Source organism: Mesorhizobium sp. CA6, from assembly GCF_020165035.1.
Taxonomy (GTDB): domain Bacteria; phylum Pseudomonadota; class Alphaproteobacteria; order Rhizobiales; family Rhizobiaceae; genus Mesorhizobium.
In genome coordinates this window covers 56,308-113,978 of record NZ_JAIUHI010000001.1, presented here as the reverse complement: position 1 = coordinate 113,978, position 57,671 = coordinate 56,308, and the positions used below count along the sequence as shown (strand labels likewise).

Genomic DNA, 57,671 nt, shown 5'->3' with positions numbered 1-57,671 from the left:
AAAATACCGGCTAAGTCACGGGACTGTCGACCAGGGTGCCGTTGACAATGCTGTCCGCGACACGGCCGAGCTTAATCAGCAACTGTCATTGTCTCGCGCAAACCTCTCCACAGCCGAGGCCCGTGTTCAGCATATTCAAGAATTGCAACGGTCCGGTGCCACGAACGCCACGCTTGCGAGCGCAATCGGATCGCCGACGCTGAGCGATCTGATAGCCCGGCAGGGCGGCGCGGCGGCCGATGCGGATCTGAATGTTGCCGTCAAGCGCGAAATCGAACAGAGCATCGAACGCATCAAGTCGGAAGCCGACATCTATCGCTCGCAGGTTTCCGCTCTGGAGGCGCGCAAGAATGTGCTTGACGCGGTCGTAGCCGACACGGCAGGCAGGCTTTCCGGGCTTCACGCATTGGAGCCGGCAGTCACCATATTGACGCAGCGGTACAACGATCTTCTGAACAGGCAACAGGATTTGAGGAACCGCATCGCGGTTCCGTCTGCGGGAGTTTCGATAATTTCGGCGGCATGGCCACCGAGCAACCCGAAGAGCCTTTCACCGATCTTCCTTATCCCGCCGGGTATGGTCGTATTCGGCCTCATCGGGGGCGTCTTGGTTCTCTTGAAAAATCGCATGAGCCGCACAATGCGCGGTGAGGCTGAGACAGAAGCAGCGCTCGGCTTCCCTTCCGTTGGGCTATTGCCGAGGACATCAAGAGCGAGTGCGAAGCGCTTGCAGACCCTCACTCTAAGCCAGAAAAATTCCGCCTACGGCCGCGCTGCATTGTCCCTACTGATCAATGTGGCACCCGAACCGGCCCCCGGACGATCGTCGCAGATGGTGCTCGTCACTTCCAGCGATAAAGGTGATGGGAAAACAGAGCTGGCATGGAGCCTGGCGCTCTCGGCCACACGCCTGGGCAGCAATGTCCTGTTCATCGATCTTGACCCGCAGGATAAGCAACTGACCAACGACTTTGTGCGCGAATTCAGCATTTCCAAGCCGCATAAGTCGTTTGCGGATTATGTGAGGGGCCGCTGCGAGTTAGACGAGGCTGTTGTGAGCATGCCCGGTATCGGCATCGATTTCATGGCCGCACCCATAGTTTCGGACGATCTTTTGAAGCTGTTGGTCGAAGTCGATGTGCCGCGACACTTCGCGGACAAGCTTGGCGCCGTGTACAATCTCGTCATTCTCAATGGGCCGCCAGGGTTGCACGGTCCGGAATCCCGACTGCTCAGCAGTTGGGCAGATGCCGTTATCTTTGCTGTCCGGTGGGCCAAGACACCGCGCAGTGTCGCGCGCGGTATTCTGGAATCGCTGCAGCCTGATGGTTCGAGATCCGCTCCGGTAGGGATTGCTCTCACTGGAGTAAATCTCAAGCAGCACGCCAAATATCATTTTGGGGACAGTGGCGATCTTCTGCTGTTCGGAAAACGATAAAGCCCTCAAGCCCCCTGGGTCGCGAGAAATGATTATCGAACTCTTTGGACCGCCTGGAGCTGGTAAAGCAGTCTTTGCCCATGCGCTTGCTAAGTCGCTGCGTGGGCAGGGCTACGCTACGAAGGTGGTCTTAAGTCACAAGGCGAGTAGAAGGTCAAGGAGTGTAGATCTCGGGATATTCATGTTTATCTATAGAGTATTTTATGCAATATTTTCAACTGCAAAACTGTTCTTATATACCTCGGATTTGATAAAATATCTGTCGATATCGTCGTCGATGCTAAAGGCGATTGAGCCAAGGAAATTTATTTGGCGAGTTCGGGTCTGGCAAAAAATCATAAACCTTTCCAATCGTTGGGACCAAGCGCGACAGTGCAGAGAGATTACAATATTCGACCAGGGATACGTGCAGGCTGTTGCTTCACTGTCGATTTTTCACGGGTGCGTCGACAACGTTGCGATTGCAAGAGCGCTGAAGGTCACTCCTACCGCGGATTTTACCTTGCGAGTGGTATTGCCTCGTGCAGCAGCCGAGGCGCGGTTGCGGGAGCGAATGATGCAAGCGGCTCCGGCCGAACGCATTCTCGATGCGGATTTCGAAGCGAGCATGCGAGCTTTCGGAGTGTTTCAAAATATCAACGACATCCTTGTGGCAACCGACAGGAAAACAATCTCCGTTGAAACCCTCGACGACCGATCGTTGTCGAAAAGCGTTGAACTCGTCAGCCGCAAGATCGCCTTCAAGATGGCCCGCGATCAGGTCACTCCCATGTACCGACATCAAGTTGCCCACTCATCGCAACCGCTGACGGTAGACAATGCCTATCTTGATGACGGCGTGGATACCATAACAATACAGAACCCCGTAAATTCCGCAGCTGGAAACGATGCGGTAACGCTCGGGAAGGAAGAAATAAACCGTAGCCTGAGCTATGCCACTGTTTTTGCACTCATGATCTATGTGACCGGGGCAGGTCTAACCAGCCTGGCGCAATTGCTGATTGCTCGTATCGTAGGCTCTACCAGCTATGGTATCTACTCCTACGTCCTTTCAACCACATCGGTGCTCGCATATCTCGCAACCCTTGGCTTCAACGTATCGTTGTTGCGCTTTGTATCTGCCTATAGGGCCCAGGGGCGCCTGGACCTGGCCCACGGCATAATCAGATTTGCCTTTCAACGCTCGTTGGCAGTGGCGTCTCTATTCGGCTTGGCAGGGGCGACCTACATCTTTCTGTCTTCGTCCTCACACAACAGGGAACTTGAGATCAGCCAGCTCTTGGGTATGGCCGCCGTTCCGCTGGTCACGACTTCAGCCTTGGGCGCGGCTCTCATCCGTGCCTTCGGCGGCGGTGTTTCTGCCCTTCTGCCAGAACGCATTGTGCGTGATGGACTGCTGCTCACATTGCTAAGTGCCGCCGCCTTGTCCGGTTCGTGGACTCTGAATGCACCGTTGGTCATGCAAGCGGTGCTGACGAGTTCGGCCGTAACAGTCGCATTCGTCTTTGTCCTGTTGGCAAGATTTCAGCCGCCGGGTTTACGACATGCTGAACCTGCCGATGCATCCAAGGATTGGTGGTCGGCGGTCCCCCCTATCATGCTGATGGCGGGTCTTGACGTCTTCATCAACAGGGCGGGGGTAATGGTGCTCGGCTGGACCGGCCACATACGCGACGCAGGCATTTTCGCCCTGGGGCTCAATGTCGCGTTGCTTGTCGGTCTCTCGTTGGTGGCCGTCTCTACAATGTTTTCGCCGACGGCAGCTACGCTTTACGCAAAGAACGACCGAAGAGGTTTGCAAGAGCTGTTTTCACGAGCTGCCCTGCTTTCTTCCGGTGCCGCAATAGCAATGGCAATCCCGTTGCTCTTGATTGTTCGGCCGCTGTTAAGCTGGTTCGGTGAGGATTTCGGAACTGGAGCACCGATCGCGCGGGTGCTGATGCTCGGCTACGTATTCGTGGCCCTGTGCGGACCGCAGCTCAATCTCTTGACCATGACCGGAAACGAATGGGCGGCCGCTGCGACGATGATCCTCGGGGCAGCTTTTGGTGTCGTCGGCTGTGCCATCGGAGTAGAGATCTACGGTCCGCTGGGCGCAGCAATAGGGCTTGCGCTTGCCCTGGTCGTCTGGAACGTCGCCATGGCGATTTATATTCGCAAGCGACTGAAGATCACGCCCGGACTGATCTACGCGATTACGTCCTTTAACCGCCACACGGTCGAAAGCACCCAGCGGACTTGGTTCTTGCGCTGACTCGATGCTCTGGGATTGGTGACCGGCGACAGACCCCGGCTGGCGCGATGTGATCCATTCTAACGCAGGCATCAAGGTACGTACGGATTGGCGGGCTTGCGTATCGGCGTCTCGATGAAACGCCAAACAAAAAGAGACGCAGAGAATGCCTCGTTCTTGCCGATCAGCGAGGCGAGCGCGTTGAGAGGGATGTGAACAGGGCGCCGACAGAGCCGCACCTTCAGGCGATGCCAGTGAGCCGATCGCGCGGGTCTGAGTGAGCAGCGCGAACTGCCGGCAATCTACGCTGACACGAGCGTTTGTTGCTCCGTCTCAGGGGCCGTCGCGCTTCCATGAAAGTGTCGATACCATTCGACGAAACGGGCAACGCCATCCTGGAGCGTGGTCGCCGGCGCGAAGTCTACGGCCCGGCGAAGATCGCCTACATCGGCGCGCGTCTCGAGAACATCACCTGGAGGCAAAGGCACATCCCTCCTGAGAGCTTTGCGACCTACGGCTGTCTCTATAATCGCGATTAGTCTATTGATCTCCTCTGGCCGGTCATTGCCAATGTTGTACAGGCGATATGGGGCTGAGCTGGTGGCTGGATCAGCCGCGTGACCGTCCCAATTCTGGTCGGCACACGGTGGCGTTGCGAGTATTCGAACCACCCCTTCGACGATATCGTCGATGTAGGTAAAATCTCGCCAGACACGGCCGGCATTGGACACCTCGATCACGCGTCCCTCGGCGATGGCGTGGGTAAACGCGTAGACAGCCATGTCGGGCCTGCCCCATGGTCCGTAGACGGTGAAGAACCGCAATCCTGTCACCGGCAAGCGAAATAGATGACTATAGGAATGCGCCATGGCTTCATTCGAGCGCTTGGTGGCGGCATAGAAGCTTATTGGATGGTTAGCGCCGCCATGTTCGGAAAAAGGAATGGTTTGGTTGGCGCCGTAAACCGAACTGGACGAAGCGTAGACCAGATGCTTGATATCGAAGTGCCGGCAACCCTCTAGAACATTGAGAAACGCTACGATGTTGGACTGAACATAGGCATGCGGGTCGACAAGAGAGTAACGCACGCCCGCCTGGGCAGCCAAGTGGACGACATATTGCGGTTGAAAGTCGGAGAACAAAGCTTGCACCAACAATCGGTCCGCCAGATCCATACGCATCGGAGTGAAACCTGGCTCCGCGCAGAGGTGCGCAAAACGCGCTTCCTTGAGCTTTAGATCGTAGTAGGGCGTGAAATTATCCACGCCTATGACCCGCGCACCGTGACGCAAAAGCCGCGATGCCACATGAAACCCAATAAAGCCTGCGGCGCCGGTGACTACAACAGGACCTTTTCGTGCCAGCTGCATAACCGCCATGTCCGGACTGGATCGACCGGCTTTCGTTCCTGTTGAACTGGATTTGTCAGGTTGTGCGTCAAGCACGCCCGCGGTCTTGGGACTATGTCCGGCCATGACGAATTGCTCCGCTTCGAAATTTTTGTATCGAGATCGTCGGCTATATCTGGATCAGGCAGGAATGCGCTCGCACAGACGCAATGCCAAACCAATTCAACATGCCGACGCGCGCCGCCTCGCGGTCGAGGCGGCATTATCACGGCAATACGGAAATTCGTCCGAGCAGAGCTACCAGTTCACCCTGGCGCTTGGTTTCTGTTTTGGCAAAAAGCGAGGCAAGCTGGGACCGGATCGTGGTGCGGCTGAGATGCCAGCTGCGGGCGATTTCCAATGGTGCGTCCCCTTGAGCTAACCTCATGGCAAGCTGAGTTTCTGCGCTCGTGAGGCCGAACATCTTTTGCAATGTCTGCGGATTAGCCGAGGACCGGGTCTCCCGGTCTAACAACGCTACGATACTTGTACCGTCGGGCGCAATCACCCCGCCCTCATTGAGTATCACCGGCCGATCGTCAGTGGTGCGGATCACCACCCATGACAACGAACCTGGCAGGAAGTTGGTTGGAACGTTCGCGACCAGCCGCCTCAGCGCAGCCGTAAGCTCCGGAGCCGTGCCGGCCGTCTCACCCTGTCGTTCAAAGGTGCTTTGAGCGGCAATGTTCCACTCCACCACCTTTTTCTCGCGATTGAGGACCAGGAAGCCACAGCCAATGCGGTCCAGCATCCCGGTGACGGATTCCAGGCTCCGACGCTTTGACGCACATGCTGTGCCCTGCCTGTCCGACGTGTAGCGTGCCAGGCGAGCGACACTGCCGTAAGCAGTGCTCAATTCAATATGGCGCTTATTCGCAACGGTATCGTTGTGCCTATCAATGAAAGACATTGCCTTCCCACCCCTGTTGGCCGAAAACCGCTAAGATCTCCAATCGTTACGCTTGACTCCAAGACAGATTTCTCTGCCAAAAATCTTTGATCTCAGAGGCTTGCATCGGTTTCTTCATGCTCTCTTACAAAGAGTCCAGGCGAACCTGACGCTCTTCGTGAATGATAGTAAGCTTGGATTTGAGGGCCGCAATCCGGCAGTGGTATTAGATCAGGCGGTGGAGTTCTAGGCTCGACGGACTAATCCGAAAGTTGTAGTCTGTGAGGTATGGGGCTGCATCTGCGTAGAACGGTTTCGGCCTTGAAGGGCATCTCGCTAGCTCACATGGCTTCCATGCTGGTGCTAGTTTTCACGCTAATATTCGTAATAACAAACTTAATTCAGACGGAAACTGAAGCAACCTTCATATCATCTATTCCAGCTATAATTGTCGCTGCATATCTTGTTGGCCGTCGCGGTGCAATCATTGCAACTCTCGTGACAGTCGCCGCCAGCCTCGGGGCCGAACGACTTCTGCGCGGTTCGATTCCCGCAGAGGACTGGCCGCGAGCAATCTTTCTCCTGGTTTCCGGCTTCATGATCGCCTTCATGTTCCACCGCTTGCGGCAGGACCTTAGCGAGGCCCTGAAGGTCGCCGAAACTCGACTGGCCGCCGTCGAGGCCACCGAGAGCCGCTTCCGTTCGGTGTTCGAGCGTGCGGCCCTCGGCTTTGCGAACACGAATGAAAAAGGCGAGCTTCTGCAATCCAACAAACGTCTTTGTGAGCTGACGGGATATACCGAAGCCGAGCTTGCTCAATTTCCGCTTGCGCAGCTTGTTCATCCCGATGATCGCGATAGCGTTGTTGAAGCGCTTGCCGATCAAGGCAAGTCCGCGATGCCATTCGATATGGAAGCCCGATTGAAGAAGAAGGACGGGTCCACATTCTGGGCTCGCCTGAACCTATCGTCGTACCGTTCCGACGGCCTCCTTTCAGAGAGCGCGATCATCGTTGTCGATGACATCTCGGAACGACGGACGGCGCGCGAAGCGATCCGGGTTCAGAAGGAACGGCTTGATCTGGCGCTTTCGGCGGGGCGGTTGGGAACCTGGCAAGTCGACCTCAAAAGCGGCGTCGTCACGGGTTCCGACAAATTTTGGGAAATCTTAGGCCTGCCGCGCGCCACCAGCCGGCCGATAGACGAGCTAGCTGCAGTCGTCTATCCCGCGGACTGGCCAAAGCTTGCACTCCCCAAAGAATCCGGCGCGACCACGAATTACGACGTTGAGATAAGGCTGCGACGTCCGGATGGACCTATTCGTTGGGTCGCTCTGCGCGGACGGGAGGAGCGGTATCATGATCAGCAGCTGCTGATCGGGATAGCAGCTGACCTGACTGAACGTCGGCAGACCACGCTTTTGCGTGCCACGGTCAGGAGACGGGACCGTATTTTGATCGAACAGCGCCATCGATTCAGCAATCTTTTCGCGGTCGTGATAGCGCTGGTCAAAATGGTTGGTGCTCCGGCGAACAATGTCATGAAGTTCAAGGAGGACCTAATCGATCGGATACGAGCGCTTGAAGTCACGCATATGATGATCTCCGGTCGCACCGACAGTTCGGTATTGCTCCGGGATCTCGTGGTCCAGGAACTGTTGCCCTACATGGAAACGCGAAAGATAAAGACCCATGGCCCTGACGTCATGATGTCAAGCGGCGCTGCCGAAACCTTCGCAATGGTTGTTCACGAGCTTACGACGAACTCTGTCAAACACGGCGCGCTTGGCGGTTCCCGAGGGCGCCTTGAGGTTAGATGGGCCGATAGTGGAGAAAGCGATGACGTCGTCTTCGATTGGATAGAATCGGGAAGACGCAGGAAGGCCAAGAACATCGGCCATGGCATTGGTTCGATGATATTGGGCGTCAACACCGCGCCGCTTATCGGCCATGCCTCGAAGCTGGAAATATTTGAAGGCGGTCTACGATACTCGCTGCGGCTGTCTCGACGTGAAATCGCGCCCTAGTCGATATATTTCGAACGCCAGTTTTGTAGCGCGACGGCTGCCTCGGTGCGGTTGCGTACTCCCAGCTCACGCATTACCGCAGCGGCGTGGATTTTTGTCGTTGCTTCGGAAATGTCCAAATCGCGAGCTATCTCCTTGTTTGAAAAGCCTTCCGCCATCAGCTTGAGCACGTCACGTTGCCTTGACGTCAGCTTGCTAAGGCTGGCCGCTCCCACCCGCCGTTGGGTCCATGCCCTCGCCGATTGGGGTGCGTGTGACCCGGAACCCCCGGAAGGTCGAGACAACAGCGCCGGCACATAGATGCGGCCTGCCAGAATCTCGCGCACTGCCGACACCACTTCTTGGTCCGTCTGAGATTTCACGATATAGCCGTGCAGCCCGATCGACAGGGCTTTCAATATTTCCGCTCGTGAATCATTGCCGGAAACGATTGCAAAACGGGTGTCCGGATACGCTGACAAAACGTCGCCGAGCACTTGCTGGTTGAACAGTCCCGGCATGTTCAGATCCAGAATGGCTAGATGGATCTCCCGCTGAGCCAGGACAGTGGCAGCGGCATCAAAACATCCAGCTTCGAATATTTCCAGTTCCGGGAGCTCGGCCTTGAGCGCCAAACTCAGCCCACGACGATACAGACCGTGATCGTCCGCAATGACGACTCGATACATTTGCATTCCACCCCAACGCAGGCCCTACAAAGCGGGCCTTGAAACGCCTAATGCGGCTAAACGATCAATCGGGGAATGGCCTTGGCGGTGGCCAACCACTCGTCGAACGCCCAGAAATCCGCACCACTTGCGCGCCGTATTGCTAATATATTCCTCTATGGCGGAAAAATCTCTTTTTTTTTCCGAGGACCGTTCAACCGGCTTGAATCGCACCGTCTCTGCCTTTGTCAGAAAGCCAACATCGCGATCAGGCGCGTCTATGGCCAACTACCAAATTGCATGTGACATCAGCTGTTTGAGCAGTAGCGAGACGTAAATTCCAGCAGGTGGATTCTGAGGTCCGCACTGGGGCATTTGAAGGTCTCGTGGCCAAGCAATTTTGCAGATGTAGGTCGGCATATTCGGCGCCATCGTGCCTCGCGGTGGACAGGGCGGACCGGCCTAGTCGCTGAACCTGCGGAGGCAATGGATTGGTGCCATTCGATTGCACGACGACATCCTTCGAACGCTCACATACCGTTCTTCATAAGATGCTCGGGACGGACACGTGGCGACTTTTCTATCCGACCCATCATGGTCGGAAGAGGTCTGAACACGTCTGCCCAGGCACCAACCATTGAAGCGGCGTTGAACTATGGAGGATCGGATGAAAGCGGTTATTCAATGCGGTGGGATGGGAACACGACTTCGTCCCTTTACGTCGGTGTTGCCGAAGCCGCTGATGCCAATTGGTGCCCGGCCGGTGCTCGAGCTGCTTCTCAAGTGGCTGCGACGCAATGGCATTGAAGAGGTCTACATCACGACCGGGTATCTCGGCCATCTCATCCGCAGCGTGTGCGGTGATGGTTCGCAATGGAACCTGAAAATACGGTACACTCAGGAGATGGAGCCGCTGGGCACCATCGGGCCACTGTCGCTTATCCGAGATGAACTAACCGAACCCTTTATCGTGCTGAACGGCGACGTTCTCACCGATCTTAGCCTCAGCCGATTCACAGCTGCCCACCGCAAGCACAAGGATCCGGTGACCATCGCTACCGCAAACCGTCTTATCAAGATGGATTTCGGCGTCATCGACGAAGTCGACAATGCAGTGCAGATGTTCCGCGAGAAGCCGACGCTTTCTCATCTCGTTAGCATGGGCATCTACTGCATGAATCCGGATGTTCTGAGTTTTATTCCCTCCGGCATTCCATTCGGATTCGACGACCTGATGCTGCAGATGATGCAGCAAGGCACGGTCGTCCATGTCTACAAGCATGAGGGACTCTGGCTCGATATCGGCCGCGTCGACGATTTCCAGAATGCTCAAGCCATTTCCTGGGAAGAGCAATCGGCTTCGATCGAAGTCGCGGCAGCGGCTGCCTGACAAACAGCGAGAAACTCAAACACGAATGATGATTTGGGAGTGAGGTCACCATGCTCTTGGTCAGTGCCCCGATTTTGGGTGTTCCGGAGAAGGCGGCTCTATCAAAGGTCATTGATAGCAGCTGGTTGACCATGGGCGAGCAGGTTCGATTATTCGAAGAGTCGTTTGCCCGCATGCATGGCGCGGACGATTGCGTTGCGGTGAGTTCCTGTACTGCGGCGCTTCATCTCATTTTGCACGGACTTGGCATTGGTCCGGGCGATGAGGTGCTGGTTCCGTCGCTAACCTTCGTGGCGACCGCGAACTCAGTGCTCTATGTCGGTGCAACTCCCGTCTTTGTCGATATTGAGTCAGCCGACTTGCCGTTGATGTCGCTTGCGGAAGCCGAGGCTCGATGCACGCCGCGAACGAAGGCCATTATTCTCGTTCACTTCGCCGGGTATCTGGCCAATCGAGAACAATGGCAAAGGTTCGCTCGTGTTCGGGGACTGCACATCATTGAAGACGCGGCGCATGCTCCTGGTTTGAGAGAAGTAGGGACCTTCGGCGTTGCCGCGGCCTTCAGCTTCTACGGCAACAAGAACATGACAACCGCCGAGGGCGGCGCCGTAATCGCCCAAGACCATGAACTGCTGGAAAGGATTCGCCAAGCGCGCGGGCACGGGATGACCACCGGCACACACCAGCGGCTGAACAGCCGCACGCCGCAGTATGACGTCACCATGCTTGGGTTCAATTATCGTATGGACGAGATGCGGGCCGCAATCGGACTTGTCCAGTTAGGAAACCTGCAAGAATGGAACGAAGTAAGGCGTATCCTCGTCGTCCTTTATCGGCGACTCATTGCAATGCACTGCCCGGCAATAATCGTTCCATTCAGTGAATCGCGGCGATCGGCGCACCACATCATGCCGATACTTTTACCGCGATACGCCGACAGGCAAGCCGTTATCGACGAACTGCGCAACCAGGGAATCCAAACAACGATCCACTATCCGCCCGTGCACCGGATGACGTTGTACCGCGAGCTTTTTCCCGGGACCCAATTGCCGCGAACAGAAGACTTTGCTCAGCGGGAGCTGACGATTCCACTTCACCCGCAGATGACCTCAGCGGTGGTCGAAGCGGTTGTGGAGGCTCTGGCAACTGCGGTGAACGGCTGTACCAAAGCAGGAACGGCCGCATGAATGCGACAGATCAATCCCTCCACCGACACTACGTTGCAGTCTCGGCCCATGGGTCTGTGCGGCGTTTGATCGACATTGCCATTGCGAGCGTTGCTGCGGTCTTGTTTGCGCCACTGATGCTGCTGATCGCCATCGCCCTTCTGGCCGAGGGCGGTAGGCCGGTTTTGTTTGCACAAACCCGCCTGGGCGCCGGGGCTCAGCCTTTTCGCATGTACAAGTTCCGCAAGTTCGATGTGCGATGCGATCCCCACGGCCTCGCGCTGACCGTCGCCGACGACAAGCGCATGACAACGATAGGGCGCGTGCTCGCCGCGACAAAGTTCGATGAACTGCCGCAACTGTGGAATGTAATCATAGGCGACATGGCAATCATTGGGCCGCGGCCGGAGAGCCTGGCGTTCGCCGACTGTTTCCACGGCGGCGCCGAGGCTGTTTTGCAGTACAAGCCTGGCTTACTCGGTCCGAGCCAGGTTCTCTTCCGCAACGAAGCGAATTTCTATCCGAAGTTCACGGATCCGGTGCAGTACTATCGCGAGACCCTGTTTCCCGCCAAGGCCAGGATCGACCTTTCCTATTATCCGCAGCGAACTCTGTTGGCTGACGCCGTCTGGATGGCTCGCGGTTTTCTAGCCGTTGTCGGCCGGGTACCGCCGTCGCCGATCGCGACTAAAGCGCGTTCGGGCTGACACTCGGGTGAGTGTCACCGTCAGAGTGGACATGGCAAGAGGGACAATTGGTCATGGACTACAAAGGCAAAAAGGTACTGGTCACGGGCGCCGATGGATTTATCGGATCGCATCTCACCGAGGCGCTGGTCCGCAATGGAGCGGATGTCACAGCATTGGCCCTCTACAATTCGTTCGACAGTCACGGCTGGCTTGACGATTTGCCGGACAACATCCGAGGCCACCTGAAATCCGTGCGTGGCGACGTGCGCGACAGCGCATTCCTGAACAGGATCATGCGCGGCCAAGCTGTGGTTTTCCATCTGGCTGCTCTCATCGCGATTCCATATTCGTATGCGGCTGCCCAGTCATACGTAGAAACCAATGTCATGGGCACGATGAATGTTCTCGAGGCAGCGCGTCAGTGGGACACGGAACGCGTCGTGCACACCTCGACCAGCGAGGTTTACGGCACAGCGCTGACCATGCCTATCAAGGAATCTCATCCGCTGCAGGGCCAGTCTCCATATTCGGCATCCAAGATCGGGGCCGACATGATGGCCGAAGCCTACGCCAGGTCATTTGACGTTCCCGTCGTAACTCTGCGCCCATTCAATACCTACGGCCCACGCCAGAGCGAGAGGGCGATAGTGCCGACCATAATCAGACAGGCCCTCGACAAGAACTGTTCGGCTATCATGGTCGGGGATACGAGCCCTATCCGCGATCTAACCTTTGTTGAAGACACGGCCGCGGCATTCCTGACCGCAGGCGTGGCGGAACTCAAATTCGGCCAGGCCTACAATGCCGGAAGCCAGCGTGCCGCGACGATCGCGGAAGTCCTGGACCTGGTGGTCGAGTTGAGCGGATCGAAGAAGCCTGTCTATCGAGATGAAAGCCGCTTGCGCCCACAGAACTCCGAGGTTCGCGCGCTGCTTGCAGACTCGACGCAATTCGAAACGCAGACCGGATGGCGAGCCCGTACCAATCTGCGAGATGGGCTGGAGCGCACCATATCATGGTGGAGAGGGCGTCTTAGCGAGGGGCGGGTGCGCCGGGAAATGGGCTACATGACATGACTTGTCGTCGCCGGCATGTGTTGTCTATGATCTTCGCTGTCGCGTGCCTTGGTCCGCATGCTGCCGCAAGCCAGGCGGGCAATACGTCAACGCACTTTGTTGCGACGCCGGCGATGCAGTTGCCCGACTATCTGCGCCCTACGGTCGATCCCGCGTTTGGGGAAACATTCACCCGGATCACAAAATCCGGGCCGCTTGGAAATGGGGTCGCGTGTATAAAAGATTATTGCAGCCACCGTTATTCCAGCGCCCAAGCCTGGAATGCGGACCAGAGCCTTCTCGTTATAACCAACGGCTGCAACGGGATGTGCTTTTTCGACGGACACACATTCCTACCGCTGCTGATGCGCGATCGATCGGGCGAATGTGAATGGCATCCCCAAAATGCGGATCTGATGATCTGCGTTCGAGGCCGGCGAATATCGACCTGGGCGCCGCGGACCAATCACGAGGATGTGCTGTTCGATTCAAAGGACTATCGGGATCTGCACTTCGGACCAGGCAAAGGTAACCCGAGCCGAGACGGTAATCGCCTGGCAGTGCGTGCAATTCGATCGGACGGTGCCGAGGTCGTCTTCGCGTACGATCTCAAGCAGCATAGCAAGTTTGCCGATATCGCACTTGGGCGGCTTGCTGGGGTCAATGAGAACTGTTCGATCTCTCCTCTGGGCGAAAATATTCTTTGCATCCAGGCACTGGCGGACGGCACCGAACAGTCGTTTATTTTTTCGATCGACGGCGCTCCAGGCCAGCAGTGGACAGAGCATCATCGGCCGGGGCATGGCGACATGACGGTCGACGCCGATGGGAGCGAGATCTACGTCGGCATCAGCAAATCCTATCCGGACAGCTATCAGGTGATCAAACGCAGGCTGTCTGACGGGAAAGTAACTTCGCTTATGAAATATGGCGAGGCCTCGCATGCTTCTCTGCGTGCTTTGAACAAACCTGGCTGGGTGTTCCTGAGCTACGGCGGCGACCCGAATGTGGTTTCGGCCCGTCCGGAAATGGCACCCTATGCACGAGAGGTTATCGCGCTGCGCCTCGATGGCAGCGGAGAGGTTCGGCGCATAGCGCAAACGCGCAGCGTTGATTTCGACTACCGCAGCGAGACCCATGCCTCGCCATCGCCCGATGGCTCGCAGGTAATCTGGTCCAGCAACTGGGGTGTGCCCGGCGGACCTGTTTATGACTTCGTCACCCGCGTCGACTGGTCGGAAGAGGCGAAGTCGAACTGAATGGAGATGTCACCGATGGCATTCATGAACCGAAATCTCCTTGCAGCGATAGGTGTGCTGGCTGCGGTTGATGCTGCCTCCGCGGCGGATGACCGGCCAGCCTACCATCTCTCCCCCGGCGACATCGTCGAAATAGGAATCTCTTCGATACCGGAACGAACTCAACGTGCGGTAATCCAGATGGACGGTACGATCGCGCTTCCCCAAGTCGGGAAAATATCCATCGGCGGTCTGACGCCTGCCGAGCTGCAGGCCCGCATGGAAACGATCTTGCCTACCAAGATATTTCAGCAGCGTTTGCCCGATGGGCGAGAGCAGATGATCGTTGTCCAACCTGGCGACGTGACCGCGATCGTCGCGGAATATCGTCCGATCTACGTGACTGGCGAGGTGCTCACTCCCGGCCAGCAGGCATATCGGCCTCTCATGACGGTGAGACAGGCGATTGCGGTGTCTGGCGGTCTCAGCCTTTTGCGCTCACGTGTGAATCAGACCGGTCCTGACCCGGTTGATCTGCAGCGCGACTATGAATCGCTTTGGGGGGAATACACCCGCGACTATTACCACAGTGCTCGTATTCGCGCCGAACTGCAGGATCAGCCAAGTTTCGATACCAAGCCCCCCCAAGGGTCACCACTGTCTGCCGCCTTCAGCTCGGCCATTGCCGACGCCGAGGGAGAGGCGCTGAAGATCTCTCTCGATAACTTCCAGCAGGAGCAAAGCTACGTTGATCAGGGCGCAAAGGATGCCGCGGCGCAGATCGACGTTCTGACCAAGCGCCAGCAGGTCGAGAGCGACGGGGTCAAGGCGGATGAGGATGACCTGGCTCGGGTGACGAAATTGTTTCAAGCAGGCAATCTGACCAACGCCAGGCTGTCTGACGTCAGGCGCTCCGCGCTTCTCTCTTCCAATGGGCAGCTTCAGACATCGGTCGAGCTCATGCGGGCGCGACGCCAGCAGGAAGATTATCTCAGGCAACGCGAGCGCAATGAAAACCTGCGAAGGATCGGCTTGCTGACCGAGTTGAAGGATACCGATGTCCGCCTTGCCGACATCACCGCAAGGCTCCACGCCACCAGCCAGAAATTACAGCCCGCTGGCGCGTCCGCTCTGCCTTTGCCGGTAAGCGGAGAAGCTATTCAGACCCAGATCACCATCGTGCGCAAGATTGGTGAAGAATGGCGCAAACAACTCGTCGAAGAAGATTCAGAAGTGCTTCCGGGAGATACGATCGAGGTGAGGTTCAGCAGCGATCTAGGACGTGCAGCAAGCCAGTAGGGGACCGCGTTTGCGGTCCCGCTATTGCTTGAAGGCCCGGGAAATCTGATCGGTCAATGGCTTAAGCAAATACGACCAGACGCTACGCTCCTCGGTGCTTATGTGAACTTCGGCAGGCATGCCTGGCTTTAGGATTTTCTCACCCTTCAGGCAGGTGGCCTGGTTGTCGACGTGGATGCGAGCCGAAAAATAGGAAAGCTGGCGTTCCTGATCCTTGATCAGATCTGCAGAGATACGCTTCACCGAACCCTCGCAGACGGGTGTCGTTCCGACGTCGAAAGAGGGAAAGCGGATTGACACCCGCTGCCCAGGCTGGACATCGTCCATCCGGGTCGGCGGAATGAGCGCATCCACGACAAGGTTGTCGGTGTCGGGTACAACCACCATGAGCACCTCTCCCGGTCCAACTACGCCTCCGACGGTGTGGATAGAAGATTCTTGTACCGTCCCGGTCTGGGGAGATCGGATATCCGTCCTTGCGAGCTCGTCGTCCGCCACTATCTTGCGCTCTTCGAGCTCTGTGCGCTTTGCTTCGTTTTCGCGGAGCTCGCTTGTCACGTCGCTGCGCATCTGCTCGTCGAGTTGAAGCACCTGCAAGTCCGTTTCGCTGATGTGGGCTTGCACCTCAGCGATTGCTGCAACAAGTCGCCCCGACTCTCCGCGAGAACGAGCCTCTTCCAGGCTGACATTGCTCAGTCGCTCCTTGGACACCAATTTCTTGGAGTAAAGAGCTTGGACGTCGGCAAGGCTGCGGGTAAGGAGATCCAGGGAGTCATTCGTCGCGGCAAGCTGAGCCTTGAGACCGTCAATCTGATGTCGGAGTTGCATCGAGCGGCTCTGCAACTGCGCCTTTTGGCCAGCCAATGCCGTAGCCCGGCTTTCAAACAAGGCACGTTCTCCATTGACAAGAGCAGCCACCCGCGGGTCGCTCATTCTCACGCGCAGACTGGGTGGAACCTGCATTTCCGGCAGCCCTTGCCGCTCTGCCTCGAGCCTGGCCAGGCGGATGGTGACCCGGTCGAGATCTTCACTGACGATCTGCAGGTTTGAGCGTGTGAGCGTGTCGTCAAGCCTGACCAACACGGCGCCGGCACGCACATGATCACCATCCTGGGCGAAGATTCCACCGATGGTGCCGCCGGTCCGATGCTGGACCTTCTTTACACTGCTTTCGACCACAACGGTCGCTGGCGCGATCACAGCGCCGGCGATCTTGGTTAGTCCCAACCACGTCCCTCCGCCAACGAGCAGAAAGGCGGTGGTTGCCAAGCCCAGAGCCAGGTTGGCGCGGATGCCATCCGGATCATTGATCAGCCTGGTTCCGAGCCAACGACTTGCGTCGTCGACACGAGCATAAGAAATCGTCGCGTCAGACACGGAATAAGACCTCAAGCGTTGCCGGCATTTTTTTGCAGCGGAACGACTGCCGGCTGGGGGAAGGGGCGGACGACATTCGAGAGAACATCTTCTCGCGGGCCAAATGCGTGAACCATCCCGTTCGACATGACCAATACCTGATCGATATTGACGAGCGCAGAGGGGCGATGCGCCACGACGATCACGATACCGCCACGCTGGCGCACTGCCAGGATCGCCCCCGCTAACGCAACATCGCCGTCTGAATCCAAGTTGGAATTCGGTTCGTCGAGCACGACGAGAAACGGATCGCCGTAAAGTGCCCTGGCCAATCCGACCAGTTGCCTCTGCCCGGCCGACAGGGCCGTCCCGCCTTCGCCGATTCGTGTTTGGAATCCTTGAGGCAATCGCATGATCATCTTGTCGACACCCGCCGCTCGAGCGGCTGCCATGACGCCTTTTGGGTCGCTCTGGCCACCAAATCTCGAAATGTTGTCGGCAACCGTTCCGTCGAACAGTTCGACATCCTGCGGCAAATAGCCGATATGCGCACCGAGCAGTTCCGAACTCCACTGATCGAGAGCAGCGTCGTCCAATCGAACGGTTCCGCGAATTGGCTTCCATACTCCGACCAGCGCGCGCACCAGCGTTGTCTTGCCGGAACCGCTAGGGCCGACGACTGCCATCCCAGCGCCGCTCGCCAGGCGAAAGCTTACATTGAGAACCGTCGGCCGTTGTGCGCCTGGGGGCGCTATCGTCAATTCCTCGACGGAGAGTTGCCCCTGCGGGCTGGGAAGCTCCATGGGAGCGCTTTGGCTACCGAAAGCATCCAGCGCTGCAGTCAAGTCGGAATAGCTTCGGCGCGCGGCCAGAAATCCTCTCCAGTTTGCGATCGCGGCGTCGACCGGCGCCAAAGAGCGGCCAAGCAATATCGAAGATGCGATGATCACACCCGGGGAAGCGTCCCCCCCGATCACCAGATAAGCGCCCAGCCCGAGTACACCCGATTGCAAGGCCATCCTGAGTGTCTTCGACAATGATCCGGTTCCGCCCACGATGTCGGAGAGCCGCTCCTGGTTCTTGAGATAGGCATGGCTGACCTCTCCCCAGCGTCGGCCAAGCCTGGCGGAGAGACCCATCGCCTGAACGACTTCCGCATTGCGGCGGCCTGCATCGGCAAGGATGCGTTGCGCGACCAGTGTTTCGGAAGTTCGGGCCGCGGGGCCGCGGCCGGCAATTTCTGCGACCACGGTCAAAAGCACGACGACAACGGCGCCGACGGTTGCCAGTAGCCCAAGGGAAGGGTGCAACAGGTAGATGACCACCATATAAAACGGCATCCACGGGGCGTCGAAAAAAACGGTCGGCCCCAGGCCGGAGAGAAAGCCGCGCAGTTGGTCCAAGTCGCGAAGCGGCTGCACCCGGTTCGCCTCCTGCCCGGCGACCAGGGGCACCGACAGCGATATGGTGAAGGCCTTCTGCTGCAGATTTCTGTACAGGCGATTGCCGATTCGAACCAGCAAGCGAAGCCGCACGAAATCGAGCAGCCCGTATACGGCATAGAGGCCCAGCATGCCGACCGTAAATCCCACGAGCGTCGGAACGCTCTGCGAGGGAAGCACACGGTCATACACCTGCAGCATGTAGACGGAGCCGGTCAGGGCTAGAATGTTTATAACCGCCGAAAAGAGACCAATGCCAACCAGCCCGGACCAACAACCCGACATGGCTGAGAGCAAATGTTGCGTACGATGTTCCCTCACGACGCGCGATCTCTCACTCGAGATTGTCGCACGGCCTCGTGGACGCTGTCAGCGTAGGACAAGATCTTACCTTTCGTTGTGACCCGCCCACCCCGAACATTACATCAAGCTAACATTCGTCAAATTTTATCAAAATGCAGCAAAATCGTGACGCTCAGACGCTAAATCGTGAATCGCCACGAACAAGCTGGGGATAACCGACCCTGGAAAGCGAGCGTTTATTGACCATTTGAAGGTCGACGGGGTTTGCCCTTTGTCGGATCACGTTTTGATGTCTGTTGGATGAGGAAAGTGACCTCATCAGACATTCGACGCGCGTGGTTCATCGGGGTTCTTCATATGGGCGACGACGACACGGCCCTCGCCAGCTTCGTTCGAGATCGTGCTAATATTCTCGTAGGCCTTTGCGCGGTTGAGCAGACTCACGACTTGCCGGTCCTGGCCAAGGCCAACCTCGAACAGCAGTATGCCACCTGGCCGCAGGTATTGCGGCGCGTCTCTTATCACCCGCATGTGGATGCTCAGGCCGTAAGGGCCAGCAGCAAACGCCTCGCGCGGCTCGAGCTCGGTCAAGTGAGAGCGGTCGCCCTCGAGCCGCTTTTCCGAGATGTATGGCGGGTTGCAGACGATCATGTCGATCCTGCCGACAAGTTCCGGGCCGGAGAGAGGCTCAAACAGGTCGCCCTGCAGCACCGAAACGCGCCCTGCCAATCCATGATGGTCGACATTGCGGCGCGCGGCTTTGACGCACCCATCCGTTAGGTCGCTCGCCCAGATCCGCGCGGTGGGGGCATAGTGCGCTATGGCGCATGCCAGATTGCCGGCGCCGCAGCACATATCGATAATGCGGGGTTCCGCAGTCCTCAACTGATCCAAGGCGTCGAGGGCGGCTGTGCCCAGCAGTTCCGTCTCCGGGCGTGGCACAAGCGCGCCAGGTGCCACGAGCAACTCCAGCCCCATGAAGATGGTGCGCCCTTTGCTGTAGGCATCCTCGACGCTGATTTCTTGGCTCACGACAACCCGCTTTTCCCAATGCTGTCGTTCGGGAGACAGCTATGATCAGTTCTTTTTTCGGATGACGTATTGTGCAATCCCTTGGATGGAATCGAGGTTCTCAGGCAGAAGCTCGCTGTCTTCGACGACAATGCCAAAGGTTTCCTCAATGAATCCGATGACCTCCAGGACTCCCGTCGAGTCGACGATACCTTGGTCGAGCAGGGACGTATTGTTTTCCAGAGCCTCAGCGTCAGCAACATAGAAGTTGGACGCCAGAAACCCCCGAATTTTCTCGCTGTAAGTCTCTATCCTGTCTTCGCTGGACAACATTTTGCTTCCCCGATTAAAACAAGAAAATTGACGTCAGGTCTCGTGGAAAACGGCTCATGACAAAGCCGTCTTCTTAAGTTTTCCCGTATCTGTCATTGGCAAGCTGGATACAATGACAATTGATTTTGGGACCATGAAATTTTCCAGCCGCCTCTGACATTCCTTCTGCAGTTGTTTCTCGTCGATGGATTTCCCTTGCTCCATCACGACGAACGCCTTCACCGCCTGCCCAAGAAGTTCGTCCGGAACGCCTATCACGGCGGCCTCCCGCACCCCTGGAATGCCAACAAGCGCGTTCTCAACCTCTTTGGGCGCGACCTTCTCGCCACGGGATTTGATGATCTCATCGCCACGACCTACGAAATAAAGGTACCCTTCCGCGTCGATCCGACAGTAGTCGCCGGTGTAGAGGACCTGTTCACCGGGCAGAGGACCAGGTTTAAGCTTCCTTGCGGTCGCCTCTGGCTTGCCCCAGTAGCCCTTCATCACGGTCGCGCCGCGGATGACGAGCTGGCCGACGACGTCGGGGCCGACCCGCTTGTCGTCGTCGTCGACGATCCACATTTCCGTGTTCGGGATGGCTATCCCGACGCTCGACGGCTTTCGTTCAAGGTCCTCTGGCGGCAGGTAGGTGCAACGCTTGCACTCGGTGAGCCCGTACATTGAATAGATGCGCGCGCTCGGAAAAAGGTCCTGGAGCATGAGAATATGCTTCAACGGCAGGGCGGCCGCGGTATTCGTAACATAGCGAATGCTCGAAAAATCCTGATCCTTCAGCGATTTGAGCTCCGAGAGCGCCGCAAAAATAGTAGGCACGCCGGGGAAACCTGTGACCCGTTCTTGCTTGATCAGTCCAAGGATCTGCGCTGCAAAAGCAAACGAGCGTTCAAGCACCAGACGGGCGCCAGTGCGGAACGCCATGATCATCTGGTACAGGCCGTAATCGAATGCCAAGGGCAGGACATTGAGGATCACTTCGTCTTCGCCGAGCTCAAGATACGATGCGATCGAGGTGCAAGCCGCCATCATGTTTGTGTGCGTCAGCATCACGCCCTTGGGCTCGCCGGTAGAACCTGACGTGTAGATTATGGCGGCGAGATCAATGTCGATGCATCGGCGCGCCGGTGCCTCCCCGTTGCCGGCAATCGCAACATCCCAGCGAACCGCATGAGGCAGTTGCATCAACTCGGCGTCATCTATAGGCCCGGAGACAATCATCCGGCGCAGTGACGGGCAGTTGCGGGCCGGCTCACTGAAGACCGAGGTCAGATGGTTGTCCGTTATCAGCGCGGCTGGCAGGCAATCGTTGAGCAGGTAATGAAGCTTGTCGCTCTTGGTCAGCGGATTGACGATGCACACCACGGCGTTCGCTTTGAGCACGGCCCAGAAGCTGACGACCGTCTCGACGGTGTTGTCGGCGAAGATCATCACGCGATCGCCGCGCGTCACTCCGGCGTCAGCCAGGTGTTGCGCAACGTTGTTGGCACGAGTCTCGATCTCGGCATAGGTCACGCGCTGCCCGCCGCAGACCAGCGCCACCTTGTCACCCAGCCGGTCGGCCGAGTGCCTGAGATAGTCGTGCAACAGCGGTATGGCTCCATGCATCATGCCAACACCTCTTCCTTGATCTCATGGTCAACGTCGACGCTGAGCTCGATCTTCTGCCTGCCGATGGGGCGGCTTGCGATAAACTGCTGGTGAAGAAGCTGCGTGGAGAGCACGCCCACCAGCGCCATGTTGTCGGAATTGGAAAGATCTTGGTCCACGGTCCGGGCTCGACACTTGCCCAGCAGGCGCGCGACCGACTCCGCATCGAAGACATTTGCGTCGCGCAACGCTCTTTCCGAAAGTGCCTCGCGCACATAGGCTGGTGCATTGTCGGCAACGAAGCATTGAGCGTTCGGCGCCCTGTAGGGCTGTTTCTTGCGGGCGATGATTTCCGGCGGCAGGATCGGCTCGGCCACCCGCTTCAGCACATGCTTCTCGTCCAGAATGCGCAGCTTGTATTTGGCTGGAAGCGAGTTCGCGAGTTTTACAACGTCATCGTCGAGGAACGGGAAGCGCCCTTCGACAGAGTTGCCCATCAGCATTCGGTCTCCCTGCGAGGAGAGCAGATAGCCGGACATCAAAGTCTGGATTTCGATATACTGGTCCTGTGCCAGAGAGTCCCAGCGCGAAAATTCGTCGGGCAGGCGCGCAAGGAACGCGGCGGCCGCGTTGTACGGTTCCGTCTCGGCTTTCATGTCGGCAGAAAACAACCGCTTGAGAGCGCTCGTCGTGCGCCAACGGGTGCCATGTGCGAAGCCTGGCGCATCATGGGCATGGATATCATGTCCGAAGAACTGACGCGCCATTGCTTGCTGATGCACCGGAGAACGAGTGAGATAGGGATACAGGCGTTCCAGCAATCGCGCGCGTCTCGTCGAGGATGGTTGATGCCCCCAGAAGCGGCGCACCTTCCCTTCCCGGAACAGGTCGTAGCCGGCGAACATTTCATCCGCGCCTTCGCCCGTCAGCACGACCTTGATTCCGTGCTCGCGTACCAATCTTGAAAGCAGAAGCAGTGGCGCCGGCGCGGTCCTCAGGATCGGACGTTCGGTGTGATAGATCACCTCCGGAAAGACATCGGCGATATCGCTGCGAGAAACCGTCACCTCGTGGTGCTCGCTGCCGGTCGCGCCTGCCACCAATCGCTGGTAGCTGGTCTCGTCATATTCAGCATCGGCAAACCGCAGCGAAAACGTCTGGAAGCGGTCGCCGGCGATGCGGCTTGCCATCATGGCGACAAGCGAACTGTCGAGTCCGCCAGACAGGTAGCAGCCAACAGGCACATCGGCCTGGTCGATCCGCAGCGCCGTCGCGGACTGCAGAGCCTCGCGCACTTCGTCCACGGCATCATCGAGCGACCCCGGGAATTCATGGCGTTCGTCGAACGCCTCCGGATAGCTGGGTTTCCAGAATGCCTGCTCACGAACGGTTCCGTTCTCATAGACCCGAATGTGGCCAGGCTTGAGTTCCCGGACCCCTTTGAATACGCCTTGCGGCGGGACCACCGTCCAGAGAGTGAACGTCTGATCAATGCCGGCTGGATCGAAGGCTCGCGGCAAAGCCGCGTCGGCCGCGAAAATGGCCTTCACTTCGCTGGAAAAATAGAGGCGCCCAGCGTGCTCGCAAAAATGCAGGGGGCATATGCCGAACCGATCGCGCGATAGCACGAGGCGGCCGGCCAGCGAATCCCAGATCGCGATTGCCCATTGCCCGTTCATCCGCTCAAAAGCGGAGTCGCCCCATTCGCGATATGCATGAACTGCCACTTCGGTGTCGCTGCGGGTGCGGAAGCGATGACCGAGCGCGACCAGCTTCTCGCGAAGCTCAACGTAATTGAAAATCTCGCCGTTGAAGACAATCCAGGTCTTGCCGCTCGTGTCGGCAAGCGGCTGTTGCCCATTCGAAAGGTCGACAATTGAAAGGCGTGCGTGGGCCAGCCCCGCGCGATTGTCGCGGTAGAGGCCGTGTTCGTCCGGACCGCGATGCACGAGCGACCCCGCCATGCGCAGAAGCGCCTCGCGCGAAGGCCGCGCCGCGGTAGCGTCCAGTGCCACGATTCCGGCTATGCCGCACACGCTCAGCCCTCGTCCATCTCGACGGCGGGCAGGGGTCTCGCGTGAAGATAACGCGCTGCGCGCCGCTTGCTTTCAATGTCCTTGAAGACTTTCTGAACCTGGTCGGGAGTGAGGCCGGCGACCGCTGCGATCTCGTTGGCAGAAATGCCGTGGTTCAGGCCATAGAGACACAAATCCGTCAGGTGATATGGCAATGCGAAATAGAACTCCTCCTGGCTTTGCGCCATGGAGAACGTATCCGTGGTTGGTGGCCTGCGCCGCACCTCAGGGTCTATCCCGAGATACTCCGCAAGTTGATAGACTTGCGTCTTGTAGAGGTGGACGATCGGCAGCACGTCGGCGATTCCATCGCCCTGTTTGACGAAAAAGCCTTGGTCGTGTTCCAGCCGGTTTGGCGTGCCTGCCACCGCGTAGTTGAGACGGTCCGCGTGATAATACTCCGTCATCTTTCGCACGCGTTGCTTGTAGTTGGTGGCGGCGACGATCTGCAGATAGGTTGCGGGTGGCAGTCTGACCGTGTCGACTTTGCCATCCGGATCCTCGACCGTCAGTCTGGTAATGTTGATGCCGTTGCTTTCCAGAACCGACGCCATCACCAGCTTGCACTTCCAGCCTTGACCGTAGGCGGGAACGACGGTCCGTATCGCCTCGATCTGACGTGAATAGGCACCGATGCCCTCCAGGGCAGGCGTGATGTCTTCAACGATCGAATCGATACCAAGTTGCGACGCAACCGTTCGGCCAAGCCGCAGCGAGTCGCCGGAAGAATGGGATTCCGGCATGAATAGGCCGAGGACCTTATCTTTCCCGAACGCGCCGACGCAGAGTGCTGCGACAACGGAGCTGTCGATGCCCCCAGAGAGGCCGACAACGACGCCTCGGCGCCGGAGTGCACCAAAGACCTGTCGACGCAAGGCTTCTACGATGCGATCGACCTCGGAACGAGCGTCGAGCACCAGGGCATCCTTGCCAAACCCGGAGATCACGTCGATGACCGTTCCTCCCCCTGGCGAGATTCTTCTGGCAGATAAGTTCGGGCCACGGCCGCCTCGATGAGCGGTCGGTTGAAGGCCACGTTAGGCTCCGAGACCATGTCGATGTGGGTGCCAATGATTGGGATCACATCCAGGTCTGCGAAAGCATTGTCCCATCCGATCGCGCGAGGCATTCCAGGACGGGCGCAGCGAAATAGGGTACCGGTGATCGGCAGTCGGGGTCTTGGCGTCTGGAGCCACTGAAAAAACGCTTTGGCCCTCAAAACTTCCTGAAGCTCCAGCTTGGCCCTAAAGCTGGTCGCGTTGAATTTCTCCTGGGCATAGCGATCAAGCAAGCGGGCCAGTTGCATCTCGTAGCCCATTCGGACCACGACTTTTGCAAGGGCGCGACAAGCCATTCTGTAGGCGGTAATACGATTGGTTCGGATTCGATGAATTGTGCGGACGACCGTCTCTCGGTAAGTGCTCCGTTCACCGAGCAGGCTGGTATCGAGGATGCCCAGAAACTTCACATTTCGCCCGACAGCCAGCAGCCTTGAAGCAACTTCAAAAGCAACGACGCCGCCAAGCGAATGGCCGAGAAGTCGTACGTTACCTTCAGGCTGGGCGCGGCGTATCTGGTCGAGCGCGGCCTCGGCCATATCTGCGACCGAGTTTTTTCCCTGTAATATCATTGCCAGGGCTGGATACCTGATCGGGACAACCCGGGCGGTTCTACCCATGGAGGCCGCGAAGGCGGCAAGGCTAGGGCCATAGCCGACGGACCCGGGGAGCAGGAAGAGAATTGGCGGATGCTCTTTGCGCGAACTGGCCTGCTCGTTACCTGCTTTCGCGGCCGCGACGGCCTTCACCATTTCGTCGAAATTCATTCCGACGGTGAAAGGTTCAAGGTCGATCTCCAGGCCGAGGACGCTTTCGATCTCCATGACACAATGCAGCAGCTTCAGCGAATCGCCGCCGGCGTCATCCCAACGTCCCGCGGCAACGCGCGTGTTCAGAATCTTGGTCCAGGCACGTTGCACGATCTGCTGGATAGTCCGTTCGGGTCCTGTATTCGGAGCCTGGACAATGCGGTCCTGCCTCACGCTTGCGCCGTCCAACTCGGCAAGCCTCGCCATGTCGACCTTCCCGCCCGGCAGGCGTGGAATTTCGGCAATGGCGTGCAGTCTCAACGGGCACAGAGGCGGCGGCAGTGTCGTTCGCGCAAGATGGCGGAGATCGTCCGCGAAGTTGGAAGTCGCCGGCCCGCGAGGTACTGCGAAGGCGATGAGTTCCGTTGACGCCGTCACAATCGCTACAGCGTCCTCAACGGAAGGCGCGCCACGCAAAACCCGCTCCAGCTCCGCGGGCTCAACGCGCCGGCCATTGATTTTTATCTGACGCCCCTTGCGACCCATGATCTGTAGCAGGCCATGGTCGTCCAGTTGAACGAGATCACCCGTTTCAAAGATGCGGACGGACGGGTTCTCGGGGTCTGCAGCCACGGGCACGACGACGCCGTTCTCCCAATGGCCAAGCAAGACATACGGACTTTTTATGACAAGCTCTCCAGTTCCGCCGGGCGGCACCGGGCGTCCTTGCTCGTCGATAATCGCGAAACTAATCCCTGGAAGGAGCCATCCAACAGGAACCGAGGCAGCCTGCTCCGGCCAATCGGTCGGTACAAACCATTGTGATCCTGTCGTCTCGGTTGACGAGTAGCCGATCTGCACCAGGCAGTTGCTTGAAACGGCTTCGCGTAGCAGCTTGATGTCAGACCATGAAACCTTTTCGCCGCCGATCCGAGCCACCCTGAGACTGCGGAATGCGTCTTCTGATTTGTTCGCCATAAGCGCCCGCAGGAGGGCCGGCACCAGGTAAGTGACAGTCACTCCCTCGGCTTGCATCCGGTGTAAAACCGCGCGCAAGCCTACGGCCTCGACCTCAAGAAGATGCAATGTGGCGCCGGTAAGAAGGGCGGCGAGCACCTCTCGACACCCAGCGATAGTGGCCGGTCCCGTGAGAGGCAGAAATACGTCCTGCGCATTGATGTGACAGGCGTTTACATATTGCTGAACACGCCATAGCAGGCTGCGTTGACTGTTAACGATGCCTTTTGGCCGACCTGTACTGCCCGAAGTGTAAAGGACGATCGCGGGGGCATCCACGGATACCGGATGGAGCTGGGGAACGCGATCGCTCTTCGGTTCGCCGCGGGGCGAGACATTTATCCAGCCGACAGTTCGCGGCAGGCCCGTGGGTCGGACATCTCCATCCCCTATGATGGTCGATAACCGCGCCTCGGACACGATCGCATTGATCCTGGTATCCGGATCCCTCGTGTTCAGGGGTACCAAAGGCCGCCCTGCGGCCATGCTCGCCAGCATCGCCAAAGGAAAGAAGGCCGTATTCGCAAGAAGAATTCCGACGGCGTTTTCGGCGGGAGTGATGGCGAGGATGCGGCTAGCCAGTGCTTCGACAGCCGAGACGAGTTCCGAATAAGTGAAACGGTTGGTTGCGTCGGTAATCGCCAGCTTTTCGGGATACTGACTGGCCACATTTTTCAAATGATCGACAATGGCGACATCGGCATAATCAGCGTCCATCCGCTGATAGGGGCGCAAGACAGGGCCGCCTTGGTCGAGAGCGTATTCCGGGACGTTCGTCCATTTGTTATTTGCCGCCGATTGAGAATCCGTCCGCGGATATTCAATCGCGAGTTCCGATCCTGAGTAGGCTGGTGACATGACGGGCTCACGCTATGGATAGCGTCAGTTATCGCCGCCCGCCCAAACCATTTCATCGATCATTCTGATGATGCTGGCGACGCTAGAGGTGTACATCGAAAAATTTCGCGTCCGCCTCATGGCGGCGGGGCGTCAGACTAAAGAACAGCCGTGCGACATGGAGAGCTGATGCCGCGGCGCGGCCGGGGCAGATTTGCATTCTGAATGGCTCGTCTAGCGGCACGGTATGTGTTGCCAAAAGGCATGTCGCGCTCAGCCACTCGCTACACGATATCCACTGAGAAAATTTTGACGATAGTTACAGCGCGCAGCGCGCGATCGACTCGGTTGCTGTCCTTCGGACGGTCCTTTGGAAATACCGCAATCTATACGACCGGCGATACGACCGGTTTTGCATCGACGGCACTTAGCGAGTTCCGCCGGCGATCCTGTTTGTCCACGCGGCGATGGCCAGTCCGCAGATCGCGCCTGCAAAATCAGCAATCCAGTCGAACATATCCATGTCCCGCGCCACCAGCGGGGTGGCCTGAAGAACCTCGATCGCCGCCCCTACAAAAAGGACGAATACAACCAGCCTCAATTTTTGCTTGGGCCAACCGAGACCGCCGAGGACCCCTAAAGTCGTGAAGGCGACCGCATGATTGAGCTTGTCGTGACTGAACGTGAAACCCATGCCCAGCATATCGAGGATACCGCCGGGCAGCAGAGCTAATAAAACAATTCCCACCAACGCGAATGGAAAGGTCATTCTCGCCACCAGCGAGCAGGTGTCCGTTGCCGGCAAACGCGTCAGTCCTTCAATCGAGCCTACTGAAGCTTTCTCAAGCCGCGACAATCAACCTCGTCAACTCTTCCGCTTAGAACCTGCTCCATGCCGGCGCATCGGCTAAATGAATGAGCCCCCGAGGTGAAAGCTCATTCGGTCTAATGATACTGGGACATGCCTGCGTTGCCGCAGCGGACCCGCCATGTGAAGAGCTTCACCTAGCCAGGCATTTAGTTGCGCTATGTTCGGGAGGAGAGTCGCAACGGTTTGGGGATATTCGTCGAAGAACGGCTGTCGACAATCACTTCACCCTACCAGGGGAGTGTCACTTGGAACGAGGAAGCCGCCTGCTAGCAGGTCCAGAGCGTCCAGCGCTTCTTCGACCCGCAAATGCGCCAAAGGAATTCCGTCAACGAGCAAAACTTTTTGGTCGCCTACGTCGTAGACTTCCCAAAGCCTGTCCATTCCCCGCCGGATGGCATGCCGTCGTTCCATGCGCGAACAATATGAGCCATATGCGAGTTTGAATAGGGAACGATCCCCGCGGTGACAAATTATAGCGTGGAAAACTGGTCAAGCTTGATTGCACGTAATCATGGATACAACCCTGGAATGGTTTTACAGTGAGTGAACGAGGCCTGAAATTCCTTCAGGAGTGGATGGATAGCAATCTGCCGCATCATTCATCATCTGACACGATCTTAGCGCAAGAGCTTGCAAGGCGATTAACCAGCGACGCAAAAAAGGCTGGAATTCGATCAGAAGAGATCTCGGAGGAGGTCGGCAGCATCTTCTCAACGATGCTCGAGGCGCTTGGAAGTAGGGATCCCGTGCCGGATTGAGAGCAGAACGTGGGCTGCGCAACCGAAGAAGCGCTCCGGCCCACAACGATAGGAACTACAGCTGCCCTGTCGGACATGTTGAAGTAAGATGCCTGGTTGGCGCCCTCATGCCGCCATCCTGCCGATCGAGAAGTATTCGATGCCGTAGCGCGCGATCACCTTGGGATCGTAGAGATTGCGGCCGTCGAAGATGACCGGCGTCGTCAGCGCATCCTTGAGCGCGTCGAAGGACGGCGCGCGGAAGCTCTTCCATTCGGTGCAGATCAAAAGCGCGTCGGCGCCGCGCAGCGCCGCTTCTTTGGTGCCGCACAAAAGCAGATCCTCGCGCAGGCCGTAGATCGCCTGGCACTCCTGCATCGCCTCGGGATCGTAGGCCTGCACCTTGGCGCCGGCCGCCCACAACGCTTCCATCAGCGTGCGCGCCGGCGCCTCGCGCATGTCGTCGGTGTTGGGCTTGAAGGCCAGCCCCCAGACGGCAAAGGTCTTGCCCCTGAGCGCGCCCTTGAAATAGTGGTTGACCTTGTCGAACAGGACCGACTTCTGCGCATTGTTGCGCTCCTCGACGGCGCGCAGCAGCTTGGCGTCGAACTTCACGCCCTCGGCGGTCTTGATCAGCGCGCGCACATCCTTCGGGAAGCATGAGCCGCCATAGCCGAGGCCGGGATAGATGAAGTGGTAGCCGATGCGCGGATCCGAGCCGATGCCCTTGCGCACCTCCTCGATGTCGGCGCCCAGCTGCTCGGCGAGATTGGCCATCTCGTTCATGAAGCTGATCTTGGTCGCCAGCATGCAGTTGGCGGCGTATTTGGTGAATTCGGCGCTGCGCACGTCCATCACGATCATCTTCTCGTGGTTGCGGTTGAACGGCGCGTAGAGCTCGCGCATCACCATCTCGGTGTCCTCGCTGGAGGTGCCGACGATGATGCGGTCCGGCTTCATGCAATCGGCGACCGCCGAGCCTTCCTTGAGGAATTCGGGGTTCGAGGCGACGTCGAAGGCGAGATCCTCGCGGCCGCGCCTCTTCAGCGTTTCGGCGATCCTGGCCTTCACCTTCTCGCAAGTGCCGACCGGCACGGTCGACTTGCCGACGACGATCTTGGCGCTGTCCATCTCACGGCCGATGGTTTCGGCGACGGCCAGCACATATTTCAGGTCGGCCGAGCCATCCTCGCCGGGCGGCGTGCCGACCGCGATCATCTGGATCTGGCCATGCCTGACCGCCGCCGCCGCGTCAGTGGTGAAGCGGATGCGGCCGGCCGCGTGGTTTTCCCTGACGAGGGCCTCCAAGCCCGGTTCGAAAATCGGCACCAAGCCCTGGTTGAGCCGCTCCACCTTCTTCTCGTCGATATCGACGCACACCACCTCATGGCCGACCTCGGCCAGCACAGCGGCCTGGACGAGACCGACATAGCCAATCCCAAACACCGTCAAATTCATTTGGTTCTATTCCTGTCAAAGGCCGGGCCGCGGTCCGGTAAACTGGATATGCCGAAAAGGTGGGCTGTTCGACAACACTCCGCGTCATATCCGCTCTTGAGATGCTGCCGACCAGAGCGGCCCGACAGTCCGCCGTTTTGGGGTGGATCGGGATGAACCGCCGGGCCTAACCGACTTTAAAAAAGTCGGCTGGCGGCCTCTATATCAACTCTCGCTAATGGTTACGCCCTTTGAACGAAGGACGTCGGGCAGCTCTTCTACTGCTCGGAGTGCTGCACCATCAGCAGAGGCAATGCTTCCCATGATTAAAATTCGGCGTAACAAAGAGTCCGTGACCGAAGCCGACGGGCCGCTACTGGGTGCCCAGGAATGCGCAAACTGGCAATGTGTGCGGCAGGCGATTTGGCAACGAGGGAGAGCCTGCGCTGTTGCGCGAACAGCTGTGCTTGTCCGTCAGTCGGACCCTGCGTGAGACCAACGTCCTACCCGGCAACTCATAGGTCCCGGCCACGAAACATCTTCCAGAGAAGTCCATTGGTGGGTGCTGGCGAGCATAGTCTCTTCATTGCCAGTTCGTGGATGCCCACTATCACCTGCGATGGGGGATCCGCATCAAACGGGGGTGTTTTGATTGCCGATCCCAGAGAGCTTAAATCACGAATATCTCAGATTTGATTGTCCAAGATGCGAGCATCCAATCATCCGCAAGGGCTCATGGTTCAAGGTCATTGCCACTTTCAGATGCCCCCGCTGCAACACGACGCTGCGGCTAGGATATCCTGAAAAGTTACGCATTTTCGAGACCCACAGGCATCTGACAGACGGACCACCGCCAGCCGGAGCCAGCGGGTGAAGGCGGTTGGTGTCGGTCGGCAGCGCCGACTCGTGGCCTGATCCGACAGTCGGGGTGCAGCAACAGCAGCGCTGACGCGCCACGGCGTGGCAAGGTCGTCGACTAGATCGGCGACGTGCGCATAGAGCCGGGAACGCTCCTCTTTGGCGCGACTCCCGGTAAAGGCCAAGATCGATCTTCATGGTCACTTCACGCCGATGCCGGCGGTCAGGCCGCCATCTATCTTGTAGTCCGCGCCGGTGCAAAAGCCGGCCTTGGAAGAGCACAAAAAGGCGATCAGCTCCGCCACTTCCTCGGGCTCGCCGATGCGGCCGAGCGGATGGGCCGCGCCGAAGCGCCTGTAGGCTTCCTCGACGTCGGCATCGCTGCCGTTGTCGCCGCGCGCGGCCTTCTCAAGAATCGGCGTGCGGATCGAGCCGGGGCTGACCGAATTGACCCGGATGCCGGCTGCCGCATAGTCGAGCGCCAGCGAACGCGTCAGCGTGTGGATGGCGCCCTTGGTGGTGGCATAGGCGGCGACGTTCTGCTGGCAGGCGAAACCCTGCACCGAAGCGACATTGACGATGGCGCCGCCGCCGCGCTTGATCATTTCCGGAATGCCGAAATGGGCAGTCAGATAGATCGAGCCGACATTGACCGTCATCGCCTTGTTCCAGGTTTCCCAGTCGGTCGTCGTCGCGGTTCCATAGGGATGGACCGCCGCCGAATTGACGATCACGTCGAGGCCGCCGAAACGCTCGACGCCGGCCGCGATGGCCCCGCGGACCTGGTCCGGCACGGAGACGTCGGTGTCCACGACCAGCGCGCCGGCCCCGGAGCTTTCCAACTGCGCTCGCATCGCGGCATTGGCCGAACGGTCGATGCCGCAGGCGACGATCGCAGCGCCCCCGGCGGCGAGGCGCCTGGCAGTTGCGAGACCGATCCCGGTCGTTCCGGTCACCAGCGCGACCTTGCCGTCAAAATCCTTCATTGCTGAACTCCTTTGGTCACGTCTCGGAAGCCGGTTCTTTCGGCAGGAAACGCAGGGCGAGATCGAGATGGCGGCTCATCAGATAAGCGTAAGCCAGCCTGTCGCGGGCCTATTTGACTCTCGTTATCGTCCAACAATAAGTTGCCCACCTCGCGGAGGAAAGCGGCAATGGAACAGTGCTGGCGCTGGTATGGCCCGGACGATCCGGTAACACTCGATCATGTCAAGCAGGCGGGTGCGACAGGCGTGGTCTCGGCCCTGCACGACATCTATGACGGGCGTGTCTGGCCGCTGGAAAACATCCTCGAGCGCAAGCGCATCATCGAGGCGGCGGGGCTGACGTGGTCGGTGGTCGAGAGCATTCCGGTCCACAACTCGATCAAGATCGGTTCGCCGGAGCGGCTCCGCTATGTCGGTTTCTACAAGGACACGATCCGCGCCCTGGCGAAGGCCGGTATCGCGACGATCTGCTACAATTTCATGCCGGTGGTCGACTGGACGCGGACGGATCTGGCCTACCGCCTGCCGACGACGGGTTACGCGCTGCGCTTCGATGCGATCGATTTCGCGGCCTACGATCTGTTCGTGCTGAAGCGCCGGAATGCCGAGGCCGGCTACACGCCTGCCCGCATCGCCGAGGCGGAAGCGCGGCTGAAGGAGCTCGGCGACGAGAAGATCGACAGGATCGAGCGCAATCTCATCGCCGGCCTGCCCGCCACCGAGCGCGCCTATAACCGCGACAGCTTTCGCGAGGCCCTGGCTGACTATGATGCAATCGGACCGAAGGAATTGCGCGACAATCTCGCTTGGTTCCTGCGCGAGATCATTCCGGTGGCCGAGGAGGAGGGGGTGCGCATGTGCATCCATCCCGACGATCCGCCATTCTCGCTCTACGGCCTGCCGCGCATCGTCTCGACCGCCGAGGATGCGCGCTTCATCCTCGATACCGTCGACAGCCCGGCCAACGGGTTGACGTTCTGCACCGGCTCCTACGGCACGCGCGCCGACAACGACATTGTCGCCATGGTCAAGGAGTTCGCCGAGCGCATCCATTTCGTCCATTTGCGCAACGTCACCATCGAGGATGACGGCTCCTTTTATGAGGCCGAGCATCTCGAAGGCGGCACCGACATGGCGCATGTCATCCTCGCGCTGATGCAGGAGGAGGCGCGCCGCCGCAAGGAAGGCCGCGCCGATTGGCGTATTCCGATGCGGCCCGATCATGGGCATCTGCTCGCGGACGACATCGGCAAGACAAGGATCAATCCGGGCTATTCGCTGATCGGCCGGCTCAAGGGCCTCGCCGAATTGCGCGGCATCATGCGCGCCGTCGAGCGGTTCGGGCTGGCTTGATTTCCAAACGGGCTCGGCTTCGCACCCGGCCCTTGAAATCCGTAAGGACATAGTGGCGCCGCCGATGGGCGATGGTATCCTTCGGGCCGCCATCGGCAGGCAGGCTCAAGCGGGTGTGTCAGGTCGGGGTTGCGGGGCCGATCCGCCGGAACATGAAACAGGCCGATAGTCACGGCCGACGGGGAGAAAGCAATGCGCACCAAAACCAGCATCCGCGTCGTCGGCTGCCATGCCGAGGGCGAGATCGGCGATGTCATCGTGGGCGGCGTGCTGCCGCCGGCAGGCCGCACGATGATGGAAAAGATGATCACGATGGAACGCGATCACGACCATATAAGGCGCATGTTGATCTGCGAGCCGCGCGGCAGCGTTGCCCGTCACGTCAATCTGCTGTTGCCCTCGACGCGCGAGGATTGCGCCGCAGGCGCCATCATCATGGAGCCGACCGAATATCCGCCGATGTCCGGCTCCAACACGATCTGCGTCGCCACCGTGCTGCTCGAGACCGGCATGGTGCCGATCCAGGAGCCGGAGACGCGGTTCAAGCTCGATATGCCCGGCGGCGTCATCGAGGTGCGCGCCGAATGCAGCGACGGCAAATGTCTGTCGATCACCTTCCGCAACGCGCCAGCCTTCGCCGAGCGCCTCGATGCCGATATCGAGGTGGAAGGGCTCGGCACGATCAAGGCCGATATCGCCTATGGCGGCATGTTCTACGCGATTGTCGATGCGCCCGCGCTCGGCTTCTCGGTCGCGCCCGACGAGGCTCGCGACTTGGCCGTGGTCGGCGAGAAAGTCCGCCGCGCGGCGCGCGAGCAGCTCGATGTCGTGCATCCGCAGTTCGACAATGTGCGCGGCGTGTCCATCGTGCAATTCGCCATGCCGTTCCAAGGGCCGGGCAACGTCACGCGCAACACCTGCATCGTCTCGCCAGGTCGCTCGGACCGCAGCCCGACGGGAACCGGCACCTCGGCCCGCATGGCTGTGCTGCAGGCGCGGGGCCAGATGAAGGAAGGCGAGGTGCTGATCCATGAATCGATCATCGGCTCGCGCTTCACCGGCAAGATCCTCGAACTCACCGAAGTCGCCGGGCGCAAGGCGATCGTGCCGCAGATAACCGGCAGAGCCTGGATCACAGGAGAGCACAATTATTACCTCGATCCGACGGATCCATACCCGCAAGGCTACGTGCTGTCGGACACCTGGGGCACCTCGACTTCGGTGACGCAATAGAATTTCCTGCAACGACGCCGGCTCGGATCATACGAGCGTCCAGACGCTTTCCAGCTCCTTGCCGGCGTTTGCGCTTGCAGAATGTCAGCGGACCTTGCAGGGAGGCGCCTGCTCTGATTCCCTGCGGTTGGTGGGGATCGCCTGATTCGTGTGCTTGTTGTTCCGGTTCCGCGTGATCGTGCGGCGGAGCAGCAGGTGCCTACGGTAGAAAGATGAGAACATGACCGCCAAGCCGGAAATCCTGGAGATGAGGCCCAAGATCACCGTTGTCGGGGTCGGCGGCGCCGGCGGCAACGCCGTCAACAACATGATCGCCGAAGGGCTGCAGGGCGTCGAGTTCGTCGTCGCCAACACCGACGCGCAGGCGCTCACCATGTCGAAGTCGTCGCGGCTGATCCAGCTGGGGACGCATGTGACCGAGGGCCTCGGCGCCGGATCGCTGCCCCAGGTCGGCAGTGCCGCAGCGGAGGAATCCATCGACGAGATCATGGATCATCTGGCGGGAACGCATATGTGCTTCATCACCGCCGGCATGGGAGGCGGCACCGGGACAGGTGCGGCGCCCGTGATTGCGCGTGCGGCGCGCGATGCCGGCATTTTGACGGTGGCCGTGGTCACCAAGCCTTTCGTGTTCGAAGGCAAGCGCAGGACCCAGGCGGCCGAGGAAGGCATAGAACGGCTGCGCGAGAGCGCCGACACGGTGATCGTCATTCCAAATCAGAACCTCTTCAGGGTCGCCGACGCCAGGACAACATTCGCCGACGCCTTCGCCATGGCGGACCGCGTTCTCTATGCGGGTGTCGGCTGCATCACGGACCTCATCGTCAAGGAAGGCCTGATCAATCTCGATTTCGCCGACGTGAAGTCGGTGATGCGCGACATGGGCCGGGCGATGATGGGAACCGGCGAGGCCTCCGGGGAGGGGCGCGCCAAGATCGCGGCCGAGGCGGCGATCGCCAATCCGCTGCTCGATGAAGCCTCCATGTCCGGCGCCAGGGGGCTGCTGGTATCAATCTGCGGCGGCATGGACATGACGCTGTTCGAGGTCGACGAAGCCGCGACACGGATAAGGGAAGAAGTCGACGCCGATGCCGACATCATCGTCGGCGCCATCTTCGACCACGCATTGGCGGGAAAGTTCCGCGTGTCCGTCGTCGCGACCGGTCTGCGCAAGAGCGCGGACATCGCGCAGTTCGAGCAGCGGATCGCCTGATCTCACGGCGATCTCGCGGCGGCGCTTGTTTCCCGACGGCACGACGCAATCGGTCAATATCCGCTTCCGGCCGCGAACAATCCCGGACCGCGCATGCTGCCGGTCAGCGCGCGCCTCTTCGTCGCAAGCCGTCACGACGGCATCCGGCTAGTGTTTGTCCATATTGGACACTAATTGACCGATCCGTCCAATGCCGCCAATGTCTGGCAAAGCGTCGGCATCAATCCCTTCCTGCTGCGCGTCGAGAATCGCGGCTGACGGAGGAGAGGCTCGATGAAAAGCTTCGTCTATAACGGCCAGCCGGCACGCGTCGTCTTCGGATCTGGCACCATCGCAAGATTGCCGGAAGAGATCGACCGGCTGGGGCTGAAACGCGTGCTCGTGCTGGCAACGCCGCCGCGCGAGGCTGATGTCCGGCGTCTTGCCGGATCGCTGGGCGGCACCGCTGCCGGCGTCTATGCCAAGGCGACGATGCATACGCCGGTATCGGTGACCGAGGACGCGCTGCGTGTCGTGGCGAAACTCCAGGCCGACGGCCTGGTTGCGGTGGGCGGCGGCTCCACGACGGGCCTCGCAAAGGCGATCGCCTTGCGCACAGACCTGCCGCAGATCCTGATGCCGACGACCTATGCCGGCTCGGAAATGACGCCGATCCTCGGCGAGACGAAGGATGGCGTGAAGGTCACCCAGTCGAGCCCGAAGGTGCTGCCGGAAGTGGTGATCTACGACGTCGACCTGACGATGACGCTTCCTGCTTCCTTGTCGGGAACGAGCGGCATGAATGCCATCGCCCATGCGGTCGAGGCGCTCTATGCCAGGGAAAGCAACCCGGTGATAAATCTGATGGCCGTTGAGGCCATTGGCGCGTTGGTGCGCGCCTTGCCGGTCATCGCCGGGAGCCCGCATGACCGCGACGCTCGCTCCGAGGCGCTTTACGGCGCCTGGCTCTGCGGCATCTGCCTCGGCTCGGTCGGCATGGCGCTGCACCACAAGCTCTGCCACACGCTCGGCGGCAGTTTCGATCTGCCGCACGCGGAGACCCATACGATCGTGCTGCCGCATGCGCTGGCCTATAACGCCCCCGCCATTCCGGCCGTCATGGAAACCCTGCGGACCGTGCTGAAGGCGGACGATCCTGCCATGGCTCTCTACGATCTCGCCGGCCGGATCGGCGCCAAACGCGCTCTATCTGAGATAGGCATGCCGCCGGACGGGATCGACATCGCGGCGGACCGCGCGCTGGCCAATCCGTACTGGAATCCGCGGGCGCTGGAGCGGGAACCGATCCGGGCTCTCATCGCGCGCGCCTATGCCGGCGAGCCGCCGCGGGCCTGAGAAACCGAGCGTCCCAGGCGGCCGCACCTGAATATCAGTCGGTCTGGATCCAGACCGCCTTCGTCTCAAGGTATTCGTGCAGATGCTCGATGCCGCCTTCGCGGCCGTAGCCGGACATCTTCATACCGCCGAACGGCACGGCCGGGTCGATGGCATGATACATGTTGACCCAGACCGAGCCGGCCTTGACGCGACGTGCGAGCTTGTGCGCGGCGCCGAGATTGGTGGTGAAGATGCCGGCCGCGAGGCCGTAAGGCGTTGCGTTGGCGCGCGCGACAACCTCGTCCAGCGTGTCGAAGGGCATCGCGGAGATGACCGGCCCGAAAATTTCTTCGCGCGCGATCGTCATCTTGTCCGACACCGCGCCGAAGACGGTCGGGGCGATGAAGTTGCCGCCGTCATAGAGCTCGCCCGTCAGCCGCGAGCCGCCGGTGACCAGTTTGGCGCCTTCGTCGCTGCCCGCCTTGATGTAGCTCTCCACCTTGCCGGCCTGCCTGGCATTGATCAGCGGCCCGATTTCCGTCTCCGCCTCGATGCCGTGGCCAATGCGAAGCTTGCCGGCGAACTCGGCGACCCGGCGCACGAACTCGTCATGGATCTCGCGCGCCACGAACAGGCGCGAGCCGGCAATGCAGATCTGGCCCGAATGCACGAACACCGCCATCGCCGCGACCGGCACGGCCTTGTCGATATCGGCGTCGCGGCAGACGATGATCGGCGACTTGCCGCCGAGCTCAAGCGAAACGCGCTTGAGGTTGGCGACGCCGGCGCGCGCGATCGCCTGGCCGGTGAGCGTCGAGCCGGTGAAGACGATCTTGTTGACGTCCGGGTGCTCGGCAAGCCGCGCGCCGGCCTCGGCGCCGGTCCCGGTGACGATGTTGACGACGCCGTCGGGGAGGCTGGCCTCCTGCATCAGCCTCGCGATCAAGAGCGGCGTCAGCGGTGCTTCCTCCGACGGCTTCAGCACGACGGTGCAGCCGGTTGCCAGAGCCGGCGCGATCTTCCAGATCGAGGCGGCAGTGGGCGCATTCCAGGGAATGATCGCGCCGACGACGCCGACCGGCTCGCGCCGGGTGAAGGTGACGATCTCGCCGGGGATGGAATTGTCGATCGTCTCGCCGTGCAGCGCGGTCGCCATGCCGCCATAGAAGCGCAGCATGCCGATGACCCGGCGCCGGTTGGCCAGCGTGCGGGTGATCGGCAACCCCATGTCGAGCGTGTCGGAGACGCTGAGCTCTTCCCAATGCTTCTCGAACAGGTCGGCGATCCTGAGCAGCACGCATTGCCGCTCGTAGGGCGAGAATTTCGACCACGGGCCCTCGAAGGCCGCGCGCGCCGCGGCCACCGCAGCGTCGATATCCGCCGCTCCGCCGCGCGGCACCGTCGCCAGCACTTCGCCGGTTGCCGGGTTCAGCGCCTGCATCTGCTGGCCGGATTGCGCCGCGACCCACTTGCCGCCGATGAACATCGGCCGGAATTCGCCATGGTAGAGCATGGTGGCCTTCGCCCTCGGGTCGAAGTTCAGCGTCATTGTCTCCTCCTCATGAATTCCGACGCGACTATTACTCCCGCGGCCGGCGACCTCAAACAAGGAAAGCCAAAAGGGCGTTCGGAAAATCGGACGTGCAACGCGCGTCTTCCCCTCGGCGATGCATCGATGGGCGGCGGCACAGGCCGCTGTTGCTCCGGCGGGGCTAACGAGCGCCGGGCTGTTCCATCGCCCGACCGTTTTGCGAAGCGTGCGGTTGCGCAGGCTCCGGCCGGCGGTTATGCCGGATTGAGATTTTCCCGCGAGAGGCAGGGCTGATGAAGGTCGTTTCCATCTCCAAATCGCATGGCGGAATCCAGGGCGTCTATTCGCACGCTTCCGAAGGCTGCGCCTGCGACATGACCTTTGCGGTATTCGTACCGCCGCAAGCCAAGGACGGGCGGCTCCCGGTCCTGTGGTACCTGTCGGGCCTCACCTGCACGCACGCAAATGTCATGGACAAGGGCGAGTACCGGCAGATGGCGTCCGAGCTCGGGCTGGTCGTCGTGTGTCCCGACACCAGCCCGCGCGGACCCGACGTTCCGGACGAAAAGGACAATTGGCAGTTCGGCTGCGGCGCCGGCTTCTATCTCGACGCGACGCAAGAGCCCTATGCGAAGAACTACCGGATGTATTCCTATATCGCCGAGGAATTGCCGGCGCTCGTCGCCGCTAACTTCCCCGCCGACATGTCACGCCAGGCCATCTTCGGCCATTCGATGGGCGGACATGGCGCGCTGACGATCGCGCTCAAGAATCCGCAGCGCTACCGGAGCTGCTCGGCCTTCGCGCCGATCGTGCAGCCGTCGACGGCCGGGTGGTCGCGGCCGGCTTTCGAAAAATATCTCGGAGCGGACGAAAAGACCTGGCGCGCCTATGACGCGACACTGTTGATCGAGGACGGCAAGCGATATCCGGAATTCCTGGTGGACCAGGGTACGGCGGACGGCTTCCTGCAGGATGGCCTCCGCCCATGGCTGCTCGAAGACTCCTGCAAGAAGGCAGGGATCGACCTCACCCTGCGCATGCAGCAAGGCTACGACCATTCCTACAACTTCATCTCGACCTTCATGGACGATCATCTGAAGTGGCATGCCGCGCGGCTTGCGTGATCTACGACGCGACGATGCGCACCACATGGTCGGCGATCGCCAGGCTGGAGGTCAGGCCGGGACTTTCGATGCCGAAGAGGTTGATCAAGCCGTCGACGCCATGCGTCGCGGCACCCTGGATCATGAAGTCGCTGTTGGCGTCGCCCGGCCCTGACAATTTCGGCCGGATGCCGCTATAGGCTGCCTGCAGGCTGTCGTCGGCCAGATCGGGCCAGTATTTGCGGATTTGGGCATAGAAGCGCTCGCCGCGCGCTGGATCGACGCGATAGTCGACCGTGTCCGTCCACTCGACATCAGGCCCGAAACGGGCGGTGCCTGCAAGGTCGAGGGTCAGATGGACGCCGAGGCCGCCAGGCTCGGGCACGGGATAGACCAGATGTGAAAACGGCGCCCGCCCGGCAATCGAGAAATAATTGCCTTTGGCGTAGCGAAGCGCCGGCAGGAATTGCCGGCCGAAGCCTTCGATCGAGCCGGCAAGCGCGACCGCGCCGAGACCGGCCGCGTTGATGAAGCGCGGTGCGGCGACCTCGAACTCTGCGCCGCTCGCGGAATCCATCGTCCGCAGAACGATGCGGCCGGCCTCGGCGCGGCCCGAGACGACGCGGGTGTTGAGCGAGAGCATTGCGCCGCTCCCCTCGGCATCGCCGAGCAGGGCAAGCATCAGCCCGTGACTGTCGACAATGCCGGTCGAGGGCGAGAGCAGCGCCGCGGTGCAACGCAGCGCCGGCTCCAGCGCTTGCGCCTCCTCAGCGGTCAGGAAGCGCAGGTCATCGACACCGCAGGTGTTGGCGTTGGCGCGAATGGCGGCCAGCACCGGTTCCTGCGTCTCGTCGGTCGCAACAATCAGCTTGCCGCAGCGGCGATGAGGGACCGAATGGCCGGCGCAGTAGCGATAGAGCATATCGCGTCCGGCGACGCAGAGCCGGGCTTTCAGCGAACCCTGCGGGTAATAGATGCCGGCGTGGATGACTTCGGAGTTGCGCGAACTCGTTTCGGTGCCGATGGCGTCCGCCGCTTCGACGATCAGGGTTTCGAGGCCAAGCGCCGCCAATTTGCGCGCAATCGCCAGACCGATCACGCCGGCGCCCGCGATGATGCAATCGACCTGCTCCACGTCCTGATCCTGCTGCGCGTCACTTATATCATTGCCGAGACAGGCCGAAGCTTGTTGGCGCTATCGATCCCGACGTCGCGGCTCTTGCGATCAGCCAGCGCGATGAGGCATCAACCGCCACAATGCAAGGCGGAATCTTCGGACTTCTCGATCAGAGGAGCGGTCCTATTTCCGCTTTGACGCCTGCACACAGGAGCCATCATGATGGACGCCACACCGAATTCGCCTGAAGCCCGCGACATCCGCTATCACATGCATGGCTATACCAACGCCCGCAAGCATCAGGAAACCGGTCCGCTGATCATCGAAAAGGGCGACGGCATCTATGTCGAGGACATTGCCGGCAACCGCTACATCGAGGCGATGGCGGGCCTGTGGAGCGTCGCCGTCGGTTTTTCGGAAAAGCGGCTGGTCGAAGCGGCGACAAAACAGATGTCGAAGCTGCCCTTCTATCACGACTTCGGCTCCAAGGCGCATTCGCCGCTGATCGATCTCGCGGAGAAGCTGGTGCAGATGGCGCCGGTGCCGATGAACAAGGCCTATTTCACCAATTCCGGCTCCGAGGCCAACGACACGGCGATCAAGATGATCTGGTATCGATCGAACGCGCTTGGACAGCCGGCGCGCAAGAAGATCATCAGCCGCAAGCGCGGCTATCATGGCGTCACCATCGCGTCGGCAAGCCTGACCGGCCTGCCCAACAACCATCTCTCCTTCGACCTGCCGATTGCCAATATCCTGCACACGTCGACACCGCACCACTGGCGCGACGCCGAGCCTGGCGAAAGCGAGGAGCAGTATTCCGCGCGGCTCGCCGACGATTTGGAAAAGCTCATCCTTGCCGAGGGTCCCGAAACGATCGCCGCCTTCATCGGCGAACCGATCATGGGCGCCGGCGGGGTCGTCGTTCCGCCTGCCGGCTATTGGGAGAGGATCCAGGCGGTGCTGGCGAAACACGACATCCTGCTGGTGGCCGACGAGGTGATCTGTGGCTTCGGCCGCACCGGCGAGATGTTCGGCTCGCAGACCTTCGGCATCAAGCCAGACATCATGGTGCTGTCGAAGCAGATCTCGTCATCATACCTGCCGATCTCGGCGCTGCTGATCAACGATCGTGTGTTCGAGCCGATCGCCGACGAGAGCGACCGCATCGGCACGTTCGGCCACGGCTTCACCGGCGGCGGTCATCCGGTCGCAGCCGCCGTTGCGCTGGAGAATATCAAGCTAATCGAGGAGCGCGACCTGGTCGGCAATGCGCGCAAGGTCGGCGCGCATTTGCAGGCGCGACTCAGCCAACTCGCCTCGCATCCGCTGGTGGGCGAGGTGCGCGGCGTCGGTCTCATCGCCGCCGTCGAGCTCGTCGCCGACAAGGCAACCAAGGCTCCCTGGGGCAAGCCGGCAGCGCTCGGCGCGCTGGTCAATGGCTTGCTGCAGCGGAACGGCGTTATCTCGCGCAATATGGGCGACGCGATCGCCTTCTGTCCGCCGCTGATCATCACCGAGGCGCAGGTCGATGCCTTGGTCGATGCGTTCGAGCGCTCGCTCGACGAGGCGATACCGCAGCTCCACCCGCGGAGCTGACCAAGCCGCGAAGGCCTAGCCAGCGGTAGCCTGCGGGCTGACAATCGACGTTCACCTTCCGGTGAGCGCGAGAAATTCCGGCGGAACATTCGCCTTTTTGCGCTGTTACATCCAAGCTGCAGCGCGGAAAGGAGCTTCCGTATGGAAAATCCGCAATCCACGGCGAGCATTGCCGGCCATCCCATACATCCCATGCTTGTCACCATCCCGATCGCCTGTTTCGTCGGGACCCTGTTCACCGATATTGCCTACTGGCGGACAGCGGAAATGACCTGGGCCAATTTCTCGGCCTGGCTGCTGACCGTGGGTGTCATTGTCGCCATCCTGGCCGCCATTGCAGGACTTACCGACTTTCTTGGGGACCGCAGGATACGCGCTCAGCCGACCGCATGGCTGCACATGGGAGGTAACCTCGTCGTGCTCGTGCTGTCCTTCTTCAACATGCTCGTTCACACGCGCGACGCCTGGACGTCCGTCGTGCCGACCGGGCTGATCTTGTCGGCGCTGGTGGTGGTCATCCTGATCTTCACCGGCTGGCTTGGCTGGGCGCTAGTCTATCGCCATCATGTAGGAGTGGCCGATGAGACGACTTGACAGCGCAATCAAATGGACGACGGCGGCGCTTTGCTACGCAATGATCCTGGGCGTTGCCGGCTGCAGCGACGACAACACCGACCCGAGCGCGCAGATCGGCCCAAATCCGAAACTGCCGGAGATAAAGCAATACCTATTCCCGCCGATGCATCTGGCCTCGGTGGTCGGCTGGAAAAACGACGAAAAGCCGACGGTCGCGCAAGGCCTGCAGATCGAGGCGATGGCCAAGGGGCTTCAGCATCCGCGTTCGGTTTACATGCTGCCCAATGGCGACATCCTGGTGGTGGAGTCCAAGGCACCGAAAGAAGCGTCGGTCAAGCGGCCGAAGGACATCGTCATGGGTCTGGTCGAAAGCTGGGTCACCTCCGGCGGCGACACCGGCCCGAGCAACCGCATCACGATCTTGCGCGACGCCAATGGCGACGGCAAGCCGGATTACCAGGGCGTGTTCCTCGACCATCTCAACGCGCCCTTCGGCGTGGCGCTGGTCGGCAACGACTTCTATGTCGCCAACACCGATGCCATCATGCGCTATCCCTATCAGCCGGGCGACACGAAGATCACGGCGCCGGGCAAGGTGCTGACGGAACTGCCGGGCGGGCCGATCGATCACCACTGGACGAAGAGCCTGGTGGCGAGCCCAGACGGTTCGCTGCTCTATGTCGGCGTCGGCTCGAACTCCAACATTACCGAGAACGGCATCCAGGCCGAGAAGGACCGCGCTGCGATCTGGGAGGTCGACCGCGCCACCGGCCGCTCGCGCATTTTCGCCAGCGGGCTGCGCAATCCCAATGGCCTGACGTTCGAACCTGAAAGCAAGGCGCTTTGGACGGTGGTCAACGAGCGCGACGAGCTCGGGCCGAACCTGGTGCCGGACTATATGACCTCGGTGAAGGACGGCGCCTTCTATGGCTGGCCCTACAGCTACTATGGCCAGCATGTCGATCCGCGCGTGATGCCGCAGCGGCCGGACATGGTGGCGAAGGCCATCCCGCCGGATTACGCGCTGAGCTCGCATGTCGCGCCGCTCGGGCTTGCCTTCTATACCGCGAACAACCTGCCGCAATCCTATCGCGGCGGCGCCTTTGTCGGCGAGCATGGCAGCTGGAACCGCTCCCGCTTCAACGGCTACAAGGTCGTCTTCGTGCCGTTCAGCGGCGGGCATCCCAACGGCATGGCGCAGGATGTCGTCACCGGCTTCCTCAACGACAAGGGCGAGGCGAGGGGCCGTCCGGTCGGTGTTGCCGTCGATAAGTCCGGCGCGCTGCTGATCGCCGACGATGTCGGCAACACGGTGTGGCGGGTGACCGCTGCGGCACCCGGCTCCTCGTAGGAACTTGGCTCAACGCCGACGTATCAGCCCAACGGCTTCTGCAGCACGTCGAATTGCGGGTTGGTTTCTGAGAAGATCGGCAGGGCCGCTGCGCCGAGGACGGATGTGTCCTTTCCCGCGGCGCCGACCACGACGCGCGGCGTGGTACGGGCGCTGGTCGAGCTCACCGAGAGATGGAGCGGTTCCAGCCGGCCGGCCAGTGCCTCGAGCACCGGCAGCGGCATGAAGCCGCCGAGCACGACGGTCTCGGGGTCGAGCGCCATTTCAAGGACGTCGATCGCCTGCCGCAACGGCTCGACCGCCTCGGCGAGCCATGCTTCGAAGCGGCTGTCGCCGCTTGCCAGAAGCTCTTCCAGCAGGTCGGGTGAGGCATGGTCCGGATCCGGCAGGTCGAGCTTGTCATAGGCGGCGCGCAGCGAGATGTAGCGCTCCAGGCAGCCGCGCTTGCCGCAGTCGCAGGGCAGGCCGCCCGGCCGCACGATGATGTGGCCGATCTCGCCGGCATTGTGGCGGCTGCCCTTGTAGAGATGGCTGTCGAGGAAGAGGCCGGCGCCGAGGCCTGTTCCGATGAAGAGATAGACGAAGCTGTCGAGCTTGCGGGCAACGCCATAAAGCCGCTCGCCTACTGCCGCCGCTGTGGCGTCGTTCTCGACGATCACGGCGATGCCGGTCAGGCGCTCCAGTTCTTCGGCCACCGGAAAGTCCTGCCAGCCTGGAAGGGCGGTCGGCCGACAGAAGTCATGCCTTCGACGCCGAACGGCCCGGGCATTGCCATTCCTATGCCGAGCAGTCTGGTGCGGTCCAGCCGGCTGGTTGCGATCAGGTCGCTCGAGATCGCGGCTAGCAGCGGCATGGCCTGCGTGGGGGTTGGGCGGTCGACATCTCTCTCGATGCGCGCGCGCACGGTGCCGGAGAGATCGGTGACGACGCCGACGGCCAATTGGTGGTCGAGCTGCAGGCCGATCGAATAACCGCCATCGGGGTTGATCGAGTAGGGGACGGCGGGTTGGCCGCGCGCGCCTTTCAGCGTTGCTTCAGGTTGCAGCAGCCCGGCCGCTTCCAATTCCTCGACGATGTTGGAAATGGTCTGCGACGACAGCGCCGTCAGCCTCGCGATCGCCGCCCGCGACAGCGCGCCGTTGATGCGGATCGCTTCGATCACCACACGCCGGTTGTGCGATTTCGCCTGCTCGAGGTTGGTGCCGGAGATGGCTTTCTTGGGGATCATGAGATAGTTACCAGCCGCGGCAACCCTAGAATGGCACTTTAGAAAATCAAGTTGATTTGATTATCGGCTGGCCGAAAGCTTAGGCCGGTCCACAGGCTCGCATTTCGACGTCTCGGAATCGATTGCCAGGCTCGGCCGTTCAGCCGAAACGCGCCGCGGAAAAATCGGCGGCCGATGGCAGGGATTGGCCGGCGATTAAGCTGGCGACCCAGCGTGCTGTCACCGGGGCCAGCGTCAGCCCCAGATGGCCATGGCCGAAGGCATAGATCACATCAGGCGATTTCGTCGAGGGTCCGATCACCGGGCGAGAGTCCGGCAGCGACGGCCTGAAGCCCAGCCATTGCGACGAAGGCTTGCCGATGTCGGGGAAAAACTGCCGCACGCCGCGACCGAGCAGCGCCAGCCGGCGCGGGTTGGGCGGCGCATTGAGCCCGCCGAGCTCGACAGTGCCGGCAACCCGGAGCCTACCGTCCATCGGCGTCATATAGAAGCCGAGATCGACCGGGCAGACCGGGCGGTTGAGCAAAGGTGCCGTGGTCGGAAACTCCAGATGGTAGCCGCGCTCGGTGTCCAGTGGGATGCGGTCGCCGGCCTGGGCCGCGAGCGGGCGGGATCGCGCGCCAGCCGCAATCACCACTTTTTGCGCCGCGATGACAAGCCCTGGGCCGCTCAGCCGCACGCCGCCGGCACCCGCTGCGAGGCCGGTCACGCTCACGCGCATGAATTGAGCGCCCTTGGCGGCAGCGGCTGCCGCCAGCCGCGCCATCACCGTCCTGGGATCGCTGACATTGATCGAATCCGGGAAATAGAGGCCTTTGGCCTCGAACGCCGCGAGCCGCGGCTCCAGCGCGGCCACCTCATCGGCGGTCAGAGCCTGCTGATGGATGCCGAGTTCGGCCCGCAAAGCCCGCCCGCTTTCGGAGGCGGCAAAATCGCTGTCGCGGCGGTAGACATAGAGGCAGCCGTTTCGGCGCATCAGATCCTGAAGCCCGGCCTCCTGCACCATTTCGCGCCAGGCCGGCAGGGCTTCGGCGAGCAGGCCGGCTAGCGCCAGCGCATTGGCTCGGGTTGCCGCCGGCAGCGATTGGCGAACAAAGCGAACCAGCCATGGCGCGAGCTGGAAAAGTGCTGCCCAGCGCAGCGAGAACGGGCTGTCGGGATCGAGCAGCAGTTTCGGCAGCGCGCGCAGCACACCAGGATTACCGACCGGCATGCAGGCATATTCGGCGATCGTGCCGGCATTGCCGAACGAAGCGCCCGAGCCGGGCTCGTTCGGGTCGATGACCAGGACCTCGCGTCCTTCGCTTGCAAGGCGCAAGGCGGTAGCCAGCCCGACGACGCCGGCGCCGATGATGGCGATCTCGACTGATTTCGGCGCGGAGGTCATGGCCTCAGACGAAGCCCGGCAATTGCAGATGGCCAGCGGCGAGCAGCTCGGCCATGATGGTCAGCGCCGAACGCAGGTCCTCCTGCGATCGCGCCGCGCCGACATTGATGCGCACGCCGTGCTGCACCGGCTCGCGCCCGACGGCGAAAGCGTCGCCCGGCAGCACGGCGACGCCGCGCTCCAGGCAGGTGCGGGCAAAGCCGGCGCCACGCCAGGGCTCGGGCAGGCGCAGCCAGGCATGCGTCGAGATCGGGTTGCTTTGAACGTCGAAACGGCCGAGGATTTCGCTCAAGATCGCCTGGCGCTGGCGCAACTCCTGCTTCTGGATGTCGATGATGCGGGCGGCAGCCCCTTCCTCGATCAGCCTGGCGCCGATCAACGCCGTGAGCGGGCTGATGCTCCAGCAATTGATGCGGAGCGCCGCGGCGACCTGGCCGGCGATCGGGCGCGGGGCGATGACGAAGCCGAGGCGCAGGCCGGGCGCTAGGCATTTCGACAATGCGCCGAGATGGATCGTCAGCTCCGGCTCGAGGCTGGCGAAGGAGGGCGGCGGATCGTCGGCCAATGGACGGTAGACGTCGTCCTCGATAATCAGCACGTTGTGACGGCGTGCGACGGCCGCCAATTCATGCCGGCGCTCCTCGCTCAGCGTGATCGTCGTTGGATTGTGCAGTGTCGGCACCAGAAAAACGGCACGGGGGCGGAGCTGAACGCAAGCTGCCTCGAAGGCATCCGGACGCATGCCGCCGCGATCCATCGCGACGCCACGCAGATCGAGACCATGGACGCGACACAGCGCGTTGATACCCTGATAGGTCACCTCGTCGGCAAGTATCACTTCGCCATCCCTGGTGACGGCGCCGAGCACGCAGTCGAGGCCGTGTTGGGCGCCGGCTGCGAGCACGACGCGGCCGGGATCACCATCGCCGGCGACCGATTTCAGCCAATCGGCGACCGCGACACGGCCCCAAAGCGGCCCCTCTGGCGGATGATAATCCTGCAGCGAGGCGTAGTGACGATCCTTGGAAAGGCGCGGCATCAGCGCCGCGACGGCGTCGAGATAGGCTGACGTGGGCGGCCTGTTGACGGAAAGATCGACGATGCCGCTCTGGTCGCTCGGCGCCGACACGAATCCCGGACGTTCGACAATGTCGCGGGCGGCGACCGTGGTGCCGCGCCCGGGGCGCGCCTCGAGCAAGCCTTGCTCCTGCAAGGTGGACAGTGCCCGCGTCACGGTCGTGACATTGATGCCCAATGCACGGGCGATCTCGCGTTGCGGCGGCAGCCGGTCGCCGACGGCAAGCGTGCCCGCGGCAATGCGTTCGGCGATCGCCTCGGCAAGACGGCGATAGACCGGACTTTCATCCTCGGTGAGGCGAAGATTTTCGAGCATGAGGGATTCGAACTGCGGCTGACGTCTCACTTGTCGGGCATCTAGCATAAGACAACGATCCATACAATAGAGGTTGTACGGCACTCAATCTGATCAAAATTATCACTCAACATCGCATTTTTGCGCTTGACGGTGAAAGTTGTCCGCATCTATGGTCACTTTCAGCCTTATTGTGTGATCATACAAGCCGGACGCTTCCTGTTCAGCGGGCCGGTTCCGGGAGGACGAGGCATGGATCGCAAGCAGCAGACCGAATCGCCCCGCGGCAGCCGGGAAGGCGCGCGATGAGCGCCGGCCAGACCGTCGTCTCGGCAAGCGCCAACCAAGGCTTTGTCGAATTCGCCGACGTCGAGAAGTCCTATGACGGACGCAGCTTCGCGGTGACGCGGATGAACCTTGCCGTCGCGCGCGGTGAGTTCCTGACGCTGCTCGGCCCATCCGGCTCCGGCAAGACCACGACGCTCAATATGCTCGCCGGCTTCGAGCGACCGACGCATGGCACGATCACGCTAGAGGGCCAGCCGGTCGATCGGCTGCCGCCCTACCAGCGCAATATCGGCATGGTGTTTCAGAACTATGCGCTGTTCCCGCATATGACGGTAGAGGAGAATGTCGGCTTTCCGCTTTCCGTCCGCCAGGTGAGCAAGGCCGACATCGCGGCCCGTGTGGGCCGCGCGCTCGACATGGTGCGGCTGAAGCAATTCGGCGATCGCCGCCCGACGCAGCTTTCCGGCGGCCAGCAGCAGCGCGTGGCGCTGGCCCGCGCGCTGGTCTTTCAGCCGAACCTGGTGCTGATGGACGAGCCGCTCGGCGCGCTCGACAAGAAATTGCGCGAGCATATGCAGCTCGAAATCAAGCAGATCCACACCATGCTCGGCGTCACCATCGTCTATGTCACGCACGACCAGAGCGAGGCGCTGACGATGTCGGACCGCGTCGCGGTGTTCAACAATGGCGGCATCGCCCAGTTGGGCTCGCCAGACGATCTCTACAACACCCCGCAAAGCTCATTCGTGGCGCGCTTCATCGGCGAGAACAACACGCTGGAAGGCGTGGTCGAACGCGTCTCGGGTGGAGAGTGCCGCGTCAGGCTGAGCGGCGGCGGCGAGATCACCGCGCTGGCGGTCGGCGTCGCGGAAGGCAGCGCCTGCCATGTCGCGGTCCGGCCCGAGCGGCTCAGCCTGTCGAGTGCCGCCAATGGCGGCAACGCGCTGGCGGCGACCGTCGATGGGCGCATCTATCTCGGCGATCACCTGCGCCTGCTGGCCAGGCTCGCCAACGACCAGGTGCTGACCGTCAAGGTCGGCCCCGAAGCGACGATGGCGAACGGAGAGACCGTGACGGTCTCCTGCGCGCCCAACGATTGCCGCGCCTTCCCGGCCGATGCCGGAACGAGCGGCGCCATTCCAAAACAGGGGAAAATGCAATGACACAATTGAGAACACGACTACTCTCGCTCGCGGCCGCCACGGCCTGCATGAGCATTGCCGGCGCCGCCTTCGCGGACGAATTGTCGATCATGGCGAGCGGCGGCGCCTGGCAGGATGCGCAGCGCAAGGCCTGGTTCGAGCCGTTCATCAAGGAGACCGGAGCAAAAATCCTGGAACAGGAATATCTCGGCGATCTCGGCAAGGTGAAAGCGATGGTTGAGACCGGCAATGTGCCGATCGACCTGGTGACGGTCGAGACCGCGACCGTGCTGCAGGGTTGCGACGCCGGCATCCTCGAGCGGCTCGACTATTCCAAGATCGGGCCGCGCGACAAATTCATCGAAGGCTCGGCGCTGGATTGTGGAGTCGGCCTCGATGCTTACGGCGATATCCTTGCTTATGACCCGACCGTGCTGAAGGAAGCTCCGACCTCGGTCCTCGACCTCTTCGACACGACGAAATTCCCGGGAAAGCGCGCCATGCGCAAGTTCCCGGCGCAGAACCTCGAATGGGCGCTGATGGCGGACGGCGTCGCACCCGCCGACGTCTATAAGGTGCTGGCCACGCCGGAAGGCGTTGACCGTGCGTTCAAGAAGCTCGACACAATCAAGAAGGGTATCGTCTGGTGGGACGCCGGCGCGCAGCCGGCACAGCTTCTCGCTTCCAAGGAAGTGGTGATGACCACCGCCTGGAACGGCCGCATCCAGAACGCGATCGACACCGACAAGAAGCCGTTCAAGATCGTCTGGAACAACCAGATCCTCGAATACGACATGATCAGCATTCCGAAGGGCGCGCGCAATCCGGAGCTTGCCTACAAATATCTCGCGTATATCAGCAAGCCCGAGAACAACGCCAAGCTCGCAAGCTACATCACCTATGGGCCGGTGCGCACCGACGCGGCTTCCTTCGTCGCACCCGACGCGCTGCCGAAGCTACCCAATGCTCCCGATCATCTCGCCGGCGCCTATCTCGTCGCCGACACCGAGTTCTGGGGCGACTATGGCGAGGACCTTGTCAAGCGCTTCAACGCCTGGCTTGCTCAGTAGGAAGGCGGGATGTCGGCGTTCCAGCCCAGCGAAATCGACCGGCCGACGCTGGCCCGCGACCGGTCAGCCGCCGACGCGGATCTGAAATCCGTGTCGGCAGCGCTCCGCCGCGCCGAACTCGGCGACCGGATGCGCTCGTTGCTTCTGGCAGCGCCGCTGCTCGTCCTTCTGGCCTTAAGTTTCGGTATTCCGATCGTGCTGCTTTTGTCCCGCGCCGTCTATGACCCGACCATCGCGGACGCACTGCCCAAGACGACCGCGGCCCTGGCCGGCTGGAACGGCCAGGGCCTTCCCGGCGACGACGCCTTCGCCGCGTTGGCGGCGGACCTCAAGAAAAACCAGGCCAAGGGCACGGCCTATGAACTGGCCAAGAGCCTGAACGCGCGGCTGCCTGGGGCCCGTAGCCAGGTGTTGAAGACGGTGCGCAAGCTCGAAAGCGCCGATGGCCAGGCCGCGCTCGACGCCATGAAATCGGTGCCGTTCTGGTCGGCGCCATCGACCTGGCCGGCGATCCGGAGCGGCACAAGCAGCCTCACCTCGTTCTACCTGCTCAGCGCGCTCGACCTGCGCTGGAACGCCGATGGCGGCATCGAGCGGGAGCCGCCCGAGCAGGCGATCTTCATCCAGGTGTTCCTGCGCACCTTCTTCGTCGCGGCGTCGGTGACGTTAGCAACGTTGATCCTCGGCTTTCCGCTCGCCTATCTCATCGCCAACGTGCCGAAGGGGCTAGCCGCCATCCTGATCGTCGCGGTGCTGTTGCCGTTCTGGACATCGATCCTGGTGCGTACCGCGGCCTGGACGGTGCTTTTGCAGAAGTTCGGCCTGGTTAATGATTTCCTGCTCCTGATCGGCGTCACCAGCGACCGGCTAGACCTGATGTACAGCCGCGTCGGCCTGATCATCGCCATGACGCATATCCAGCTGCCGTTCACGTTGCTGCCGATCTACAGCGTCATGCGCACCATTCCGGCCTCGCAGATGAAGGCCGCCTACTCGCTGGGCGCCAGGCCTTTCACCGCCTTCCGTCGCGTCTATATCCCACAGGTGTTCCCTGGCGTAATGGCCGGTTGCATGCTCACCTTCATCCTGTGCCTGGGCTACTACATCACGCCGGCGCTGATAGGCGGGGCAAGCGACCAGTTGATCAGCAATTTCATTGCCAACTACGTCAATGTCGAACTGAACTGGGAGATGGCGGCGGCGCTGTCCTTCATCCTGCTCGTCTTCACCTTGGCGCTGTTCGGCATTTTTGCCCGCGTCCTCGGCCTCGACCGCCTGAAGCTGGTGTAGCCCATGCTGCTCTCTCCCTATCCCACAACAGGCGAACGCATCCGCATCACGCTGCTGTGGATTTGGTGCGGGCTGGTCATCCTGTTCCTGTTGGTGCCGATCCTCATCCCGGTGCCGCTCTCCTTCAACAGCGGCGCCTTCTTCATCTTCCCGCTGGAGGGCATCTCGACGCGCTGGTACGAGGTCGTGCTCGGCACCCAGCGCTGGCAGTCGGCGATCGGCAATAGCCTGATCATCGCCCTCGGGACGACGGTGATCGCGACGACGCTCGGGACACTGACGGCGATCGCACTTTCCGACGAGAAGTTTCCGGGTCGGCGCATTATCATGCCGCTGCTTCTTTCGCCGCTGATCGTGCCGGTGGTGATCACAGCCGTCGGTTCCTATCTATTCTACGCCCGCGTTGGGCTCGCCAGCACTTATGCCGGCATCATCCTGGCGCATACCGCCTTGGCCAGCCCCTTCGTGGTGGTGACGGTAGGCGCTAGCCTGACCGGCTTCGACCGCAACCTGATGCGAGCCGCGGCGATCTCCGGCGCCAAACCCCTGACGTCGTTCTTTCGCGTCATGCTGCCGCTGATTCTGCCCGGCGTGCTTTCGGGCGCGGCCTTCGCCTTCGTCACCTCCTTCGACGAAGTGGTCGTCGTGCAGTTCCTGGCCAGCGCCAGCCAGCGCACCATGCCGCTCGAAATGTTCATCGGCCTGCGCGAAAAACTCTCGCCCGCCATCACTGCCGCGGCGACCCTAATGATGGCGCTATCCATCCTGCTTTTGCTGGTGGCGAACATTTTGGCACGGCGCAGCCGTAAGTCCTGAGGCTAACCCGCGACCAATTGGGCAGGAACGATCTCGCGGCTGACGCATTTTGCCTCGCGTCAACAGCTGAGGGACCAGATGCGCATAGCCCATGTCGCGCCGCTCTACGAAGCCGTGCCGCCGAAACTTTACGGCGGCACGGAGCGGATCGTCTTCTACATCACCGAGGCACTCGTCGAGCTCGGGCATGACGTCACGCTGTTCGCGAGCGGTGACAGCGAGACATCGGCGCGACTGGTGCCAGGCCGCGACCAGGCGATACGCCTCGATCCGCGGCCGAAGAAATCGGAAATCGCCGCGCATCTGGCGATGCTCGCCGATGTGCGCGAACGCGCCGGCGAATTCGACGTCATTCATTTCCATCTCAGCCATTTCCTGCATTTTCCGTTCTTCGAGCAGATCGCGGGTCGCACGGTGACGACGCCGCATGGCAGGCTCGACTATGTCGACCTGGCGCCGGCCTACAAGCGTTTCCCGCGTTTCCCGATGATCTCGATCTCGCACAGCCAGAAGCGCGGTTTGCCGGAGGCGAACTGGCTGGCCACGATCCATCACGGACTGCCGCTCGATGCCTACCAGCCGACCTATGAAGCACGGGGGGAAGAGCCGTATCTCGCTTTCCTGGGACGCCTGTCGCGCGACAAGCGGCCGGACCGCGCCATCGAGATCGCGCGCCGGTCCGGGTTGAAGCTGAAGCTGGCGGCCAAGATCGGCGACGACGACCGCGCCTATTTCCGCGACAACGTCGAGGCGCTCATCGATGGCGACCGCATCGACTATGTCGGCGAGATCACGGAAGACGAGAAGGCCGAATTCCTGGGCAACGCGGCAGGCCTGCTGTTCCCGATCGACTGGCCGGAACCGTTCGGCCTCGTCGCGATCGAGGCCATGGCCTGCGGCACACCGGTGATCGCCTGGAACAACGGCGCCCTGCCGGAGATCGTCGACAATGGCGTCACCGGCTTCGTCGTGGACAATGTCGACGATGCGGTCGCATCGATGCCTGCGCTTCTCGAACTCGACCGGCGGCAGGTGAGGGCGGTCTTCGAGAAAAGGTTCTCGGCGACAAGAATGGCGCGCGACTACCTTTCTGCCTATATGCGTCTGACCGGCATGCCGGAGGCCAGGGCCTCCTGACCTTGACTGCCTAGAGCCGGATGATTTCAGGTCTGTTCGAGGTGAAATCTGAATCCGGCTCCAAATCAAAGAGATAGAGCATGATGTCGTCCGAAAACCGCCTCACACTTTTCGGCATCATGCTCTAGGGTGGGGCAACCGAAGAGGTGACGAATGACGGAGCTCGACGAGCGCAAGCTCGATCCTGCCGTGGCCCTTTCCTCGCTCGACGAGACGGCGCCGCGAGAACCGCACCGGCTTTTTGCCCTCAAGCAGGGCGACTGCTTCGCCGTCGCCGACGCCTATGGCGACATCAGGGGTTCGGGCGACGGGTTCTTCCGCGACGACACGCGCGTGCTGTCCGAATTCCGGCTGACCATCGGCGGCAGGCCGATGTCGCTGCTCGGTGCATCGCTCAGCCAGGACAATGTGCTGTTCACGTCCAACCTGACCAACCTGCCTATTCAAAGCGCTGCCGGCCGCGATATGCCGCAGGGCGCGATCCATATCGAGCGCGTCAGGCTGATCTGGCAGGACAGGCTGTTCGAGCGCATCACGCTTTCCAACTACAGCCGCGAGCATTCCACCATAACCGCGTCGCTGCATTTCGCCGCCGACTTTCGCGACATGTTCGAGGTGCGCGGCTCGACCCGGGTGAAGCGGGGCACCACGCATATCGCCAAGACCGACAAGACCACGGTCCTGCTCGGCTATGACGGCCTGGACGGCTTGCCGCGACTTTCGGCAATCTCCTTTTCGCAGGCGCCAGACCAGTTGAGCGACAATCGCGCCGATTTCCTCATCGCCGTGACCAAGCGCAGTCGAAAAGTGCTTTATGTCGAGGTCGGCCCCGCGATCGCCGACCCGCCCGATCGCGACCGCTTCCGCGCCGCGGCGGCGCGCGCGCGGTTCGGCATGCGCGCCAAGCGCAGGCACGGCGCCACGGTGCACAGCTCGGGGCGCGTGTTCAACGATTGGGTCGAGCGCGCCCGCGCCGACGTGGCGCTGCTTACCACCGAGCTTCCGACCGGCCCCTATCCCTATGCCGGCATCCCGTGGTTTTCGACCGCATTCGGGCGCGACGGCGTGATCTCAAGCCTGCAGATGCTTTGGCTCAATCCCGGCCTGGCGCGCGGGGTGCTTGCTTTTCTGGCCGAGCACCAGGCGACCGAAACGTCGCCCTTTTCGGATTCGCAGCCAGGCAAGATCATGCATGAGACGCGCAAGGGCGAGATGGCGGCGCTGCGCGAGCTTCCTTTCGGCCGCTATTACGGAGGCGTCGACACCACGCCGCTCTATATCCATCTGGCTTCCGCCTATGCCGACCGCACCGGCGACATGGCCTTCATCGACAAGCTTTGGCCTTCGCTGAAAGCCGCTGCCGACTGGACGGAGGAGGCGAGCCGCGCCACCGGTTTCGTCACCTACCAGCGTGCCGCCGAGTCCGGCCTCGCCAACCAGGGGTGGAAGGACAGCTTCGATTCGGTCTTTCACGCCGATGGGCGCATCCCAAAGGGACCGATCGCGCTGGTCGAGGTGCAGGGCTATGTCTTTGCCGCCTTCCGCGGCATGGCGGCGCTCGCACGCCGCCGCGGCGAATTCGCGGATGCCGAGCACTGGGAGGGCCGTGCCGAGGAAATGCGGATCGCCGTGGAACGCGATTTCTGGCTGGACGACCTGAATTTCTACGCCTTGGCCATTGATGGCGAGGGCCAGCCCTGCAAGGTTCGAACGACAAATGCCGGGCACCTGCTTTTTGTCGGGCTGCCGCAGCCCGACCGCGCCAAGCTGGTCGCCGAGCAGCTGCTGTCGGCCGCCTTCCATTCCGGCTGGGGGCTGCGGACGCTCGCCGACGATGCGGTTTTCTTCAACCCGATGTCCTACCACAACGGCTCGATTTGGCCGCACGACACTGCGCTTTGCGGCGTGGGCCTCGCGCGCTACGGCGAACGCGACAGCGTTGTGCGGCTGATGAGCGGCACTTTCGAATCGGCCGTTCATTTCAATATGCGGCTGCCCGAATTGTTCTGCGGTTTCGCCCGGGCGCCGGGCGAAGCGCCGATCGCCTATCCGGTGGCCTGCCTGCCGCAAGCCTGGTCGGCAGGCTCAACCTTCATGCTGATGCAGGCCTGTCTGGGCCTGGAAATCGATGGCTGGAAAGGCGAATTGCATGTCACGCGCCCGAGGCTGCCGATCGGTATCGACACCCTGATGCTCCGGCATCTGAGTGTCGGGGATAAGGTCGTCGACGTGACCTTCCAGCGGGTCGGCGACCGTGTCGCCGCCTTCCTTTCCGATCGTCATGAAGGCCAGGTGCCGCTTATCGTGCGGACTTAGAAGAAGGCGTCGCAAGCCCGCGTTCACCAATCGAAAAATGTCGGAACCCATGGCCGGCTTGTGCGTTGCACAGGTGGACCGGTCTGCCGTCCGCAGCCGGCAAGAACGAAAATAATGAGCGGACAGCCGGAGGCAGCCTGGCATTTCAATGACACAATACAGCGTTCTGTTACTGGTCCTTATTCTCGTAAGCCTTGGACTTTCCGCATTTGCCATTTTCGTTTCGATATCCCGGTACCGTCGCAATCACCCGAGGATTTCGGCTGTGGCAGGCCCCGGCGACGACTTCGCCACAGAGGCCGCGCGCAAGGTGCTGCGCGAATTCGAAAAGAACGGGCAGTCGGTCGACGCGGCCCTGGTCACATGGTCGCCGGAGACGTTGCGAAAGATCCTCGCTGACGAGTTGCCGGATGCGCAGGTCATCATCGTCTCCAATCGCGAGCCTTATATCCACAACGAAACCAGGAACGGCGACGTCGAGCTTGTCGTGCCGGCGAGCGGACTGGTCTCGGCGCTGGAACCGATCACGCGCGCTTGCGCCGGCACCTGGATCGCCTATGGCGGCGGCACTGCCGACCGGACGGTGGTTGACAGGAACGACCGCGTGCAAGTGCCGCCCGGCAATCCTTCCTACACGCTGCGCCGCGTCTGGCTGAGCGACGACGAATATCAGGGCTACTATCTTGGCTTCGCCAATGAGGGCCTGTGGCCGCTCTGCCATATCGCGTTCACGCGCCCGATCTTCCGCGAATCCGACTGGGAGGCCTATGAGGCCGTCAACCGCAAATTCGCCGAGACGGTGGTTGCCGAGGCGCGCAACGAGCGGCCGATCGTGCTGGTCCAGGACTACCACTTCGCGCTTCTGCCGCGCATGATCCGCGAGCGCCTGCCGGAGGCGATCGTCATCACCTTCTGGCACATACCGTGGCCGAACTCGGAAGTGTTCAGCATCTGCCCGTGGCGCGAGCGTATCCTCGACGGCCTGCTCGGCAGCTCGATCGTGGGCTTCCACACCCAGTTCCACGCCAACAACTTCACCGAAAGCGTCGACCGTTTCATGGAAAGCCGGATCGAGCGAGCCGACGCGGCCATCTCCTATGGCGGCCAGGTGACGC

Annotated in this window: 43 protein-coding genes and 1 pseudogene (2 of these 44 only partly in view); 25 read left to right on the top strand and 19 right to left on the bottom strand. The window is 61.0% G+C overall.

Annotated features, from left to right (window positions below; translation table 11 throughout):
• Together LB526_RS00495 and LB526_RS00490 are read left to right on the top strand one after the other, a co-directional pair.
• Positions 1-1,438 carry the 3' portion of a GumC family protein gene (locus LB526_RS00495; RefSeq protein ID WP_224625636.1) on the top strand. Its footprint begins 776 nt before the window's first position, so only the last 1,438 of its 2,214 coding nucleotides appear in the window; its start codon lies off the left edge, out of view; the stop codon is at positions 1,436-1,438.
• A 181-nt stretch (positions 1,439-1,619) separates the two neighbouring features.
• Positions 1,620-3,692, top strand: coding sequence for a lipopolysaccharide biosynthesis protein (locus LB526_RS00490; protein WP_224625635.1), 2,073 nt, complete (start codon positions 1,620-1,622; stop codon positions 3,690-3,692).
• Positions 3,693-3,973: 281 nt separating this feature from the next.
• Here LB526_RS00490 and LB526_RS00485 read toward each other — a convergent pair whose 3' ends face one another.
• Both LB526_RS00485 and LB526_RS00480 read right to left on the bottom strand, forming a co-directional pair.
• The gene (locus LB526_RS00485; protein WP_224600988.1) at positions 3,974-5,041 is read right to left on the bottom strand and encodes an NAD-dependent epimerase/dehydratase family protein; all 1,068 of its coding nucleotides are present in this window, start codon (positions 5,039-5,041) and stop codon (positions 3,974-3,976) included.
• Between the two features lie 244 nt (positions 5,042-5,285).
• A complete protein-coding gene (locus LB526_RS00480) occupies positions 5,286-5,969 on the bottom strand; it encodes a helix-turn-helix transcriptional regulator (protein WP_095768664.1) in 684 nt (227 codons plus the stop codon).
• 324 nt (positions 5,970-6,293) lie between these two features.
• On the opposite strand from LB526_RS00480, the gene LB526_RS00475 reads away from it, so the two are divergent.
• Positions 6,294-7,973, top strand: coding sequence for a PAS domain S-box protein (locus LB526_RS00475; protein WP_224625634.1), 1,680 nt, complete (start codon positions 6,294-6,296; stop codon positions 7,971-7,973).
• On the opposite strand, the gene LB526_RS00470 is transcribed toward LB526_RS00475, so the two are convergent.
• The gene (locus LB526_RS00470) at positions 7,970-8,641 is read right to left on the bottom strand and encodes a LuxR C-terminal-related transcriptional regulator (protein WP_224625633.1); all 672 of its coding nucleotides are present in this window, start codon (positions 8,639-8,641) and stop codon (positions 7,970-7,972) included. The two genes, LB526_RS00475 and LB526_RS00470, sit on opposite strands and share 4 nt — an antisense overlap.
• A gap of 646 nt (positions 8,642-9,287) precedes the next feature.
• On the opposite strand from LB526_RS00470, the gene LB526_RS00465 reads away from it, so the two are divergent.
• Genes LB526_RS00465 through LB526_RS00440 form a run of 6 tightly spaced genes read left to right on the top strand, consistent with a single transcriptional unit; the run spans position 9,288 to position 15,457 of the window.
• Positions 9,288-10,010 carry an NDP-sugar synthase gene (locus LB526_RS00465; protein ID WP_095768666.1) on the top strand — a complete coding sequence of 241 codons (723 nt, stop codon included), beginning with the start codon at positions 9,288-9,290 and terminating at the stop codon, positions 10,008-10,010.
• Between the two features lie 50 nt (positions 10,011-10,060).
• Positions 10,061-11,197: a DegT/DnrJ/EryC1/StrS family aminotransferase gene (locus LB526_RS00460; protein WP_095768667.1), complete on the top strand. Its 1,137-nt coding sequence runs from the start codon at positions 10,061-10,063 to the stop codon at positions 11,195-11,197.
• Positions 11,194-11,883: a sugar transferase gene (locus LB526_RS00455; RefSeq protein WP_224625631.1), complete on the top strand. Its 690-nt coding sequence runs from the start codon at positions 11,194-11,196 to the stop codon at positions 11,881-11,883. The genes LB526_RS00460 and LB526_RS00455 overlap by 4 nt, the downstream gene beginning before the upstream one ends.
• Positions 11,884-11,936: 53 nt before the next feature.
• Positions 11,937-12,941 (top strand): SDR family NAD(P)-dependent oxidoreductase, encoded by a 1,005-nt coding sequence (locus LB526_RS00450; RefSeq protein WP_224625629.1) that lies wholly within the window; start codon positions 11,937-11,939, stop codon positions 12,939-12,941.
• Positions 12,942-12,967: 26 nt separating this feature from the next.
• Positions 12,968-14,179, top strand: a complete 1,212-nt coding sequence (locus tag LB526_RS00445) for a hypothetical protein (protein ID WP_224522970.1) — start codon at positions 12,968-12,970, stop codon at positions 14,177-14,179.
• A gap of 15 nt (positions 14,180-14,194) precedes the next feature.
• On the top strand, positions 14,195-15,457 hold the full coding sequence (locus tag LB526_RS00440; protein ID WP_224625627.1) for a polysaccharide biosynthesis/export family protein: 1,263 nt from the start codon (positions 14,195-14,197) through the stop codon (positions 15,455-15,457).
• A gap of 21 nt (positions 15,458-15,478) precedes the next feature.
• Here LB526_RS00440 and LB526_RS00435 read toward each other — a convergent pair whose 3' ends face one another.
• From LB526_RS00435 to LB526_RS00395, 9 genes are all read right to left on the bottom strand, one after another.
• A complete protein-coding gene (locus LB526_RS00435; RefSeq protein ID WP_224625625.1) occupies positions 15,479-16,834 on the bottom strand; it encodes an HlyD family type I secretion periplasmic adaptor subunit in 1,356 nt (451 codons plus the stop codon).
• A gap of 11 nt (positions 16,835-16,845) precedes the next feature.
• On the bottom strand, positions 16,846-18,540 hold the full coding sequence (locus tag LB526_RS00430) for a type I secretion system permease/ATPase (protein WP_224625920.1): 1,695 nt from the start codon (positions 18,538-18,540) through the stop codon (positions 16,846-16,848).
• Between the two features lie 336 nt (positions 18,541-18,876).
• Entirely contained in the window at positions 18,877-19,590 is a 714-nt protein-coding gene (locus LB526_RS00425) for a N5-glutamine methyltransferase family protein (protein ID WP_224625623.1), read from the bottom strand.
• A 45-nt stretch (positions 19,591-19,635) separates the two neighbouring features.
• Positions 19,636-19,902, bottom strand: a complete 267-nt coding sequence (locus tag LB526_RS00420; protein ID WP_095768673.1) for an acyl carrier protein — start codon at positions 19,900-19,902, stop codon at positions 19,636-19,638.
• A gap of 54 nt (positions 19,903-19,956) precedes the next feature.
• Positions 19,957-21,510, bottom strand: coding sequence for a class I adenylate-forming enzyme family protein (locus LB526_RS00415; protein WP_224625621.1), 1,554 nt, complete (start codon positions 21,508-21,510; stop codon positions 19,957-19,959).
• The gene (gene asnB / locus LB526_RS00410) at positions 21,507-23,525 is read right to left on the bottom strand and encodes an asparagine synthase (glutamine-hydrolyzing) (RefSeq protein WP_224625619.1); all 2,019 of its coding nucleotides are present in this window, start codon (positions 23,523-23,525) and stop codon (positions 21,507-21,509) included. Before asnB ends, LB526_RS00415 begins: the two co-directional genes overlap by 4 nt.
• A gap of 2 nt (positions 23,526-23,527) precedes the next feature.
• Positions 23,528-24,511: an NAD(+) synthase gene (gene nadE / locus LB526_RS00405; protein WP_224625616.1), complete on the bottom strand. Its 984-nt coding sequence runs from the start codon at positions 24,509-24,511 to the stop codon at positions 23,528-23,530.
• Entirely contained in the window at positions 24,508-27,246 is a 2,739-nt protein-coding gene (locus LB526_RS00400) for a non-ribosomal peptide synthetase (protein WP_224625615.1), read from the bottom strand. Before LB526_RS00400 ends, nadE begins: the two co-directional genes overlap by 4 nt.
• Before the next feature lie 406 nt (positions 27,247-27,652).
• Positions 27,653-28,081 carry a hypothetical protein gene (locus tag LB526_RS00395; protein WP_224625613.1) on the bottom strand — a complete coding sequence of 143 codons (429 nt, stop codon included), beginning with the start codon at positions 28,079-28,081 and terminating at the stop codon, positions 27,653-27,655.
• 590 nt (positions 28,082-28,671) lie between these two features.
• Here LB526_RS00395 and LB526_RS00390 point away from each other — a divergent pair.
• Positions 28,672-28,854, top strand: a complete 183-nt coding sequence (locus LB526_RS00390) for a DUF768 domain-containing protein (protein ID WP_095768678.1) — start codon at positions 28,672-28,674, stop codon at positions 28,852-28,854.
• Between the two features lie 105 nt (positions 28,855-28,959).
• Here the strand turns inward: LB526_RS00390 and LB526_RS00385 are convergent, their stop codons facing one another.
• Together LB526_RS00385 and LB526_RS00380 are read right to left on the bottom strand one after the other, a co-directional pair.
• Entirely contained in the window at positions 28,960-30,291 is a 1,332-nt protein-coding gene (locus tag LB526_RS00385; protein ID WP_224522961.1) for a UDP-glucose dehydrogenase family protein, read from the bottom strand.
• Between the two features lie 1,037 nt (positions 30,292-31,328).
• Positions 31,329-32,114, bottom strand: coding sequence for an SDR family NAD(P)-dependent oxidoreductase (locus LB526_RS00380; protein ID WP_224609962.1), 786 nt, complete (start codon positions 32,112-32,114; stop codon positions 31,329-31,331).
• Positions 32,115-32,282: 168 nt separating this feature from the next.
• Here LB526_RS00380 and uxuA point away from each other — a divergent pair, with 168 nt between their 5' ends.
• The 4 genes from uxuA to LB526_RS00360 all read left to right on the top strand — a co-directional run bounded on the left by uxuA (position 32,283) and on the right by LB526_RS00360 (position 37,248).
• The gene (gene uxuA / locus LB526_RS00375) at positions 32,283-33,467 is read left to right on the top strand and encodes a mannonate dehydratase (RefSeq protein WP_224625611.1); all 1,185 of its coding nucleotides are present in this window, start codon (positions 32,283-32,285) and stop codon (positions 33,465-33,467) included.
• A gap of 192 nt (positions 33,468-33,659) precedes the next feature.
• Positions 33,660-34,700, top strand: a complete 1,041-nt coding sequence (locus tag LB526_RS00370) for a proline racemase family protein (RefSeq protein WP_224625610.1) — start codon at positions 33,660-33,662, stop codon at positions 34,698-34,700.
• A 220-nt stretch (positions 34,701-34,920) separates the two neighbouring features.
• Entirely contained in the window at positions 34,921-35,913 is a 993-nt protein-coding gene (gene ftsZ, locus LB526_RS00365) for a cell division protein FtsZ (RefSeq protein ID WP_224625609.1), read from the top strand.
• A 273-nt stretch (positions 35,914-36,186) separates the two neighbouring features.
• Positions 36,187-37,248, top strand: a complete 1,062-nt coding sequence (locus LB526_RS00360) for a maleylacetate reductase (RefSeq protein ID WP_224625608.1) — start codon at positions 36,187-36,189, stop codon at positions 37,246-37,248.
• Positions 37,249-37,282: 34 nt separating this feature from the next.
• Here the strand turns inward: LB526_RS00360 and LB526_RS00355 are convergent, their stop codons facing one another.
• A complete protein-coding gene (locus tag LB526_RS00355) occupies positions 37,283-38,779 on the bottom strand; it encodes an aldehyde dehydrogenase family protein (protein ID WP_224625607.1) in 1,497 nt (498 codons plus the stop codon).
• Between the two features lie 275 nt (positions 38,780-39,054).
• Between LB526_RS00355 and fghA the strand changes: the two genes are divergently transcribed.
• Complete coding sequence (gene fghA / locus LB526_RS00350) at positions 39,055-39,888, top strand: S-formylglutathione hydrolase (protein WP_224625606.1); 834 nt, start codon at positions 39,055-39,057, stop codon at positions 39,886-39,888.
• Position 39,889: 1 nt separating this feature from the next.
• Here fghA and LB526_RS00345 read toward each other — a convergent pair whose 3' ends face one another.
• Positions 39,890-41,002 carry an NAD(P)/FAD-dependent oxidoreductase gene (locus LB526_RS00345; protein ID WP_224625605.1) on the bottom strand — a complete coding sequence of 371 codons (1,113 nt, stop codon included), beginning with the start codon at positions 41,000-41,002 and terminating at the stop codon, positions 39,890-39,892.
• Positions 41,003-41,206: 204 nt separating this feature from the next.
• On the opposite strand from LB526_RS00345, the gene LB526_RS00340 reads away from it, so the two are divergent.
• From LB526_RS00340 to LB526_RS00330, 3 genes are all read left to right on the top strand, one after another.
• Positions 41,207-42,583 (top strand): aspartate aminotransferase family protein, encoded by a 1,377-nt coding sequence (locus LB526_RS00340; protein ID WP_224625919.1) that lies wholly within the window; start codon positions 41,207-41,209, stop codon positions 42,581-42,583.
• A gap of 141 nt (positions 42,584-42,724) precedes the next feature.
• Positions 42,725-43,177, top strand: coding sequence for a DUF2231 domain-containing protein (locus LB526_RS00335; RefSeq protein WP_224625604.1), 453 nt, complete (start codon positions 42,725-42,727; stop codon positions 43,175-43,177).
• Positions 43,178-43,217: 40 nt separating this feature from the next.
• On the top strand, positions 43,218-44,510 hold the full coding sequence (locus tag LB526_RS00330) for a PQQ-dependent sugar dehydrogenase (RefSeq protein WP_411966988.1): 1,293 nt from the start codon (positions 43,218-43,220) through the stop codon (positions 44,508-44,510).
• Positions 44,511-44,533: 23 nt separating this feature from the next.
• Here the strand turns inward: LB526_RS00330 and LB526_RS00325 are convergent.
• From LB526_RS00325 to LB526_RS00315, 3 genes and pseudogenes are all read right to left on the bottom strand, one after another.
• Positions 44,534-45,738: pseudogene (locus LB526_RS00325) on the bottom strand (ROK family transcriptional regulator).
• A 139-nt stretch (positions 45,739-45,877) separates the two neighbouring features.
• Positions 45,878-47,125, bottom strand: a complete 1,248-nt coding sequence (locus tag LB526_RS00320) for an NAD(P)/FAD-dependent oxidoreductase (RefSeq protein ID WP_224544945.1) — start codon at positions 47,123-47,125, stop codon at positions 45,878-45,880.
• Positions 47,126-47,129: 4 nt separating this feature from the next.
• Positions 47,130-48,518 carry a PLP-dependent aminotransferase family protein gene (locus LB526_RS00315; protein ID WP_224625602.1) on the bottom strand — a complete coding sequence of 463 codons (1,389 nt, stop codon included), beginning with the start codon at positions 48,516-48,518 and terminating at the stop codon, positions 47,130-47,132.
• 284 nt (positions 48,519-48,802) lie between these two features.
• Here LB526_RS00315 and LB526_RS00310 point away from each other — a divergent pair, with 284 nt between their 5' ends.
• From LB526_RS00310 to LB526_RS00280, 7 genes are all read left to right on the top strand, one after another.
• Positions 48,803-49,948: an ABC transporter ATP-binding protein gene (locus LB526_RS00310; protein ID WP_224625601.1), complete on the top strand. Its 1,146-nt coding sequence runs from the start codon at positions 48,803-48,805 to the stop codon at positions 49,946-49,948.
• On the top strand, positions 49,945-50,997 hold the full coding sequence (locus tag LB526_RS00305) for an ABC transporter substrate-binding protein (protein WP_224625599.1): 1,053 nt from the start codon (positions 49,945-49,947) through the stop codon (positions 50,995-50,997). The genes LB526_RS00310 and LB526_RS00305 overlap by 4 nt, the downstream gene beginning before the upstream one ends.
• A gap of 9 nt (positions 50,998-51,006) precedes the next feature.
• Positions 51,007-52,287, top strand: coding sequence for an ABC transporter permease (locus LB526_RS00300; protein WP_224544941.1), 1,281 nt, complete (start codon positions 51,007-51,009; stop codon positions 52,285-52,287).
• 3 nt (positions 52,288-52,290) lie between these two features.
• Positions 52,291-53,103, top strand: coding sequence for an ABC transporter permease (locus LB526_RS00295; protein ID WP_140838984.1), 813 nt, complete (start codon positions 52,291-52,293; stop codon positions 53,101-53,103).
• A gap of 78 nt (positions 53,104-53,181) precedes the next feature.
• Positions 53,182-54,240, top strand: coding sequence for a glycosyltransferase family 4 protein (locus LB526_RS00290; RefSeq protein WP_224625596.1), 1,059 nt, complete (start codon positions 53,182-53,184; stop codon positions 54,238-54,240).
• 153 nt (positions 54,241-54,393) lie between these two features.
• Complete coding sequence (locus LB526_RS00285) at positions 54,394-56,556, top strand: amylo-alpha-1,6-glucosidase (RefSeq protein ID WP_095769803.1); 2,163 nt, start codon at positions 54,394-54,396, stop codon at positions 56,554-56,556.
• Between the two features lie 148 nt (positions 56,557-56,704).
• Positions 56,705-57,671 carry the 5' portion of a trehalose-6-phosphate synthase gene (locus tag LB526_RS00280; RefSeq protein WP_224625595.1) on the top strand. 824 nt of this gene lie beyond the right edge of the window, so only the first 967 of its 1,791 coding nucleotides appear in the window; its start codon is at positions 56,705-56,707; its stop codon lies beyond the right edge, outside the window.

Bases quoted from the DNA above. Each gene is read 5' to 3' on its own strand.
- LB526_RS00490 (WP_224625635.1), top strand. From the start codon at position 1,620: ATGTTTATCTATAGAGTATTTTATGCAATATTTTCAACTGCAAAACTG.
- LB526_RS00485 (WP_224600988.1), bottom strand. From the start codon at position 5,041: ATGCAGCTGGCACGAAAAGGTCCTGTTGTAGTCACCGGCGCCGCAGGC.
- LB526_RS00480 (WP_095768664.1), bottom strand. From the start codon at position 5,969: ATGTCTTTCATTGATAGGCACAACGATACCGTTGCGAATAAGCGCCAT.
- LB526_RS00475 (WP_224625634.1), top strand. From the start codon at position 6,294: ATGGCTTCCATGCTGGTGCTAGTTTTCACGCTAATATTCGTAATAACA.
- LB526_RS00470 (WP_224625633.1), bottom strand. From the start codon at position 8,641: ATGTATCGAGTCGTCATTGCGGACGATCACGGTCTGTATCGTCGTGGG.
- LB526_RS00465 (WP_095768666.1), top strand. From the start codon at position 9,288: ATGAAAGCGGTTATTCAATGCGGTGGGATGGGAACACGACTTCGTCCC.
- LB526_RS00460 (WP_095768667.1), top strand. From the start codon at position 10,061: ATGCTCTTGGTCAGTGCCCCGATTTTGGGTGTTCCGGAGAAGGCGGCT.
- LB526_RS00455 (WP_224625631.1), top strand. From the start codon at position 11,194: ATGAATGCGACAGATCAATCCCTCCACCGACACTACGTTGCAGTCTCG.
- LB526_RS00450 (WP_224625629.1), top strand. From the start codon at position 11,937: ATGGACTACAAAGGCAAAAAGGTACTGGTCACGGGCGCCGATGGATTT.
- LB526_RS00445 (WP_224522970.1), top strand. From the start codon at position 12,968: ATGATCTTCGCTGTCGCGTGCCTTGGTCCGCATGCTGCCGCAAGCCAG.
- LB526_RS00440 (WP_224625627.1), top strand. From the start codon at position 14,195: ATGGCATTCATGAACCGAAATCTCCTTGCAGCGATAGGTGTGCTGGCT.
- LB526_RS00430 (WP_224625920.1), bottom strand. From the start codon at position 18,540: ATGTCGGGTTGTTGGTCCGGGCTGGTTGGCATTGGTCTCTTTTCGGCG.
- LB526_RS00420 (WP_095768673.1), bottom strand. From the start codon at position 19,902: ATGTTGTCCAGCGAAGACAGGATAGAGACTTACAGCGAGAAAATTCGG.
- LB526_RS00415 (WP_224625621.1), bottom strand. From the start codon at position 21,510: ATGATGCATGGAGCCATACCGCTGTTGCACGACTATCTCAGGCACTCG.
- LB526_RS00400 (WP_224625615.1), bottom strand. From the start codon at position 27,246: ATGTCACCAGCCTACTCAGGATCGGAACTCGCGATTGAATATCCGCGG.
- LB526_RS00390 (WP_095768678.1), top strand. From the start codon at position 28,672: ATGGATAGCAATCTGCCGCATCATTCATCATCTGACACGATCTTAGCG.
- LB526_RS00385 (WP_224522961.1), bottom strand. From the start codon at position 30,291: ATGAATTTGACGGTGTTTGGGATTGGCTATGTCGGTCTCGTCCAGGCC.
- LB526_RS00380 (WP_224609962.1), bottom strand. From the start codon at position 32,114: ATGAAGGATTTTGACGGCAAGGTCGCGCTGGTGACCGGAACGACCGGG.
- uxuA (WP_224625611.1), top strand. From the start codon at position 32,283: ATGGAACAGTGCTGGCGCTGGTATGGCCCGGACGATCCGGTAACACTC.
- LB526_RS00370 (WP_224625610.1), top strand. From the start codon at position 33,660: ATGCGCACCAAAACCAGCATCCGCGTCGTCGGCTGCCATGCCGAGGGC.
- ftsZ (WP_224625609.1), top strand. From the start codon at position 34,921: ATGACCGCCAAGCCGGAAATCCTGGAGATGAGGCCCAAGATCACCGTT.
- LB526_RS00360 (WP_224625608.1), top strand. From the start codon at position 36,187: ATGAAAAGCTTCGTCTATAACGGCCAGCCGGCACGCGTCGTCTTCGGA.
- LB526_RS00355 (WP_224625607.1), bottom strand. From the start codon at position 38,779: ATGACGCTGAACTTCGACCCGAGGGCGAAGGCCACCATGCTCTACCAT.
- fghA (WP_224625606.1), top strand. From the start codon at position 39,055: ATGAAGGTCGTTTCCATCTCCAAATCGCATGGCGGAATCCAGGGCGTC.
- LB526_RS00340 (WP_224625919.1), top strand. From the start codon at position 41,207: ATGGACGCCACACCGAATTCGCCTGAAGCCCGCGACATCCGCTATCAC.
- LB526_RS00335 (WP_224625604.1), top strand. From the start codon at position 42,725: ATGGAAAATCCGCAATCCACGGCGAGCATTGCCGGCCATCCCATACAT.
- LB526_RS00330 (WP_411966988.1), top strand. From the start codon at position 43,218: ATGATCCTGGGCGTTGCCGGCTGCAGCGACGACAACACCGACCCGAGC.
- LB526_RS00320 (WP_224544945.1), bottom strand. From the start codon at position 47,125: ATGACCTCCGCGCCGAAATCAGTCGAGATCGCCATCATCGGCGCCGGC.
- LB526_RS00315 (WP_224625602.1), bottom strand. From the start codon at position 48,518: ATGCTCGAAAATCTTCGCCTCACCGAGGATGAAAGTCCGGTCTATCGC.
- LB526_RS00310 (WP_224625601.1), top strand. From the start codon at position 48,803: ATGAGCGCCGGCCAGACCGTCGTCTCGGCAAGCGCCAACCAAGGCTTT.
- LB526_RS00305 (WP_224625599.1), top strand. From the start codon at position 49,945: ATGACACAATTGAGAACACGACTACTCTCGCTCGCGGCCGCCACGGCC.
- LB526_RS00300 (WP_224544941.1), top strand. From the start codon at position 51,007: ATGTCGGCGTTCCAGCCCAGCGAAATCGACCGGCCGACGCTGGCCCGC.
- LB526_RS00295 (WP_140838984.1), top strand. From the start codon at position 52,291: ATGCTGCTCTCTCCCTATCCCACAACAGGCGAACGCATCCGCATCACG.
- LB526_RS00290 (WP_224625596.1), top strand. From the start codon at position 53,182: ATGCGCATAGCCCATGTCGCGCCGCTCTACGAAGCCGTGCCGCCGAAA.
- LB526_RS00285 (WP_095769803.1), top strand. From the start codon at position 54,394: ATGACGGAGCTCGACGAGCGCAAGCTCGATCCTGCCGTGGCCCTTTCC.